The 57488-nt window shown below is 71.6% G+C and carries 52 protein-coding genes and 1 pseudogene (2 of these 53 only partly in view); 36 read left to right on the top strand and 17 right to left on the bottom strand.

Going from position 1 to position 57488, the window contains the following annotated elements; genetic code table 11:
• The 6 genes from FF096_RS00275 to FF096_RS00300 form a co-directional block, all read left to right on the top strand.
• A protein-coding gene (locus FF096_RS00275) for an adenosylcobinamide amidohydrolase (RefSeq protein WP_309222389.1) crosses the window boundary here: on the top strand, window positions 1-205 show its final stretch. It extends 458 nt beyond the left edge of the window; 205 of the gene's 663 nt are visible here — the last part of the coding sequence; its start codon lies beyond the left edge, outside the window; it ends in the stop codon at window positions 203-205.
• 58 nt (window positions 206-263) lie between these two features.
• Window positions 264-1409, top strand: a complete 1146-nt coding sequence (locus FF096_RS00280; RefSeq protein WP_155214357.1) for a CapA family protein — start codon at window positions 264-266, stop codon at window positions 1407-1409.
• 58 nt (window positions 1410-1467) lie between these two features.
• The gene (gene nth / locus FF096_RS00285; protein WP_309222390.1) at window positions 1468-2247 is read left to right on the top strand and encodes an endonuclease III; all 780 of its coding nucleotides are present in this window, start codon (window positions 1468-1470) and stop codon (window positions 2245-2247) included.
• A 17-nt stretch (window positions 2248-2264) separates the two neighbouring features.
• Entirely contained in the window at window positions 2265-2852 is a 588-nt protein-coding gene (locus FF096_RS00290; protein ID WP_155214772.1) for a TlpA disulfide reductase family protein, read from the top strand.
• Between the two features lie 56 nt (window positions 2853-2908).
• Entirely contained in the window at window positions 2909-3589 is a 681-nt protein-coding gene (locus FF096_RS00295) for a CoA pyrophosphatase (protein ID WP_309222577.1), read from the top strand.
• Between the two features lie 63 nt (window positions 3590-3652).
• Window positions 3653-4831, top strand: coding sequence for a MarP family serine protease (locus FF096_RS00300; protein WP_309222392.1), 1179 nt, complete (start codon window positions 3653-3655; stop codon window positions 4829-4831).
• Window positions 4832-4846: 15 nt separating this feature from the next.
• Here the strand turns inward: FF096_RS00300 and FF096_RS00305 are convergent, their stop codons facing one another.
• The 3 genes from FF096_RS00305 to eccCa form a co-directional block, all read right to left on the bottom strand.
• Window positions 4847-5581 (bottom strand): phosphatase PAP2 family protein, encoded by a 735-nt coding sequence (locus FF096_RS00305; RefSeq protein WP_375335267.1) that lies wholly within the window; start codon window positions 5579-5581, stop codon window positions 4847-4849.
• A 75-nt stretch (window positions 5582-5656) separates the two neighbouring features.
• Complete coding sequence (gene mycP, locus FF096_RS00310; protein ID WP_155214359.1) at window positions 5657-6979, bottom strand: type VII secretion-associated serine protease mycosin; 1323 nt, start codon at window positions 6977-6979, stop codon at window positions 5657-5659.
• Between the two features lie 73 nt (window positions 6980-7052).
• On the bottom strand, window positions 7053-10994 hold the full coding sequence (eccCa, locus tag FF096_RS00315) for a type VII secretion protein EccCa (RefSeq protein WP_309222393.1): 3942 nt from the start codon (window positions 10992-10994) through the stop codon (window positions 7053-7055).
• 102 nt (window positions 10995-11096) lie between these two features.
• Here eccCa and eccD point away from each other — a divergent pair, with 102 nt between their 5' ends.
• Window positions 11097-12497, top strand: a complete 1401-nt coding sequence (gene eccD / locus FF096_RS00320) for a type VII secretion integral membrane protein EccD (RefSeq protein ID WP_155214361.1) — start codon at window positions 11097-11099, stop codon at window positions 12495-12497.
• A gap of 25 nt (window positions 12498-12522) precedes the next feature.
• On the opposite strand, the gene FF096_RS00325 is transcribed toward eccD, so the two are convergent.
• Window positions 12523-13029, bottom strand: a complete 507-nt coding sequence (locus FF096_RS00325; RefSeq protein ID WP_093409905.1) for an inorganic diphosphatase — start codon at window positions 13027-13029, stop codon at window positions 12523-12525.
• A 415-nt stretch (window positions 13030-13444) separates the two neighbouring features.
• Between FF096_RS00325 and dacB the strand changes: the two genes are divergently transcribed.
• From dacB to tilS, 3 genes and pseudogenes are all read left to right on the top strand, one after another.
• Window positions 13445-14944 (top strand): D-alanyl-D-alanine carboxypeptidase/D-alanyl-D-alanine-endopeptidase, encoded by a 1500-nt coding sequence (dacB, locus tag FF096_RS00330; protein ID WP_155214775.1) that lies wholly within the window; start codon window positions 13445-13447, stop codon window positions 14942-14944.
• A 125-nt stretch (window positions 14945-15069) separates the two neighbouring features.
• Window positions 15070-16137 carry a zinc-dependent metalloprotease gene (locus FF096_RS00335; protein ID WP_155214362.1) on the top strand — a complete coding sequence of 356 codons (1068 nt, stop codon included), beginning with the start codon at window positions 15070-15072 and terminating at the stop codon, window positions 16135-16137.
• 15 nt (window positions 16138-16152) lie between these two features.
• A pseudogene (gene tilS / locus FF096_RS00340) lies at window positions 16153-17130 on the top strand (tRNA lysidine(34) synthetase TilS); the annotation flags it as partial.
• A 165-nt stretch (window positions 17131-17295) separates the two neighbouring features.
• Here the strand turns inward: tilS and FF096_RS00345 are convergent.
• Window positions 17296-18258: a GlxA family transcriptional regulator gene (locus FF096_RS00345; protein ID WP_155214364.1), complete on the bottom strand. Its 963-nt coding sequence runs from the start codon at window positions 18256-18258 to the stop codon at window positions 17296-17298.
• A gap of 153 nt (window positions 18259-18411) precedes the next feature.
• Between FF096_RS00345 and FF096_RS26195 the strand changes: the two genes are divergently transcribed.
• From FF096_RS26195 to folE, 4 genes are all read left to right on the top strand, one after another.
• The gene (locus tag FF096_RS26195; RefSeq protein WP_196222409.1) at window positions 18412-18549 is read left to right on the top strand and encodes a hypothetical protein; all 138 of its coding nucleotides are present in this window, start codon (window positions 18412-18414) and stop codon (window positions 18547-18549) included.
• 98 nt (window positions 18550-18647) lie between these two features.
• Window positions 18648-19223, top strand: coding sequence for a hypoxanthine phosphoribosyltransferase (gene hpt / locus FF096_RS00350; RefSeq protein WP_155214365.1), 576 nt, complete (start codon window positions 18648-18650; stop codon window positions 19221-19223).
• 359 nt (window positions 19224-19582) lie between these two features.
• Window positions 19583-21598, top strand: coding sequence for an ATP-dependent zinc metalloprotease FtsH (gene ftsH / locus FF096_RS00355; RefSeq protein ID WP_155214366.1), 2016 nt, complete (start codon window positions 19583-19585; stop codon window positions 21596-21598).
• A gap of 38 nt (window positions 21599-21636) precedes the next feature.
• Window positions 21637-22299, top strand: coding sequence for a GTP cyclohydrolase I FolE (gene folE, locus FF096_RS00360; protein WP_155214367.1), 663 nt, complete (start codon window positions 21637-21639; stop codon window positions 22297-22299).
• 10 nt (window positions 22300-22309) lie between these two features.
• On the opposite strand, the gene FF096_RS00365 is transcribed toward folE, so the two are convergent.
• Together FF096_RS00365 and FF096_RS00370 are read right to left on the bottom strand one after the other, a co-directional pair.
• Window positions 22310-23017: a hypothetical protein gene (locus tag FF096_RS00365; protein WP_155214368.1), complete on the bottom strand. Its 708-nt coding sequence runs from the start codon at window positions 23015-23017 to the stop codon at window positions 22310-22312.
• Window positions 23014-25587, bottom strand: a complete 2574-nt coding sequence (locus FF096_RS00370) for an FtsK/SpoIIIE domain-containing protein (RefSeq protein WP_309222578.1) — start codon at window positions 25585-25587, stop codon at window positions 23014-23016. Before FF096_RS00370 ends, FF096_RS00365 begins: the two co-directional genes overlap by 4 nt.
• A 198-nt stretch (window positions 25588-25785) precedes the next feature.
• Here FF096_RS00370 and FF096_RS00375 point away from each other — a divergent pair, with 198 nt between their 5' ends.
• Window positions 25786-26340, top strand: coding sequence for a hypothetical protein (locus FF096_RS00375; RefSeq protein ID WP_309222579.1), 555 nt, complete (start codon window positions 25786-25788; stop codon window positions 26338-26340).
• Between the two features lie 2 nt (window positions 26341-26342).
• On the opposite strand, the gene FF096_RS00380 is transcribed toward FF096_RS00375, so the two are convergent.
• The 7 genes from FF096_RS00380 to FF096_RS00410 are packed head-to-tail and all read right to left on the bottom strand — an operon-like array spanning window position 26343 to window position 34657.
• Window positions 26343-26936, bottom strand: coding sequence for a hypothetical protein (locus FF096_RS00380; protein WP_155214371.1), 594 nt, complete (start codon window positions 26934-26936; stop codon window positions 26343-26345).
• 13 nt (window positions 26937-26949) lie between these two features.
• Entirely contained in the window at window positions 26950-28116 is a 1167-nt protein-coding gene (locus FF096_RS00385) for a M23 family metallopeptidase (RefSeq protein ID WP_155214372.1), read from the bottom strand.
• Entirely contained in the window at window positions 28113-28670 is a 558-nt protein-coding gene (locus tag FF096_RS00390; protein WP_309222394.1) for a hypothetical protein, read from the bottom strand. The genes FF096_RS00385 and FF096_RS00390 overlap by 4 nt, the downstream gene beginning before the upstream one ends.
• On the bottom strand, window positions 28667-30622 hold the full coding sequence (locus tag FF096_RS00395; protein ID WP_155214373.1) for an MFS transporter: 1956 nt from the start codon (window positions 30620-30622) through the stop codon (window positions 28667-28669). The genes FF096_RS00390 and FF096_RS00395 overlap by 4 nt, the downstream gene beginning before the upstream one ends.
• A 1-nt stretch (window position 30623) precedes the next feature.
• Complete coding sequence (locus tag FF096_RS00400; RefSeq protein ID WP_155214374.1) at window positions 30624-33914, bottom strand: ATP-binding protein; 3291 nt, start codon at window positions 33912-33914, stop codon at window positions 30624-30626.
• Window positions 33915-33963: 49 nt separating this feature from the next.
• Window positions 33964-34326 (bottom strand): hypothetical protein, encoded by a 363-nt coding sequence (locus FF096_RS00405; protein ID WP_093409867.1) that lies wholly within the window; start codon window positions 34324-34326, stop codon window positions 33964-33966.
• Between the two features lie 13 nt (window positions 34327-34339).
• The gene (locus FF096_RS00410; RefSeq protein ID WP_309222395.1) at window positions 34340-34657 is read right to left on the bottom strand and encodes a hypothetical protein; all 318 of its coding nucleotides are present in this window, start codon (window positions 34655-34657) and stop codon (window positions 34340-34342) included.
• Window positions 34658-35000: 343 nt separating this feature from the next.
• Between FF096_RS00410 and folP the strand changes: the two genes are divergently transcribed.
• From folP to FF096_RS00445, 7 genes are all read left to right on the top strand, one after another.
• Window positions 35001-35930: a dihydropteroate synthase gene (folP, locus tag FF096_RS00415; protein WP_309222396.1), complete on the top strand. Its 930-nt coding sequence runs from the start codon at window positions 35001-35003 to the stop codon at window positions 35928-35930.
• Entirely contained in the window at window positions 35927-36292 is a 366-nt protein-coding gene (gene folB / locus FF096_RS00420) for a dihydroneopterin aldolase (RefSeq protein ID WP_155214375.1), read from the top strand. Before folP ends, folB begins: the two co-directional genes overlap by 4 nt.
• Window positions 36289-36816, top strand: a complete 528-nt coding sequence (gene folK, locus FF096_RS00425) for a 2-amino-4-hydroxy-6-hydroxymethyldihydropteridine diphosphokinase (protein ID WP_155214376.1) — start codon at window positions 36289-36291, stop codon at window positions 36814-36816. The genes folB and folK overlap by 4 nt, the downstream gene beginning before the upstream one ends.
• A gap of 109 nt (window positions 36817-36925) precedes the next feature.
• Window positions 36926-37411: a DUF3180 domain-containing protein gene (locus FF096_RS00430; RefSeq protein ID WP_230462230.1), complete on the top strand. Its 486-nt coding sequence runs from the start codon at window positions 36926-36928 to the stop codon at window positions 37409-37411.
• A 170-nt stretch (window positions 37412-37581) separates the two neighbouring features.
• The gene (locus FF096_RS00435; RefSeq protein ID WP_155214378.1) at window positions 37582-38790 is read left to right on the top strand and encodes an ABC transporter permease; all 1209 of its coding nucleotides are present in this window, start codon (window positions 37582-37584) and stop codon (window positions 38788-38790) included.
• A gap of 64 nt (window positions 38791-38854) precedes the next feature.
• On the top strand, window positions 38855-39160 hold the full coding sequence (locus FF096_RS00440; protein ID WP_155214379.1) for a hypothetical protein: 306 nt from the start codon (window positions 38855-38857) through the stop codon (window positions 39158-39160).
• 78 nt (window positions 39161-39238) lie between these two features.
• Window positions 39239-39730: a hypothetical protein gene (locus FF096_RS00445; protein WP_155214380.1), complete on the top strand. Its 492-nt coding sequence runs from the start codon at window positions 39239-39241 to the stop codon at window positions 39728-39730.
• 60 nt (window positions 39731-39790) lie between these two features.
• Here FF096_RS00445 and FF096_RS00450 read toward each other — a convergent pair whose 3' ends face one another.
• Complete coding sequence (locus FF096_RS00450; RefSeq protein WP_309222397.1) at window positions 39791-40786, bottom strand: ABC transporter ATP-binding protein; 996 nt, start codon at window positions 40784-40786, stop codon at window positions 39791-39793.
• A 2-nt stretch (window positions 40787-40788) separates the two neighbouring features.
• On the opposite strand from FF096_RS00450, the gene FF096_RS00455 reads away from it, so the two are divergent.
• From FF096_RS00455 to FF096_RS00470, 4 genes are all read left to right on the top strand, one after another.
• Window positions 40789-41475: an ABC transporter permease gene (locus FF096_RS00455; protein WP_155214381.1), complete on the top strand. Its 687-nt coding sequence runs from the start codon at window positions 40789-40791 to the stop codon at window positions 41473-41475.
• Between the two features lie 82 nt (window positions 41476-41557).
• Entirely contained in the window at window positions 41558-42280 is a 723-nt protein-coding gene (locus tag FF096_RS00460) for an ABC transporter permease (RefSeq protein ID WP_155214382.1), read from the top strand.
• 302 nt (window positions 42281-42582) lie between these two features.
• Window positions 42583-43584 carry a glycine betaine ABC transporter substrate-binding protein gene (locus FF096_RS00465; protein WP_230462212.1) on the top strand — a complete coding sequence of 334 codons (1002 nt, stop codon included), beginning with the start codon at window positions 42583-42585 and terminating at the stop codon, window positions 43582-43584.
• Between the two features lie 155 nt (window positions 43585-43739).
• The gene (locus FF096_RS00470) at window positions 43740-45362 is read left to right on the top strand and encodes a hypothetical protein (protein ID WP_196222410.1); all 1623 of its coding nucleotides are present in this window, start codon (window positions 43740-43742) and stop codon (window positions 45360-45362) included.
• A gap of 31 nt (window positions 45363-45393) precedes the next feature.
• Here FF096_RS00470 and FF096_RS00475 read toward each other — a convergent pair whose 3' ends face one another.
• Window positions 45394-46575 carry an NADH-quinone oxidoreductase subunit D gene (locus tag FF096_RS00475; protein ID WP_196222411.1) on the bottom strand — a complete coding sequence of 394 codons (1182 nt, stop codon included), beginning with the start codon at window positions 46573-46575 and terminating at the stop codon, window positions 45394-45396.
• A 37-nt stretch (window positions 46576-46612) separates the two neighbouring features.
• A complete protein-coding gene (locus tag FF096_RS00480) occupies window positions 46613-47812 on the bottom strand; it encodes an SAM-dependent methyltransferase (RefSeq protein ID WP_155214385.1) in 1200 nt (399 codons plus the stop codon).
• 111 nt (window positions 47813-47923) lie between these two features.
• Between FF096_RS00480 and FF096_RS00485 the strand changes: the two genes are divergently transcribed.
• From FF096_RS00485 to FF096_RS00530, 10 genes are all read left to right on the top strand, one after another.
• Entirely contained in the window at window positions 47924-48886 is a 963-nt protein-coding gene (locus FF096_RS00485; RefSeq protein WP_155214386.1) for a Rossmann-like and DUF2520 domain-containing protein, read from the top strand.
• Between the two features lie 38 nt (window positions 48887-48924).
• Window positions 48925-49773 (top strand): pantoate--beta-alanine ligase, encoded by an 849-nt coding sequence (gene panC, locus FF096_RS00490; RefSeq protein ID WP_309222580.1) that lies wholly within the window; start codon window positions 48925-48927, stop codon window positions 49771-49773.
• Window positions 49774-49799: 26 nt separating this feature from the next.
• Window positions 49800-50219, top strand: coding sequence for an aspartate 1-decarboxylase (panD, locus tag FF096_RS00495; RefSeq protein ID WP_155214387.1), 420 nt, complete (start codon window positions 49800-49802; stop codon window positions 50217-50219).
• Window positions 50220-50375: 156 nt separating this feature from the next.
• Entirely contained in the window at window positions 50376-51272 is an 897-nt protein-coding gene (locus tag FF096_RS00500) for a septum formation family protein (RefSeq protein ID WP_155214388.1), read from the top strand.
• 61 nt (window positions 51273-51333) lie between these two features.
• Entirely contained in the window at window positions 51334-53028 is a 1695-nt protein-coding gene (locus FF096_RS00505) for an L-aspartate oxidase (RefSeq protein WP_155214389.1), read from the top strand.
• On the top strand, window positions 53025-53921 hold the full coding sequence (gene nadC, locus FF096_RS00510; RefSeq protein WP_155214390.1) for a carboxylating nicotinate-nucleotide diphosphorylase: 897 nt from the start codon (window positions 53025-53027) through the stop codon (window positions 53919-53921). The genes FF096_RS00505 and nadC overlap by 4 nt, the downstream gene beginning before the upstream one ends.
• A gap of 19 nt (window positions 53922-53940) precedes the next feature.
• Window positions 53941-54699, top strand: a complete 759-nt coding sequence (locus FF096_RS00515) for a type III pantothenate kinase (protein ID WP_309222398.1) — start codon at window positions 53941-53943, stop codon at window positions 54697-54699.
• A gap of 275 nt (window positions 54700-54974) precedes the next feature.
• Complete coding sequence (gene lysS / locus FF096_RS00520) at window positions 54975-56483, top strand: lysine--tRNA ligase (RefSeq protein ID WP_309222399.1); 1509 nt, start codon at window positions 54975-54977, stop codon at window positions 56481-56483.
• A 115-nt stretch (window positions 56484-56598) separates the two neighbouring features.
• A complete protein-coding gene (locus tag FF096_RS00525) occupies window positions 56599-56949 on the top strand; it encodes an Lsr2 family protein (protein ID WP_308440940.1) in 351 nt (116 codons plus the stop codon).
• 440 nt (window positions 56950-57389) lie between these two features.
• Window positions 57390-57488: the beginning of an ATP-dependent Clp protease ATP-binding subunit gene (locus tag FF096_RS00530; RefSeq protein ID WP_155214781.1), read on the top strand. Its footprint extends 2436 nt past the window's final position; only the first 99 of its 2535 coding nucleotides appear in the window; its start codon is at window positions 57390-57392; the stop codon falls past the right edge of the window.

The following is a 57488-nucleotide window of genomic DNA, read 5'->3' on the forward strand; positions in this document are numbered from 1 at the left end:
GCAGGCGATCGCGGAACTGGGGCTGCCCGGCACCGGTACGCCGACGGACGCCGTCGCCGTCCTCTGCCCACCGGACGGTCCACCCGACGCCTACGGCGGCCCCCGCTCCACCTGGGGAGCACCGCTGGCCCGCGCGGTGCACGCGGCCGTGCTGGCGGTGGGGCGCGACACCGTCGTGCCATGGTCGGATCGGCTCCAGGGCTGAAACTCCCCACCCGATCGGCGGTCGTTTCCGCGATACCCGAACGGTAGGGTCGCCCACGATGTACGCTGCCGCCCCCCGTACGCCTCGGCCCCGCCGCCGCGCCCTGACCGCGTTGGGGGCGCTACTCGCCGTCCTCCTCGTCACCGGCTGCGCCAGCACAGACGAGGGGCCGATCTGGCAACCCGGTACCGGCGGCGGCGTAGGTGCGCCGGTCGAGTCCGCCACCCCCAAGGTGAAGAAGATCTCGCTCTCCGCCACCGGGGACATCGTCATGGCCATGGCGCCGAACCGACTGCCACCGAACAACGGCAAGGGCTTCTTCGACTCGGTGAAGAAGGCGCTCGCCGCGGACCTGGTGATGGGCAACCTGGAAGAGCCGTTGACGGTGGACACCGGGACCGGCAAGTGCGGTGCCGAATCCACCCGCTGCTTCCAGTTCCGAGCTCCGCCGGAGTACGCCGCGCACCTCGCCGACGCCGGGTTCGACCTGCTCAACCAGGCCAACAACCACGGGTACGACTTCGGGCCGAAGGGCTACGAGAACACCCAGCGGGCACTGGAGGAGCACGGGCTGGCGCACACCGGCGCCCCCGACCAGATCACCGTCGTCGAGGTGAAGGGCGTCAAGGTCGCGGTCGCCGGCTTCTCGTCGTACCGCTGGTCGAACAGCCTGGTCGACATCCCGGCGGCGAAGAAGGTGATCGAGAAGGCCGCCGACCAGGCCGACATCGTGGTGGTGCAGGTGCACATGGGCGCCGAAGGGTCGGAGATGACGCGGGTGCGGCCCGGCACGGAGATGTTCCTCGGCGAGAACCGGGGCGACCCGATCAAGTTCTCCCGCGCGATGATCGACGCCGGCGCGGATCTGATCGTCGGGCACGGCCCGCACGTGCTGCGCGGCATGGAGTTCTACAAGGGCAGGCTGATCGCGTACAGCCTGGGCAACTTCGCCGGTGGCGGCAACTCGCTGAGCAACAACGGTCGACTCGGCTGGGGCGGCGTGCTGAAGGTGTCCCTCGAAGCCGACGGCACCTGGGCCGGTGGCTCCTTCATCTCCACCTACATGGACGGGGCCCGCAAGCCGACGATCGACCCCGACGACCGTGGTCTCGGACTGCTCCGCCAGCTCACCAAGCAGGACTTCGCGGAGACCGGAGCCCGGTTCACCGACTCCGGCAAGATCAGCCCGCCCGACCCGGAGTGACCGGTCGCCCGACGCAGGCTGTCCGGACCGGTCGGACCGGCGACGTAGGCTGGCCGTCGTGACCAGAAGCGCCACCGAAACCGACCTGGGTCGCACCCGTCGTGCGCGGCGGATCGGCCGCGTGCTGACCGAGACGCACCCCGACGCGCACTGCGAACTCGACCACCGCAGCCCGCTGGAACTGGCCGTCGCGACCATCCTGTCGGCCCAGTGCACGGACAAGAAGGTCAACGAGGTCACGCCGAAGCTGTTCGCCCGCTACCCGACCGCCGCCGACTACGCCGGTGCCGACCGTGGTGAGCTGGAGGAGCTGATCAGGCCGACCGGGTTCTACCGCAACAAGACCAACTCGCTGATCCAGCTGGGTCAGGCGCTGGTCGAGCGCTACGACGGCCAGGTTCCCCGTCGGCTGGCCGACCTGGTCACCCTGCCCGGGATCGGTCGCAAGACCGCCAACGTCATCCTCGGCAACGCCTTCGACGTGCCCGGCATCACCGTCGACACCCACTTTCAGCGCCTGGTGCGGCGGTGGGGGCTGACCGGTGAGACCGACCCGGTCAAGATCGAACACGAGATCGGGGCGATGTTCCCGAAGCGCGACTGGACCATGCTGTCGCACCGGATCATCTTCCACGGCCGCCGGGTCTGCCACGCCCGCAAGCCCGCCTGCGGCGCGTGCACGCTGGTGAAGCTCTGCCCCTCGTACGGCACCGGGCCGACCGAGCCAGCCGCCGCGGCGAAGCTGCTCAAGGGCCCCCGCGCCCGTGACCTCGCCGTCGCCGCCGGAGTCGACCCCGAGCTGGTTCCGGCGCAGGCGGTGCGAGCGGAGGCGCCGTGATCCGTCGACTGGCCCTGATGTCCCTGCCGCTGCTGCTGCTCGGGACTGTGGCGTGTACGCCCGACCGCGACCAGCCCTCCGCCGCCGGGCCGAGCACGAGCAGCAGCCGGCCGTCCCCGTTCGAGGACTGCACCTCCCTCGTCGCCGAGCCCGGTGCGGCCACCGACGGCACCTCGAAGGGGGACCGGTTGCCCGAGTTGACCCTCACCTGCTTCACCGGCGGCGCCCCGGTCGACCTGCGCGACATCCCCGGCCCGGCGGTGATCAACATATGGGCCTCCTGGTGCCCGCCGTGCCGTAAGGAACTGCCCGCCTTCCAACGGCTCAGCGAGCAGACCGAGGGGCGGCTGCGGGTGATCGGGGTGAACACCCAGGACAGCCGCAGCGCCGCCCAATCCATCGGCGAGGACTTCGGCGTACGGTTCCCGATGCTGTTCGACCAGGGCAAGGCGTTCCAGCGGGCCCTGGAACGCAGCGCGTTCCCGATGACGGTGTTCGTGGGCGCCGACGGCGGCATCCGGCACATCGACACCTCGGGCGCCCTCGACGACGCCCAACTCGCCGAACTCATCCGGCAGCACCTCGACATCTCGGTACCGGCGTGAGCGAGGTGCCAGCCAGCGTGAACCCGGGCCGGGAGGCGTCCGACGCGCCATGGCCGGTGCCGGGCTGGCTCAACCCGCTGCTGGGTCGGCTGGGCACCGCCCGTACGGAGGACTTCACCCAGCTCCCGACGCCGGAGCACGGCGGCCGGGAGAGCGCCGTGCTGGTGCTGCTCGGCGAGGACGCCGCCACCGGCCCGGACGTGCTGGTCCTCCAGCGGGCCGCGACCCTGCGCAACCATGCCGGCCAACCTGCGTTTCCCGGCGGCGCGGCCGATCCGGAGGATGCCGACGCGGCGGCGACGGCGCTGCGCGAGGCGAACGAGGAGGTCGGGCTCGACCCGGCCAGCGTGACCGTGCTGGCCCAGCTGCCGAGGCTGTGGATACCGGTCAGCGACTTCGTGGTGACCCCGGTACTCGCCTGGTGGCACACGCCGCACCCGGTCGACTCCCGGGATCCGGCCGAGGTGGCACACGTCGCCCGGCTGCCGATCGCCGAGCTGGTCGACCCGGACAACCGGGTGCGGGTACGCCATTCGAGTGGCTGGATCGGCCCGGCCTTCTCGGTACGCGGAATGCTGGTCTGGGGGTTCACCGCCGGGGTGCTGGCGGCGCTGTTGGAGATGGGCGGCTGGAGCCGTCCGTGGCCGCGCAGCCGGGTGATCGACCTGCCGCCGGTCGGTGCCTCGCCCGCCCCGTCGGCCGGTACCGACGAGGTCGACGAGAGCGCGCTGCGCTGATCTGACCGTCACCTTCCGCAAGCGATCGTCTTCGCGCGAGCCCTGGGCCCGTAGGCTTGAGCTGTGTCGGCCGTGGATCTCGTCCTGCTGTTGCTCATGCTCGTGTTCGCGATCAGCGGATACCGACAGGGGTTCGTGATCGGGGTGCTCTCGTTCTCCGGGTTCTTTCTCGGCGCCCTGATCGGTTTGCAGGTGGGTCCGATGCTCGCCCAGCAGTTCGTGGACAGCGGCACCCGGGTGTTGATCTCGCTGGTGGCCATCTTCGGTCTGGCGGTGGTGGGCCAGGCGTTGGCCGGCTGGCTCGGGTCACACCTGCGCCGCACCATCGCCAGTGACGTGGGGCGGCGGGCCGACGACATCGGTGGCGCGTTCGTCTCCCTCTTCGCGGTGCTGCTGGTCGCCTGGCTGGTCGCGGTGCCGCTCGGCTCCTCCTCGCTGCCCTGGCTCGCCGCCTCGGTGCGCAGCAGCGCGCTGCTCAACGTGGTGGACCAGGTGCTGCCCGACCAGGCACAGCAGCTCTCCACCGCGCTGCGCGACACTGTCGACACCAACGGCTTCCCGGACGTCTTCGATGGGCTGCGACGTACCCAGGCCCGGCAGGTCGAACCGCCGGACCCGGCACTCGCCGGCTCCGAGGTGGTCAGCAACGGGCAGCGCTCGGTGGTGAAGGTGCTCGGGTCGGCACCGAGTTGCTCGCGGCGGATCGAGGGATCCGGTTTCGTGTACGCCGACGACCGGGTGATGACCAACGCGCACGTGGTCGCCGGCACCCGCTCGGTCGCGGTGGAACTGGGTGGGGACCGGTACGACGGCGAGGTGGTCGTCTACGACCCCGACCGGGATCTGGCCGTGCTCTACGTGCCGGGGCTGCCCGGCCCGTCGATGCGGTTCGCCGCCGGCAACGCCGGCATCGGAGCGGACGCCATCGTGCTCGGGTTCCCGCTCGACGGGCCGTACAACGCCCAGTCGGCGCGGATCCGCGACGTCGACCGGATCACCGGGCCGGACATCTACTCGTCCGGGAACGTGACCCGGGAGATCTACACCATCCGGGCCCTGGTCCGCAGCGGTAACTCCGGTGGCCCGTTGGTCTCCGCCAACGGCCTGGTGCTCGGGGTGATCTTCGCGGCGGCGGCTGACGACCCGAACACCGGGTTCGCGGTCACCGCCGCCGAGGCCCGACCGGTGGCGCTGGCCGGTGCCGAACGCACCCGGGGCACCGACACCGGCGACTGCACCTGACCAGCACCGGCCAGGTCAGTGCGACCGGGCCTGGGGTACGTCCCGGCTCGGCCAGACGGCGAACGCGGTGGCGGTGGCGACGACCACCGCGGCTCCGAGTAGCCACCCGGCCAGCACGTCGCTGCTCCAGTGCACCCCGAGCGCGACCCGGCTGAACCCGGTCACCAGGGCGATCGACAGCGCCCCCAGCCAGAGCACCGCACGGGCGGCCGAGCGGGTTCTGGTCCGGGGCAGGAAGACCACCAGCAGCACTCCGGCGGCGAGCATCGCGTTCAGCGCGTGGCCCGACGGGAAGGCCAAACCGGGTGCCTGTGCCACCGGGTCGGGCAGATCCGGTCGCGGCCGACCGACGAGGAGTTTGAGCAGCGGCCCGAGCAGGCCGCCGAGCACCATCGTGGTGCCGACCCAGACGGCGAGCCGTCGGGCGCCGTCACGGGCCAGCCAGATCACCAGGAACAGCGCGGCGGCCCGCAGGGGCATCGGCGCGAAGGCGTCGGTCCAGAAGCTCACCGCCCGGACCCAGCCCGGGTGGTCCAGGGCGTACCCGTGCAGCTGCGTGGTGATGGCCAGATCGAGTCGACGCAGCGGTGACCGGTTCGTCAGCACCAGCGTGGCGATCAACGTGAACGACGCGAGCAGCAGCACGCTGGCGGCCGCCGGTGCCCACCGTGCGCCTGACAGGTCGGCCCGCCGTCGGCGACCGTCCGGGCCGGAGGACGGTGCCGGGCCGACCCGTTCGAAGGTGTCCACGACGATGGTTGTACCCAGCCGGACGCCCCTACCTCGTCAAGATGCGCGAATTCGGGTACCTCAGTGGTGGTCGGCTCAGCGGGACGACTGCCGGAACCGGCGCACCATCAGCACCGCCCCGGTGAGCAGCGCGACGAAGATGGCCGCCCCGATCCAGAGCCGCTCCGAGCTGGCGTCGTCCTGCGAACCGGCGGCCCGCGCCTGCCACTGGGTCTCCTGCCGAGACCCGGTCAGACCGAGCTGCTCCGCGTCGGGATCATCCGCCGAGGTGGCCCCGGGCGCGGGGCCGAAACCGACCACCCCCGGCGGATCGTTGTCGTCCAACGGGTTCCGATGCACCAGCGGCACCTCCGCCGTCAACGCCGCGACCGGGTCGACCAGGCCGTACCCGAACCGCTCGTCCCGACCGGTGGGCCCGATGTCCTTCGCCGTGGCCAACAGCCGGTTCACCACATCCCCGGCGGACATCTCCGGGTAGCGCGACCGCACCAGGGCGGCGGTGGCGGCGACCAGCGGTGCCGCGAAGCTGGTGCCCTGCACCCGCCAGTAGCCACCGGGAGGACGGGCACCCACCAGCCCGCTGGCAGGAGCGGTGAGGACCGTGGCGCGACCGGTGATCGCGCCGCTCCACAGGTTGTCGCTGTTGCGCTCCAGCCCGGAGACCGCGATGACGCCGGGCTCACGGGCCGGGTACCACACCTTCGCCTCGGGCGAGGTGGCGAGATTGCCGGTGCAGGCGACCACCACCACGTCCCGGGCGAAGGCGTAGTCGATCGCGGCGGCCAGGGCCGCGCTGTCGCCGTTGCCGCCGAGGGAGAGGTTGATCACCTTCGCGCCGTTGTCCACCGCCCATCGCACGCCCTTGGCCACGATCAGCGCGTCGTCGTAGCGGTTCTCCGCGTCGAGAACCCGCACCGGCAGGATCCGGGCGTCCGGCGCGAGACCCACCACACCCCGACGGTCGTCGTTGCGCCCCGCGATCAGACCGGCCACCGTCGTGCCGTGTCCGACCGGATCCGGTTCGGTCGCCTCGTCCGGCGTGACCAGGTCGAGGCCCGGCAACACCCGCCCGACCAGGTCCGGGTGGGAACCGTCCACCCCGGAGTCGATCACGGCCACCACCACACCGCGACCGGTCGAGGTACGCCAGGCTGTCCGTGCGCCCAACTTGTCGAGCTGCCACTGCTCGTCGCGGACCTGATCGGCACGTTGCGTCGAGTCGGGGTTGTGGGCCACCGGCGTGCCGTACGCGGGAGCGTGGATTGGCACTGCGGTGGCGGGCACGACCGCGATGGCGACCGACAGCACAGAGGCGGCCGCCGCGAGCAGCGCCCGGTTGGCGAACCGGCCCGCCGTCGGTAGCCCGCTGTACCGCAGCCTGGTCACATCCTCAGCCATTCGTCGCAGGACACATGACGATCGGAGATTACCGGTTCCATCCCGCCTACAGGGACGTTCCGTGGAGTCGACATCACTGTGGCGGTAGATGCGCCAGTTGGATCAGGCGTACCCCCTCGCGTCGGGTGAACAGCCGACCGCGTCCGGGTGGCAGCGGGCCCGGCCGGACCGGACCGACCAGGGCACCCTCTTCCGGGCTTCCCGACATCACCAGGCCCGAGGTGGACAGTTCTCGTAACCGCTGCACCACCGGCTCGTACTGGGCGCGGGCCGCGCCACCGCACCGGCGCGCCAGCACCAGGTGCAGCCCGACGTCACGGGCGTGCGGCAGGTGCTCCTCCAACGCCCGCAACGGGTTCGCCGGGCCGCTCGCCACCAGGTCGTAGTCGTCGACCAGCACGAACAACTCCGGGCCGGACCACCACGACCGGTCCCGCAACTGAGCCGGACTGACCTGTGGGCCCGGTGCGCGGTCCTGGAGATAGCCGGCGGCCGATTCGATCAGGTCAGTGGTGTGCGCCGCCGTGGTGCCGTAGCCGATCAGGTGTTCCGTGGCGATGGTGCCCAGCAGGCTGCGCCGGTAGTCAACCATGATCACCCGGGCCTGCTCCGGCGTGAACCGGGTGACGATCGAGGTGGCCAGAGCACGCAGGAACGACGACTTGCCGCTCTCGGCGTCGCCGTAGACCACCAGGTGCGGTTCGGTGCCGAAGTCGAGGAGCACCGGACGTAGATCCGCCTCGGCGACGCCGACCGGGATCCGCAGCCCCGTCGCGGCGTCGAGGTCGAGGTCCGCGTACGGCAACACCGCCGGGAGCAACCGGACCCGGGGCGCGGCCGGGCCGGACCACGCGTCGCCCACCTGCTTGACCAGCGCTGCGGTGTCCGCTCCGGCGGTGCGGGGCAGGGCGGTGAGGAAGTGCAGGCCCTCCGCGGTGACGCCCCGCCCGGGGGTCTGCTCCGGCACCTGGGCCGCCGCGCGTCGGGCGACCAGTGAATCGGACGGGTCACCGAGCCGCAGCTCCAACCGGGAACCGAACAGATCCCGGATGCCCGGCCGGAAGTCCAGCCACCGCACTGCGGTGGCCACCACGTGCAGGCCGTACGACAGGCCCCGGGTCGCCAGGTCGGTGATCAGTGGCTCCAGGTCGTCGTACTCGGCACGCAGGGTCGTCCACCCGTCCACGACGAGGAACACGTCGCCGAACAGGTCGGTGTCGTCCGCGTCGGTGCGGCCGCCACGACGCTGCCGCCAGCTGGCCATCGACTCCACACCCAGTTCGGCGAAGCGGCGCTCCCGCTCGGCGAGCAGGGTGGACATCTCGCCCACCGTGCGGCGTACGACGGTGGGGTCGGTTCGTCCGGTGACCCCACCGACGTGCGGCAGGTCGCGCACCGAGGCGAGCCCGCCGCCGCCGAAGTCGAGGCAGTAGACCTGCACCTCGGCCGGTGTGTGGGTGAGGGCCAGCGCGCAGATCAGCGCACGCAGCGCGGTGGACTTGCCGCTCTGCGTGCCACCCACCACCGCGACGTGCCCGGCCGCGCCGTCCAGCGCCAACCAGAGCACGTCCCGGCGTTGCTCGAACGGTCGGTCGATGACGGCCACCGGGACCTGGAGACCGCCGTGCAACTCGGGATTGCCGAAGGTCAGCCCGCGAGCCGGATCGACCGTGAGCGGACCCACCAACTCGTCCATGGCCGCGGGGGCGTCCAGCGGCGGCAGCCACACCTGGTGCGCTGGCGTGCCCTGCCCGGCGAGCCGGTCGACCAGCAACCGCAGCAGGGTCTCCGTCACGTCCGCCTCGTCCTTGACCACCTCCGGTGGTGCGGGCGGCTGCGGCACCGGCGTGAGATGGGTGGAGAAGGTGAGCAGCCGGGGACGTTCGGTTTCGGCCGCGCCGGTGGGCAGGACGCGTCGGCGCACCGGGCCGGAGACGTACGCGGTCTTGAACCGCACCAGCGGTTCGGTGCCGAAGCGCAGGTATCCGTGCCCCGGCGACGGGGGTAACTCGTGCGCGTCGGGTACCCCGAGCACCGTACGGGACTCCAGTGAGGAGAAGGTCCGCAGACCGATCCGGTACGACAGGTGGGTGTCCAGCCCGCGTAGGCGTCCCTCCTCCAGCCGCTGACTCGCCAGCAGCAGGTGCACCCCGAGGGACCGGCCCAGTCGGCCGATCTGGACGAACAGGTCGATGAAGTCGGGCTTGGCCGAGAGCAGTTCGGAGAACTCGTCGCAGATCAGCAGCAGCGACGGCAGCGGCGCGAGTGGGTTCCCGGCCGCCCGGGCCCGCTCGTAGTCGCGCAGGCTGGCGAAGTTGCCGGCGCGGCGCAGCAGTTCCTGCCGACGGACCAGCTCGCCGTTGATCGCGTCGACCATCCGGTCCACCAGGGGCAGGGCGTCAGCCAGGTTGGTGATCACGGCGGCGGTGTGCGGCAGCCGGTCGAAGGGGGCGAAGGTGGCCCCGCCCTTGAAGTCGACGAGCACGAAGTTGAGCTGCTCGGCGGAGTGGGTGGCGGCCAACCCGAGCACCAGCGTACGAAGCAGCTCGGACTTGCCGGAGCCGGTCGCCCCGATCAGCAACCCGTGCGGGCCCATGCCGCCCTGCGCCGACTCCTTCAGGTCCAGCTCGACCGCGCCGCCCTCCACCCCGACGCCGATCGGCACCCGCAGCCGGTCCCGAGCCGATCTCGGGAGCCAGCCCTGTTCGGCGGTGAAGCCCTCCGGATCGTCGATACCGAGCAGCTCCGGCAGACCCGGCTCGGTACCGGGTGCGGGACCGGCGTCCCGGGCTGCGGCCAGCCGCAGCGGTGCCAGCCGCCGCGCCACCGCCTCGGCCTCGGCGATCTCCAACGCGTCGGCCGTGCCGACCTCGGCCGGACCGTCTGAGGAGCGTGACCGCAGTCGGCCGTCGCGTAGCTCCAGCAGCAGGGCGAACCGGTCGAGCAGTCGCGGTGGCGCAGTGTCCAGGTCGACCAGGGTCACCGCGTCGATGCCGCCGTCACCGACCAGTTCGGTGGCGCCGGTGAGGTCACCGCCGTCGAGCACGATCACCACGTGCGGCCCGTCCGTGACCAGCCCGGCCGGGTTGAACCTCGACCGGCTGGCCAGCACCCCGTCGAGCAGCCGTTCCAGCTCCACCGCCGAGCTGGCCACCAGCCGTACCGGACCGAGGGCGTCGGTGCGGGTCGGGTGCTGCGCGTGGGGTAACCACTTGACCCACTCCCAGGCGTCGCGGCGTTCCGGCCCGGCACAGACGGCGATCATCAGCTCGTCCGGGGCGTGGAAGACGGCGAGCTGGGTGAGCATGGCCCGGGTCAGCGCCTGCGCGGCCGGTGTCCCGGTGGTCCCGGCCGGGGTGGCCCGGACGAAGACCCGGGCGAAACTGCGCAACGACAGGGCCACCGGCAGGTCGGGCACCACCGAGTACGCGTCGAGGAAGCGGCGCAGCGCGCCGGCCGTCATCGGCTCCAGTTCCTCCAGTGGACCGGTGACCGGTGGTATCAGCGGCGTGGCCAGGGTCTGCGGCCCGACGGCTATCCGGACCACCGCGAAGTCCGGATCGGCGGGTCGCCGCTCCCAGAGCCGGTGACTGTGCACCGTCGACCAGAGCAGCGACGGGTCGGGATGCCGGTAACAGAGGCCGGCGCGCTGCCGGGCTGCGGTCTGCCGCACCTGCCGACGCAGGGTCGCCAGGTGCCGCAGGTACTCCCGGCGGGCGGCCATCATCTCGGACTTCCTCGGGCTGCCCGACGCGTTGCCCCAGGAGGTCGCCAGCATCGCCAACGAGGAGAGGCCGAACATGCCGCCGACCACGTACGCGTAGGCACCGTCGCCCCGGCCGAACATCATCGCCATCGCCACCGTGCCGCCGAGCATCGGCAACACCATCAGCAGCTGGTGCCAACGGGTGCCGGTGGCGGCCGGAATCTCCGGGGGTGCCTGCACCGGCAGGTCACCGACGGGTATCTCGGGCGCTGGGCGTCGGGCCGGTCGTCGCACGACGACAGTGGACACTCGACCCTCCTGACTGCGCACCGTGACCCGAGCCTGGCTCATCGTAGGTAAAGTCCTGTCGTCCGCGCAGCAGCAGACCCCGCTCGGGATGGAGATCGGTCAATGACAGTCGGGCTGGCCCGGGTCACCGTCAGCACACCCCGACGGCGGGTCGACGTGGCGCTACCGGAGCAGGTCCCCCTCGCCGAGCTGCTGCCCGAGGTGCTGCGTCACGCCGGTGACGGGCTCGCCGACGACGGGGAACAGCACGGTGGCTGGCTGCTCCGCCGCTCCGACGGCAGCGTGCTGGTCGGTGGGCAGGCGTTGGCCGCCCAGGGAATCCGCGACGGCGAGGTGCTGCATCTGGTGCCGGCGCGTACCGAGTGGCCGGAGTTCGAGTACGACGACGTCGTGGAGGCCGTCGCCGACGCGGCCCGGCGGCAGGGTGGGGCCTGGTCGCCCGGGGCGACCCGGGTGGCGGCGCTGGTCGGTGCCGGTGTTCCGCTCACCGTCGGCCTGCTCGCCCTGCTCGCGGGTGGGCCGGAAGACCCGACCGGTTGGCTGGCCGCGACCGTCGCGGCCGGTCTGCTGGTGCTGACCGGAACCGTGCTGTCCCGGGCGCACGGCGACGGGTTGGCCGGTGCCACCGTCGGCGGGTACGCGTTGCCCTACGCGGCGCTGGCCGGTGCCCTCGCCGTCAGTTCGGGCGACCCGGTCGGGCCGATCGGTGCGCTGCGTTGGGTGGGCGCGCCGGAGCTGCTCGCCGGTTCGGTGGCGCTGCTGCTGGCCTCGGTGCTGGGGCTGTTCGGAGTGGCCACCCGACTGCGGATCTTCGTGGCCGGCACGGTGGTGGGCGTGGGCGGCGGAGCAGCCGCCCTCGGTGCCCTGCTGCTCGGTCCGGCGGGCGCGGCAGCGGTCCTGCTCTGCGGACTGACCTTCGCCGTCGGGGCCGTTCCGCTGCTGGCCATCCGGCTGGGCCGGGTGCCGTTGCCGCCGACGACCCTGCCGACCGAGCCGGCCGACGACGCGGATCGGGTGCGCGACCTGCCGGATCGGGGCCGGGTCTACGCGGCCGTGGCCCGGACCGAGGAGATGCTCACCGGCATGCTGATCGGCCAGGCCGCGTTGGCCGGGGGCGCGGCGGTGATCCTGGTCAGCACCGGTGACGTCGCCGGTCGGCTGCTGGTCGGGGTGGCCTCGGCGGTGCTGCTGCTCCGCGCCCGGCTGTTCACGACCGTCCGGCACCGGGTCGCGCCGGTGCTCGCCGGGCTGGCCGGGTACGCGGTCCTCGGCGGGGTGCTGGCCGGGGCCGTCGACGCCACGCTCCGGCTGACCCTGGTCGTCGGCGGGTTGCTGGTCGCGCTCCTGGTGGTGGCGGGTGGCACCACGTACGCCCGTCGGCCGGTCTCGCCGTACGTCGGGCGGATCGCCGACCTCGCCGACACCCTGCTGGTGGTTTCCGTGGTGCCGATCGCCTGCGCGGTGCTCGGCCTGTACGAGCGAGCCCGGGGACTGCTCGGTTGAGCGGCTCCCCGGGCTCGTCGAACCGTCAGTGGGTGGACTCGCCGCGCTCCTCGGCCTCCCGGGCCCGCCGGTACGAAGCCTGGATCTCAGCCTCGGCCTCGGTACGCCCCACCCAGGTCGCACCCTCGACCGACTTGCCCGGCTCAAGATCCTTGTACACCTCGAAGAAGTGCTGGATCTCCAACCGGTCGAACTCGCCGAGGTGGTGGATGTCGCGCAGGTGCTCCTGCCGGGGGTCCTCGTAGGGGACGCAGAGGACCTTGTCGTCGCCGCCCTTCTCGTCCGTCATCCGGAACATGCCGATCGTGCGGCACCGGATCAGGCAGCCCGGGAAGGTCGGCTCGGGCACCAGCACCAGGGCGTCCAGCGGATCGCCGTCCTCGCCCAGGGTGCCCTCGATGAAGCCGTAGTCGGCTGGGTACTGCGTGGAGGTGAAGAGGGTACGGTCCAGCCGGATCCGCCCGGTCACGTGGTCCACCTCGTACTTGTTGCGGTGACCCTTGGGGATCTCAACCGTGACGTCGAAATCCATCTGCACGCTCCCTCGTTGGCCCACGCTGGCTTGACGGAACCGGCGGCGGAACAGGGTGGGCGAATGCCAACCCGTGGACTCCGGCCGCCGCATAGTCTTCGGACCGAAGTAGTGTCACCCAGGCCGGTTCCCGGTGGCGGAGGAGGGGGTCGTGGGGAGGGAAGATTCACACTACCGTCCCGGTGGCCCCGTCGAGGGCGGGGACAGCCAACCGCCGGTGAAACCGGCGGCCGGACGGGTGCCGGTGCCGGAGGCGCAGGTCCTCCGGCCGCAACCGTCGACGCCTTCGGTCGTGCCGACCTCCGCCGACCGCCCCGCGCCGAACCCTCTCCCGGCGGAACCAGCCGCCTCGCCGCCGGAGCCGTCCGTCTCGTCGCCGGAGCCGCCCGCCGTGCCGGTGAGCCCGGCGGCGGGGATGCCGCCGACCGACCCGACCGGCAAACCGCCTGCCGACCCGCCGCCACCGGTCGGGAAGGCACCGCGTCGGCGGCTGCCGCTGGTGCTCGCCGCCGTGCTGGTACTCGTGCTGGTCGCGGTGGGCTTGGTCGTGGTCCGGCCCGGGCCGGTGGGCCGATGGCTGGGCGAGACGCCGACGACCCCGGCAGCCACCGCGACTGGTGAACCCGCTCCGGTCGCGGTGCTCGCCGCCGCCGACCCCGCCGCACCACCGCCCACCACGGACGGGCTGCGCGCCGCGCTCGAACCGTTGGCCGATGACACCGCCCTGGGCGGTCGGGTCAACATGGCGGTGGCCGACGCGCTGACCGGGGAGATGCTCTTCGAGCGGGGCGGCGGCGAAGGGACCGTGCCGGCCTCGGTGACCAAGCTGTTGACCGCGGTCACGGTGTTGACCGCCCGAGGCCCCGGCCACCGGATCCCGACCCGCGCCGTCTCCGGTACGCAGCCCGGCGAGGTGGTGCTGGTCGGTGGCGGAGACCCGACGTTGGCCGCCGACGCGAAGGGTTTCTACCCGGGCGCGGCGAGCCTCACCGACCTTGCCGACCAGGTCCGTACCGCGCTGGCAGGTGCCGCACCCACCAGCATCGTCGTCGATTCCTCGCGCTACTCCGGCCCGGTGTTCGGGCCGGGCTGGGACGACGACATCCCCACCGGTGGGTACGGCGGGGCGATCACCGCGCTGATGCTCGACGGAGCACGCGAGAATCCGAAGGCCGGCCCGGGGTGGGCCGCACGGGTCGCCGAGCCGGACATGGTCGCCGGCCGCGCCTTCGCCAGGCTGCTCGGGGTGCCGGCGTCGACCGTGCGCAAGGGCACCGCACCGCCGACGCCGACCGAGACGACCGGGGCGACGGAACCGGCCGGTGGCCATGCCCCCGGTGCCGAACTGGGCGTGGTGTACTCGCCGCCGCTGATCCGGCTGGTCGACATCATGATCAGTGACAGCGACAACATCGTCGCCGAGGCGTTGGCCCGCCAGGTCGCCCTGGCCCGAGACCAGCCGGCCTCCTTCGCGGGTGCTGCGGCGGCGATGGCCGAGGTGGTGGCCGAGCTGGCCCTGCCGACGAACGGACTCGTCCTCGCCGACGGCAGCGGGCTGTCCCGGAAGAACCTCATCAGCCCGGCGCTGCTGACCGAGCTGTTGGCCCTCGCGGCCAGCCCGAACCGGCCCGAACTCGCCGGCATCTTCGGCGGGCTGCCGGTCGCCGGCTGGTCCGGCACCCTGCGCGACAGGTACGGCGCGGCACCCGGCACGGCCGCCGGGGTCGGTGTGGTCCGCGCCAAGACCGGCACGTTGACCCGGGTGCATGCCATCGCGGGGGTGGTGACCACGGCCGACGGTCGCCTGCTCACCTTCGCCGTGCTCACCGACGACGTGCCGCCGAACGGGATGGAACCGGCTCGGGCGGCGCTGGACAGGATCGCCGCCGCCCTCGCGGGCTGCGGCTGTCGCTGAGCGCGTCGACGCACCGGTCCGGCTGCGGCACCACGGTGTGGGCGGGGCGCGGCGGACCCCCGGCATAACCCGGGCGCCGCGTCGGCCCGGCGGGTGGGTGTCGCGGCGCGGGTACGGTGGGTCGCATGGCGCAGTTCGTGGACTGGGATCTGGCCACCGCGACGGCGGGGGCTCTGGGCAAGTCGGGCCCGCGGGTGACGTACGACGAGGCCACCGACGTGGTTTCCGAGTTGCGCCGGTTGACCGACGAGGCGGCCGGGCACGTCGCCGACTACACCGGGCTGACCTCGCAGCTCGCCCACCCGCCGGTGCGGGTGGTCGATCGACGCGACTGGGCGGCCACCAACGTCGCCGGTCTCCGCGAGGTGATCACCCCGCTGGTCGGTCGGCTCACCGAGGACAAGCAGCCAGGTGCCCTCACCGAGGCGATCGGCTCCCGGGTGACCGGGGTGCAGGCGGGCACCGTGCTGGCCTACCTCTCCGGCCGGGTCCTCGGGCAGTACGAGGTCTTCTCCGCCGACCCGGGGCAACTGCTGCTGGTCGCGCCGAACATCGTCGAGGTCGAGCGCAAGCTGGGCGCGGATCCGCGCGACTTCCGCCTCTGGGTCTGCCTGCACGAGGTGACCCACCGGACCCAGTTCACCGCCGTGCCCTGGATGCGGGCCTACTTCCTCGGTGAGGTGCAGGCGTTCGTCGACGCCGCTCAGGGTGGTGAACACCTGCTGGAACGGCTGCGCCGGGGGGTGAGCACCCTCGCCGACGTGGTCCGCGACCCACAGAGCCGATCCAGCGTGTTGGACATCGTGCAGACCCCCGGGCAGCGGGCCGTGCTGGACCGGCTGACCGCCCTGATGACCCTGCTGGAGGGGCACGCCGAGTTCGTGATGGACGGCGTCGGCCCGCAGGTGATCCCGAGCGTGGAGCGGATCAGAGCGGGCTTCAACCGGCGGCGTGAGGCGGGCAACCCGGTGGAGAAGACGATCCGGCGGCTGATCGGCATCGACGTCAAGATGCGGCAGTACGCCGAGGGCCGCAAGTTCGTGCACGCCGTGGTGGAGCGGGTCGGCATGACCGGCTTCAACCGGGTCTTCGAGTCGCCGCTGACTCTGCCCCGACTCTCCGAGTTGAGCGAACCGGACGCCTGGGTGGCGCGGGTGCACGGCCCGGTCGGTCCGGCACCGATCGCCGGCTGAGCGACCACCGCGTCGATGGCTCCGCTCGCTCCTCCGGTGGCCGCGATCCGGGTCGCGGTCCGTCGCGCGCTGGCCGACCTGCCGACGGACGGGCCGGTGCTGGTCGCCTGCTCGGGTGGTGCCGACTCGCTGGCCCTGGCCGCGGCCACCGCGTTCGTGGCACCTCGCGCGGGTCGCGTCGCCGGGCTGGTGACCGTCGACCACGGGTTGCAGGTCGGCTCGGGGCAGCGCGCCGAAGCGGTGGCCCGCTGGGCACAGGAGGTCGGGCTGACGCCGGTGGAGGTGGTCCGGGTCGACGTCACCGGTCGGCCAGGTGGCCCCGAGGCGGCGGCCCGCGACGCCCGCTACCAGGCGTTGGCCGAGGTCGCCGGACGGTACGGCGCAGCGGCGGTTCTCACCGGTCACACCCGGGACGACCAGGCGGAGACGGTGCTGCTCGCGCTGGCTCGTGGTGCCGGCCCGCGCGGACTCGCCGGTATGCCGAGCCGCCGGGAAATGGCCGGCACCCTGCTCGTACGGCCACTGTTGGAGATCGGGCGGGAACAGACCCGGGCCGCCTGCGCGGCACTCGGACTGGCGACCTGGGACGACCCGCACAACGCCGACCCGGCGTACGCCCGCTCTCGGGTGCGCGGCGACGTGGTGCCGGTGTTGGTCGAAGCGCTGGGGCCGGGTGTGCTCGACAACCTCGCCCGCACCGCCGCGCTGGTGGCGGCGGACAACGCGGTCCTCGACGACCTCGCCGATGTGGCGTTGAGTCGGGCCCGGCATCCCGATGGTGGCCTGGCGACCGGCGCGCTGGCCGACCTGGCACCCGCGGTACGCGGCCGGGTGCTGCGCGCCTGGGCCCACGAGTTGGGCGCACCGCCCGCCGCGCTGTCGCATCGGCACCTCACCGCGCTCGACGCGCTGGTCACGGCGTGGCGCGGCCAGCGAGCCAGCTACCTGCCGGGCGGGCTGCGGGTGCTGCGCCGAGCCGATCGCCTGGTGTCCGAAGCGCTCCCGGCGACGCCGACCGACCGGGCGTCGGTGCGGCGGGCGGCCGGGACCGCGCCCGACGAGGCGGTTGTCGAAGGATGATCCACCCCCGGCAACCGCTGTACGCGCACCGTCGTGCAACCGCCCGCCACGGCGCCGCCGGCGGCTGCTGACCTCCGGTCAGCCGGTGAGAGCGCGGTCGCGGAAGGTGGCCCGGTACGCCTGCGGAGTGGCGCCGACCCGGCGGGTGAAGTGGTGTCGTAGGGCGGCGGCGTCGCCGAAGCCGGCCCGGTCGGCCACCGCCTCCACCGTGAGCGCGGTGTCCTCCAACAGTCGGCGGGCCAGCAGTACGCGCTGATTGGTCAGCCAGTCGTGCGGGGTGGTGCCCGTCTCGGCACGGAACCGGCGGGCGAACGTCCGTGGTGCCATCCCGGCCCGAGCCGCCAGCTCGTCGACGGTGATCTGCCGGTCCAGGTGGCCCATCAGCCATTCCAGCACCGGCTCCAGCGTGGGTGCCTGTGGCGCCTTCGGGATCGGTGCCTCGATGTACTGGGCCTGTCCGCCGTCGCGGTGCGGAGGCACCACCATCCGTCGGGCGAGCCGGGTGGCGATGGCCGAGCCGTGCTCCTGGCGTACCAGGTGCAGGCAGGCGTCGATGCCGGCGGCGGTGCCCGCGCTGGTGAGCAGGCGGCCGTCCTGCACGTAGAGCGAGTTGCAGCGCACCCGGGCGCTCGGGTGACGGCGCTGCAACTCGTCGACGTGCCGCCAGTGGGTGGTGCACTCCCGCCCGTCGAGTAGCCCCGCCTCACCCAGCAGGTACGCCCCGGCACAGACGCTGAACAGGTACGCGCCCCGGTCGGCGGCCCGGCGTAGCGCTGCGTGGACCTCGGTGGGGGCGGTGGTGGTGGCGGCGTGGGCGGGCACGGCCACCAGGTCCGCTTCATCCAGCGGAGCCAGGTCGGCGGTGGGCACCACATGGAAGCCGGCGGAGGTGCGTACCGGGGTCTGTCGAGGTCCACACACGTCGAAGCGGTAACCGGGCAGCCCGTCGGCGGTGCGGTCGGTGCCGAACACCTCCGCGAGTACGCCGAGTTCGAACGGGGCGACCCCGTCCAGGACGAGTACGGCCACCGAGCGAAGCATGGTGACGAGGGTAACCCCGGTAGTGGCAGGAAATCGAGGATGTATGGCATTCCTGCCACTGTTCGGTGGCTGGCGGGGTGCGCAGACTGGTAGCTGTCCGGTGCGCACCGGCGGCGATCCGACCTCCGCAGCAGCCAGAAAGCGAGCGCCGCCATGGGTTTCCTGTTTTTCCTGCTCTTCTTCCTGTCCCTCGCACTCCTGTCCGCCCTGGGGTTGACCGCCGACAGCCGTGACTCCGCGGACTGGAAGCCCTCTGACGGGGGTCGTAGACGGCAGCCCTACCCGCACTGAGTCGAATGTTCCCTTAGTCCGGAATTACCTGGGCGGGGTCGCCCCGAAACCGGCGGCCCCGCCGACGGCGAACCCGGGGCGTACGGCAGGCTAGGGTCATGGCTGACGGCTCCTGGTACGACGCCGATATCGACCACGTGATCATCTCCGAGGCGCAGATCCGTGAGAAGACCGCGGAACTGGCCAAGCAGGTCTCTGCGGACTACGCCCACGTCTCCGACGGGTTACTGCTCGTCTGCGTGCTCAAGGGCGCGGTCATGTTCATGGCCGACTTCGCCCGGGCGCTGGGCCGGTACGGGCCCCCGGCCGAGCTGGACTTCATGGCGATCTCCTCGTACGGACAGGGCACCACCTCCTCCGGCGTGGTGCGCATCCTCAAGGACCTCGACCGGGACATCGCCGGGCGGCACGTCGTCGTCGTGGAGGACATCGTCGACACCGGGCTGACCCTGTCCTGGCTGCTGCGCTACCTGGAGTCGCGGTCGGCGGCGAGCGTCGAGGTGGTCGCCCTGTTCCGCAAGCCCGACGCGGTCAAGGTGACCGTGCCGGTCAAGTACGTGGGCTTCGACATCCCGACCGAGTTCGTCGTCGGGTACGGGCTCGACTTCGGTGAGCGTTACCGGGAGCTGCCGTACGTGGGGGTGCTCAAACCCGAGGTCTACGCTCGTTCCTGACCTGACGCGTCGCGGCGGCACCCGGTGGTCGGCGACCGCCGACCACCGACGTCTCGGCCGTGCCCACCCGGCATTCAGCCGCCTTTCAGCTGGTCGGACTACCTTTGACGCCGGTGACCCGACGATCCGACTTCGGGACACGCCGGCTGACATCCGGTTCGCCGTGCGCGTAAGTGCTGGGCTCGCCAGCTCATATCGGTCGCGCACGGTGTACCGTCGAATGACCGTGGCGCGGCAATCGCGTCCCGGGGTCGAGGCCGGCCCGCACGGCGGCTCCGGCAGCCGCCCAGGCGGCGACACCCACAGTCGGTCAGGACGTCGATCAGGAGGATGCGGGCGTCTCGGCGCTCGACAACAGCATGGAACGTACGCGTTTCTTCCGCCGACCGGTGTTCTGGGTCATCCTGGTCATCCTCGGCGCCGTCGTGCTCAGTCAGTTGTTCACCGGTGGACCCAGCTATCACCGGGTGGACACGTCCGTCGCGCTCGACCAGCTCAACAAGGGCGGTATCGAGAAGGTCGTCTTCCAGGACAAGGAACAGACGATCCAGCTTGAGCTGGCCGAGGAGACCGAGTTCGGCGATACCACCACGAAGCTGATCGAGGCCCAGTTCCCCTACGAGGTCGGCGACGAGGTCTGGAACCAGGTCCTCGACGCCAAGGCCAACAACCGGGTGACCGGGCCGGCCGACACCGAGGTGTCATCCGACAGCATCTGGGTCAGCCTGCTGGTCAACCTGCTTCCCATCGTGCTGCTCGTGCTGCTGCTGCTGTTCTTCATGTCGCAGATGCAGGGCGGCGGCTCCCGGGTGCTCAACTTCGGCAAGTCCAAGGCGAAGATGATCACCAAGGACACGCCGAAGACGACGTTCGCGGACGTGGCCGGCTCCGAGGAGGCCGTCGAGGAGCTGCACGAGATCAAGGACTTCCTGCAGAACCCGGCGAAGTACCAGGCGCTCGGCGCGAAGATCCCGAAGGGTGTGCTCCTCTTCGGCCCGCCCGGTACCGGTAAGACGCTGCTCGCCCGCGCGGTGGCCGGCGAGGCCGGGGTGCCGTTCTACTCGATCTCCGGTTCCGACTTCGTGGAGATGTTCGTCGGTGTCGGGGCCAGCCGGGTCCGTGACCTGTTCGAACAGGCCAAGGCAAACGCTCCCGCGATCGTCTTCGTCGACGAGATCGACGCCGTCGGCCGGCACCGTGGCGCCGGCATGGGTGGTGGCCACGACGAGCGCGAGCAGACCCTGAACCAGCTCCTCGTCGAGATGGACGGCTTCGACGTCAAGGGCGGCGTCATCCTGATCGCCGCCACCAACCGGCCGGACATCCTCGACCCGGCGCTGCTGCGTCCGGGCCGGTTCGACCGGCAGATCCCGGTCGACGCCCCCGACATGGAGGGCCGCAAGGCGATCCTGCGGGTGCACGCCAAGGGCAAGCCGTTCACGCCCGACGTCGACCTCGACTCGGTGGCCAAGCGGACGCCGGGCTTCAGCGGTGCCGACCTGGCCAACGTGATCAACGAAGCGGCGCTGCTGACCGCCCGTAAGGATGAGCGGGCCATCTCCAACGAGTCGCTCGAGGAGTCGATCGACCGCGTGATCGCCGGCCCGCAGCGGCGCACCCGGGTGATGAGTGACCAGGAGAAGAAGATCACCGCGTACCACGAGGGTGGACACGCGCTGGTCGCCTGGGCACTCCCGCACGCCGCACCGGTGCACAAGGTGACGATCCTGTCCCGGGGCCGCTCCCTGGGCCACACCCTGGTGCTGCCCACGGAGGACAAGTACACCCAGACCCGCGCCGAGATGATCGACACTCTGGCGTACGCGCTGGGTGGCCGGGCCGCCGAGGAACTCGTCTTCCACGAGCCCACCACCGGTGCCGGCAACGACATCGAGAAAGCCACCCAGCTGGCCCGAGCGATGATCACCCAGTACGGCATGAGCTCCAAGCTCGGTGCCATCAAGTACGGCACCAGCGGCGACGAGCCCTTCCTCGGCCGCAACATGGGCCACGAGCGGGACTACTCCGACGCGGTCGCCGCCGAGATCGACGGCGAGATGCGGGCCCTGATCGAACTCGCCCACGACGAAGCCTGGGAGATCCTGGTCGAGTACCGGGACGTCCTGGACAACATCGTGCTCGAACTGATGGAGAAGGAGACGCTCTCCACCGCCGACATGGCCCGGATCTGTGCCCGAGTGGTGAAGCGGCCACCGATGGCTCCGTACAACGGCTTCGGCAAGCGGCAGCCCTCCACCGAGCCGCCCGTGCTCACCCCGGCGGAGAAGGACGCGCTCAAGGTGCAGGCAGAAGCCGACGGCGCCGAGGCGACCGTGGGAGGCGGCAGCTCCAACAACTCGGACGGTTCGCACTGAGCACCGACGACACGGCGGCCAGTTCCCCCCAGCGGGGACTGGCCGCCTCCGCCACCGAACCCGACACCGACCGTCTCGACTACATCGCCGCGCGGCTGGTCAACGGCCGGCTCACCGGGCGCCCCGTCGAGGACGCCGTGGACCTCGCCCGGATCGAGAAGGCGGTCCGCGAGATCCTCATCGCGGTCGGCGAGGACCCGGACCGTGACGGCCTCCAGCAGACCCCGGCCCGGGTCGCCCGGGCGTACGCGGAACTCTTCGCCGGCCTCCGCGTCGACCCGGCCACCGTGCTCACCACCACCTTCGAGGCCAACCACGAAGAACTGGTGCTGGTCCGCGACATCGACGTGATGAGCCTCTGCGAGCACCACCTGCTGCCGTTCCGGGGCAGTGCCCACATCGGCTACATCCCCGGCCCCGACGGTCGGATCACCGGGCTGTCCAAACTGGCCCGGCTGGTCGAGGTATTCGCCCGCCGACCCCAGGTGCAGGAGCGACTCACCTCGCAGATCGCGGATCTGCTGATGACGCGGCTGGAACCACGCGGTGTGGTCGTCGTCCTCGAATGCGAACACATGTGCATGGCGATGCGGGGCATCCAGAAATCCGGGGCCAAGACGATCACCTCGGCGGTGCGCGGCACCTTGCAACGGGACGCCAAGTCCCGGGCCGAGGCGATGGCTCTGATCATCCCCCGCTGAACGGGGGCGATCAGGACGCCAGCAGCGCCAGCACGATCCCCGCGTTGACCACCACGGCCGGGAGCAGACAGGCCAGCGCGCCGAACCGTGGCGTACGGTCCACCCGCTGCCCCGGACCGGGTGGGAAGCACCGGCCCACCGCGAGCCAACCCAGGCCGAACGCGACCGCCGGCGCGGGCAAGCCCACCAACAGCGCCAGCGCGGTCACCGCGCCGGTGCCGGTCAGCAGGTACACCACCACCAGGAGCACCGGGACGAGCAGCCCCAGCGGTCCGTACACCAGCAGGTTGCGGGGGCGGGCCGGCCAGTGCGCGATCCGGGACAGGCCGCGAGCGGCGAGGACATCGTCCGCGCCGACCGCCCACCGCCGTGCCTCCCCCAGAGCCGTCAACACCGCCGCCGGGCCGCCGCTCATCGACCGCGCCGCCTCCGCCAACTCCGGCGGCGTCGGCGTCAGCGAGATCGGGGGTACGCCCAGCTCACGTAGCCGGGTCTCCTGCGGTGCCAACCGGGTACGTACCCCGGCCAACTCCTCCCGAGCGGCCTGCACCGCGCGGGCCTGCTCGCCCGCGGCGGTCGCCGCGCCCCGCCGTACCCCGTCGAGCTGACGGGCGGCGGCCAAGTAGTCGGTCCACGCGACCCGGACCGGATCTCCCGGCGGGCCGGTCCGTTGCCGGACCGGCCCGGCAGCCGTGACCGGCGAATCGTCCACAGTCATTCGGGCTCCCCTGCGGAGCTGGCCGGTACGTCGTAGGGCACCAGCACCACACCACGCTCTCCCGGCCCGTCCCAGAGCACCACCCGATCGGGTCGGGGCCGCCACTCGACCGGGCGACCGAACACCGGGGTGAGCTGCGCTCCCGGCACACCCGCCACCGCCACGGCGGTCAACTTGTCCACCGTCTCGTCCGGCTCCACGAGCGTCGCGAACGACGGCACCGTACGCCACCAACCGAGCAGATGCTGCCCGGCCGGTGGCCCGTCGCGCAGCAGGGCCCGCAGCCGGGCCGGGGGCAGCTCATCGACCGGCGCCACGTCCAGCCCGAAGACCACCAGGTAGACCGGCTCACCGGCGTCCGCCACGGCGACCAGTCCGTCCAGATCCACCCGGTCGACCCGGTGGCGTTCGGCCAACTCTCCGGCGAGGTCATCGGCCCACTGCGCTGCCTCGGCATCCGGTGCGGCCACCACGAACCGTGCCGTGCCCGCCGGGTGGTGCGCGGCCGTGCTGCGAGCGGCAGTAACAAGCAGTCGGCACGCGGCAGGCCGTGGACCGAGAACCGCGAGGTTGCGGCCCGCCGCCGGTCCGAAGGGCACCGCCGCGGTGCTGCGCGCGACATCCACCGCCCGCCCGAGCAGCGCGGCCGGCGCGAGCGACTGCCCGGCCACCGCCGCCCGGTAGCGGGGATCGTTGCGCAGCAGCGGGCGCGCGTACCCGGCGAAGACGGTAGGTGGCGTCGCCTTCGGTGGGCGGGCCGCCCAGAGCCGGTGGCGCAACTCGGCCACGGCCTCCGGTTCGTCCGCCGGATCGGGAAACCGAACCATCCGTTCATGACCACGGATCGCTCCCCGTGGCCCGCCAAGGCCGCCCGCCGTGTTCACCACCGCGCTGCCCACCGGCAGACCGGCTGCGGCATCGTTGGTCGGCTCCAGCACCGCACCGCCGCCAGGCAGCGCTACCCGTACCGGGAACTGGCCCAGCAGCGAATCCCGCTGGCCGCTGTCCGAACGGGTGCCCAGGCCAAGATCACCCTCGCCGCTCAGCACCAGGTGGACACCGTACGTCCGGCCGGTCCGGGCCAGCGTGTCCAACCGGACGGTCACCTCGGCGGCCAGCCGGTCCCGTTCGGCGAAGAGCACCGGCAGGTTCTCCAGTACGCAGACCACCCGGGGGAGCGCGCGGTGACCGCGCAACTCCGCGAAACGTTGCCCACCCGCCCGCGCCGACGCCTCCGCCCGCCGCTGCACCTCGGCCGTCAACTGCTCCAACAGGTCCAGTACGTACTCCCGGTCGGCGGCCATCGCGGCGGCCCGGACCTGTGGGATCCAGGACCGGTCCCGCTCGGTCTGTAGGAACTCCGCAAAGGACTCGCCGTCGCCGAGATCCGCCAGATACAGCGCCAACTCGTCCGGGCCGTACCGGGCGACGAGGGTGAGCAACACCGTGGTCAGGAAGGTGGCCCGGCAGCCCCGCGACCGACCGCCCACCAGCCAGTGCGGAGTCAGCTCGGTGAAGCCGAGCGACACCGGTCGCCCGCCGGCATCGCCGACGGTGATGCTCAGTCCGTCCGTCCCGGTCGCCTGCCACAGCTCGTCCGGCGACAGTTCGTCCGCCGGTGGCAGCAGGTGCGAAAGGGACAGCCGACTGCCGGCCTCGATCTGGGCGGCGATCCTGCGGCACACGGTGTCGACCAGGTCGGCCGACGGATCCGGGTCGACGAAGACGGGAGAGTTCAGCCCACCATCGGTACCGCCACCGGCGAACGCCGCACCCGGCGGGTCACCGAGCAACGCGTACGCGGTCCGCATAGCCAGCGGTGTGGCCCTGGGCGGCGCGGCCCGACCGGTCGGCGGCCACCCCGCCACCACCAGGTGCAGCCCGGCCGCCGGCCCCTGCTCGGCGAGCGCCTCGATCCGCGCCAGGTCGCTCGGCCGGTGCGGTTCGGGGAGCGCGGCCAACACCAGCAGCAGCGAGCGGTCGTGCCGGCGGGGGCCGGCGGATTCCGGCGCCACCCATCGCTCCGCCTCCGCCAGCACCGCTTGCAGCCCGTCGGCGTCCGTGGCCGGCGGAGCCAGCACCCCGGCGTCACCGAGCGCCGCGAACGGCGCCAGCGCCACACCCGTCGCATCCACCGTCCGAACCAGCAGCGCCCCCGCCGGTGTCGCCGCCAGCACTCGCAGCAGTACGGCCCGCAGCAGCCCGGCGACCCGTGGATCGTGCGCGTCGGCATCCACCACGAGGTGACCGCTGCCGAACATCGGCACCAGCGCCGGGAACCGGGCATCGTCCAGCGGGGCTGCGGTGCCCACCCGGACGAACGGCGGTGGTCCCTCCCCGGCGGGATGCGCCGGGGCGACCTCGTCCAGCGTGGACCCGGCCCAACCGGGGGCGAGGACGGTGGCGGCGTCACGCAGCCGCTCGGCCAACGCGTACTGACGGCGTTGGTCTGCCGGCGCGGGCCGGGTTTCGTCGAGGATCGTCGTCGCCGCCGTGACCGTCGCGGCAGCTCGGCGGTGCAGCGCGGCGGCGCGGAGCGTCCGTGCCTTCGGACCGCCCACCGTGTCCACCTCCTCCGCCCGAGGTCGGCACCCACTCGCCGGGCAGCACCGACGGTATCCCAGCGAAGGCTCCACCTCCGGGATGCGCGTCGGTGCTGCGTCGTTGTTGTCGCGGATCTCACCCATCGGCAGGGTTCCGTCACGATCTGCCGAATCTGAGGCATTGGGTCCTGGGCCGCCAGCCGATAGCCTCAGGGGGTGGAATCAGTGCCGCCCTCCGCCGGTTCCCAGGTCTCCCGCGTACCGGCGCAGAGGACCCCGCCGGAGGAACTGGCGCCGCCTGCGGTCGCGCCGGCTCCACGCCGGCCCCGGCAACGCCTGCGTACGGTATTGACCGTGATCGCCGCGGTGGCCGCGGCACTGTGCCTGGCTGGCGGGGTGGTCGGCTACCTCGTCTACGACCGCGCCACCACCCCCGACCGCAGCGCTCCGACGATCGTCGTCGACAGCTACCTGAGGGCGTTCCTTGTTGATCAGAACGACGTGCGAGCCGAGCTTTTCACGTGCGGAGGCAGCAGCGACCTGGGCCAACTAGCCGCGTTCAGGTCCGATCTCGCAGCGCGCGAGAAGCAGTTCGGCACGAGTATGTCGATCAGTTGGGGGAATGTCTTGGCGTCGCAACACGGAAACGAAGCCAAGGTGCAGGTGGAACTGTTGTTATCGGCCCGAATTGATGGCATCAGGCAGTACGACCGGCAGCCATGGACGTTCACCACGCGGTTGGACGGGGACTGGCGGGTGTGCTCGGCTTCGGCGGGTTGACCTCATTCCACCCAGAGCACGTGGACCGGGACCTCCAGGGTGGTCGGCGACTGGCCGCGCCAGGCCCAGCGGTACCACTCCACCTCCGGGGTGACCCGAACGCAGATGTCGCCCTCGGCACCTGAGTAGGTTTCGGTGACGGCGCGCAGATCGCGGTGCTCGACGGAACCGACCATGTGCACAACTCGCCGCCCGGTAACCGAGTCGGCCTCGAAGACCGGCGTCGGTGCCCGATGGGCGGGGGCATCCAGCGAGACGAGCCGCAGGCTGCTGTCCGTCGTCGCCGGGTCCGGCCGGCCGACCGTTTCGACCCAGACCCGTTCGACCGGCACCAGTGGGGCGAACACCTCGACCTGCTCTGACTCGGCGCGGTACCACTCGTGTTCTGGAATGACCGGAACGTAGGTGCGGCTGTTCTGCACCACGCGGTCGTCAGCCCGCAGGTCGGCCCGCCAGCCCATCCCGGGTAGCCCGACCAGGACCCGTCGACCGCGTAGCTCGACGCTTCCTGCGGCGGGAACGATCTCGATCGGGCGAGGTGGCTGTGGAGCCCAGTCGGGCTGGTCGGCGAAGGGGTCGGGAAGCGGTTCGGTCATGACGGTCCGTGGTTCACCCGGCGCCCTTCAACGGCGCGCCCTTCGACCGCATGAACGGCACCGGATCGATGGCACTCCGGCTACTGCGGTCACCGTCGACGTGCACCTCGAAATGCAGGTGTGGCCCGGAGGAGTTGCCGCTGCTGCCCACTTCGCCGATCACCTCACCAGCCTGCACCGTGTCACCCACGGCTACCCGGGGACGACTCACCAGGTGACAGTAGCGGGTGACGATCCCCTGGGCATGGAGCACGTCGACGAACCAGCCGCAGCCCCCCTTGCCGGGCCAACCGTCCACGTCACAGCTGAGCCGCCCGCGCCGGTCGGGATCGCAGCGGGAGACCAGCACTCGGCCGGTCGCCGCAGCCCTGATCAAGGTGCCCTTCGGGGCGGCGATGTCCACACCGTTGTGTCCGGGCCGACTGGCGGTCCGGAATCCGGAGCCGACCCCGCCAGGAATCGGCGCGGTCCAACCGGAGGCGGCGATCTCGCCGCCCTCGGCGGCGTCGCACACCGTTTGTCCGGCGATCAGCGCGGTCCGCGCCGCGCCACCGGCCAGCGCGTTCACGATCTGGGCGGCGAGTTCCTCGTGCTTGGCGTACGCGTCCGGAAAGGCGCTGATCTGGACCCGCTGGGCGGCCACGGTCAGCGGTAGTTTCTCCCAGCCGGGCACGTCGAGAAGCTTCTCGTAGAACTTGCGGGAGGCGTACGCCGGGTTCATCCGCTGGGCGACCGTGCCCCACGAGGCACGTTGTTGGAAGAGCCCGACGGAGTCGTGATCGGCCCCGATACCCTCGTTCGGAAGGTCCTGCGACTCGCCGACCGCACTGTTGGCCAGGTTGAGCAGCCGCGATTCCTGCATCGCGGTCGCCACCGCGATCACCCAACCTCGCGGCGGCACCTTCATCTCCTGGCCGACCTTGATGATGACGGCGGCGTTGCGCAGCTGGCGTTCGCCGTACTCGGCGAAGCGCGGCATCTTGCCGGTCACGTCGACCTGGAAATCGCCGGTGCACTCCATGCTGGCCGGGGTGAGCTGCTCGGCGGCATCGCCACCCAGTTCGGTGAGGAAGAACGCGGCGGTGCCGCCGGTGCAGCAGAGCAGCGCCAGCATCGCGGTGAGCGCCGCCGCGAGGGCACCGGTCCGGACCCGCCGGAGGGGACGGCTGCGCTCACTCATCCCCTGCTCCAGTCCACCGCGTCCACCAGCCAGCGCCCGTCGGGTGCCAGCAGTTCGAGGCGGAGTTGACCGCCGTCGAGCGGGATCGTCGCCTCCACGATGGTCTCTCCGCGTGGACGGATCGTCACCTCGCCGGTGACCGCACCAGCGGACGAGCCGACCGGTTCGGCACCGGAGAGCTTCTCGGCGAGATTGGCGGTAGCGAGCGGACGCAGCGCGTCGTGCCAGTCCGCGACGGCTTGGCCCGGGTGGCCGAGCCAGGCGACGGCGAAGCGTTCGGCGACCAGTTTCGGGGCCGGCTGGCCCGGCCGGGTGACCGGAGAGGGCGTCGTGGTGGTGGAGATCGCGCCGTCGTCACCGGTGGTCGGATGCACCGTGGTGATCGGGTCGGTCGGGCGATTGCTCAGCCCCGCCGCCGGGTCGGCAGGGCCGGCCGCCAATCTGGCCCCCCCGACCACCCCGAGCACCAGCACGGCGATGCCGAGTGCGACACCCAGTCGGGACCGCAGCAACCGCAGGAACAGGAATTCGACCGCTCGACGCACGACGGTCACCTAGCCTCGGAGCGGACCCGCGGTGCCGGTCTCTCGGGGGTGCGTTCGGCCGATCCGGGACGGTAGATGACGTATGAGGGGTTCTCGTCCGGCACGTCGGGCTCGGTCCAGGAGGCCGGCTGCCGGCGGCGAGGTCTGGGCGCGACAGTCTGCTTGGGGCGCTGATCCTCGGCCCGAGTGTCGATGCCGTCGGCCGCGCGGCCGTCCGCTCGCTTCGCGGCGGCGGGGGCGGGGGCGGGGGCGGGGGCGTCGCTGGGTACCGGGTCCGGACGTGCCTCCGGACGCACCTTCGGCTGCTCCGCCGCGAGCGCCCGCCGCTGTCCGACGCTGGGCTCGGCGGTGCCACCGGGCTCGGCGACGTCGAGCCGGGCGGCGGTGCGCATGTCCCGGAAGAACCGGCGGTGCCAGGAGCCTGCCGAGCTGACCGCCTCGCTGCTGTCCTTGCCGCCGAGTTGGGTGATCCGGCGGTAGGGACGCAGCAACAGCCAGCCGACCACCCCGCAGAGCCAGACCAACACCACCTGTAGCCAGCCGGGGAGGGTGGCCGTGCTCATGATGAGGTCGACCGCGAAGAGGTAGATGGCCGCGCCGGTACCGAAGATCGCGATGTTGAACAGCGCCGCCACCACCGCGTTGCCCAGCCGGCGCAAACCGGCGCTGGCCGGGCGGAGCAGCCCGATGGTGCCCAGGATCGGTGCCGCGATCACCGCCCACCGGAAGATCAGGAAACCGAGCAGCACCAGCAGTGACGCGGTGAGGTCGAACATCGCGAAGAGCAGGGCGGCGAGCACCGCGATGAACCCGGCACCCACCCGGTCCATGTCCCGGACACCCTTCAAATACTCGAAGGCCTCCGGGTCTTCCCGCTCGACCTGCGCGGCGACCGTCATCCACTGTTGCTTCTTCGCGCTGATAGTGGCTTCGCGGAGCTCTGGACTGGTCCGAATCTTCTCGGCCTCATCCCAGGACAGGGACTTAGCGTCGTACAGCGCCTCTCCGTACTTCTGAGCCGTTTCGCTGTCGGCCGAGCCGAGCACCCCGCGCAGCCAGTTCCGGTAGAGCATCGCCTCGGCGGCCGTGTCACTGGCCCGGACCGCCGGCGGGCGCTTGTCCGTGCAGGCGTCCGGATTGGGCATCGCGCACCGGTCCGGTGGCACGTCCTTGGCCGCCGGGCCCACGGCGTCGTGCACGACGCCGAGCGTGGAGACGAGGGCGCCGTCGGCGAGGTTCGCGGACTTGACCGGCCAGGCGGCCAGCGCGGTCACCGCCACCATCACCACCAACGCCCACCCTGCGGTGGTCATCGCGCTGCTCATGTCCGACTGCCGTGAACGCCAGAGCAGGTAGAGCCCGACGACGCAGAGCGTGACGATGCCGAAGACGCTGAACACCTTCTGGTAGATCGCCTTGGTGGCCTGATCCACCAGCGGATCCGCCCACCCCCACATGGTGCCCGGATCCCAGGCGCGTTCCCGCAGGGCGTTCGAGGCACCGACGATCGCCGTGGCCATCATGAACTCGCCGTTGGCGATGGTGTTGGTGAACTTGTAGTCCGGGTGCAGCAGGGTGGTGGCGCAGCCGGATTCAACCTTGTAAGTGCTGTAGCTGTAACCGGCGTAGCCGTAGTTCGTGTAGTAGCCCTTCGGGCCCCTCAGTTCCGAGGCCTCCGGGCGAGATGCGAACCAGCCAGCGATGCCGGAGTCGGGAGCGGTGGGCGTCGGCGGGTTCAGGCAGGTGGCCTCTGACTCCGCTACCTGCTGTAGCTTGGCGACACAGGCGCGAAAGTCGGCCTTCCACTCCTCGGTCGTGCAGAGCTCGGCAGCCGCGGCCTGGTACGCGGCAGGAGCCGCGTACGCCGGTGTGGCTGTGAGCCCGGGCCAGCTGATCGTGGCTGCGGCGAGGACGCCGAGTGCCAGGAGGAGCGCCGTGATCCGTGCCCGGGCCCTCGCCATGTCACGCCTCCAGGTCAGGCAGCATGTTCGGCAGCACCCCTGCGGCGGCGGCGATGGCGGCGGGGGTGGTGTCGAGGTGGTCCAGCAGTCCATCCACGTAGGAGACGTCGACCCGGACCTTCTGGACCCGGCCGTCGACGTCGCGCATCACGAATTCTCGGAACCCGAGCCGGTTGGCCGAGGTCGCGTCGGCGGAGGAGAGGGAGGCGAGGGTGGCCTCGTACCCGTCGTCGACCGGTACGCGCAGCAGGCGCAGCGCCTCACTGGCGATCTCGGCGTCTTCGGCGATGCGGCCGACGAACACGGTGGAGACGAGGTTCTGGACGTCGAGGCCGAGGATGTCCCGGGGGTTCTGCGAGGCGACCAGCGCGGCGAGGTTCCACTTGCGGGAGTCGCGGGCAAGCCGGACCAGGAAGGATCGGCCGGAGCGCCAGCCCTCCATGAAGTGCGCCTCGTCCAGGCCGACCAGCTTCCGCGAGGCCATCGAGCCGCCGTAGCAGCGGCGGACGGCCAGCCGGTGTGCGGTGTGCAGCATCGGCAGCGCGAGCGCCTCCTCGGCCGACCAGTACTCGCGTTCGATCTTGAGGTCGGGCAGTCGCAGACCGGCCATGGTGATCACGGTGAGCGCCGCGTCCGGGCCGAGCAGTCCGTCCGGTGGGCGACCGAAGAAGAGCATCGCCAGCGGCATCTCGGCGGTGTCCAGCAGCAGGTTGGCCAGTTCCCGTCCGGCGTCGTCGTCGAGTTGGCCGAGGCAGGTGACCACGTCGTCCAGGGTGGAGGTCTCCTCGGCGGGCACCTGACGCACGGCGTGCCGGAACAGCGTGGCGGTGGAGGCTTCCCGCGCGACCTGCGGCGGCACCAGCATCATGCAGATGTCCTGCACCAGCATCCGTCGTTCGGCGCGGGCGTTGGAAACCGCGATCTCGAACTCTCGGTCGCCTGCGGCCCCGGCGACGAACTCGCTGCGCAGCGGTGTCGGGATCAGCGAGTACGGCGCGAGGGTGCCGTGTTCGGAGCCGGTCAGGTTCAGCACCCGCGAGTACGGCCGAAGTTCCGGCATCGCACAGAGCCGGGCCAACGGGCCGGAGGGGTCGAGCAGGGTCACCTGCACGCCACGACGGGCGGCCAGGTAGCCCAGCGCACCGAGCAGGGTGGACTTGCCGCCACCGGGCTCGGCGACGAAGACGGCCAAGCCGGAACGCTCACGCACCTCCATGGGGAAGTGCAGGTCGAGGAAGACCGGGCGACGGCAGGTGCCGGCGGTACGACCGATCAGGTCACCGCGTCGGTCACCTACTGTGGAGGCGGCCTGCGGCAGGGCCGCCGCGAGCAGGTTGACCGGCATCCTGCGTACGTAGCCGGTGTTGGCGATCGGCTCGCCGGGGATGAACTCGCGGGCCAGCCAGTCCTGGTTCTTCGGATGTTGCAGGGAGATGCGCAGTTCGCGGGAGTAGAGCTGGATGAGGCGGCGGGCCCGCTCCAGGCACTCTTCCCGGGTGCGACCGCCGACCGCGATCCGGTGCCACCCGTGGGCGCGGGCCGAGTCGACCGGCAGCCCGGTGGTCATCTCGTCGCCGATCACCAGGGCCCGCTTGGCGAGTCGCTCCAACTCGGGCGGGGCGTCGATTCCGTGTTCGGCGTAGTCCAGCTGTTGTGAGCGGATCATCCGGAGCCGGTGTTCCAGGTTGCGGAAGGAGTCGCCGGAACCGAGGATGTCGACCCGGGTGGAGAGTTCCATCGGCCAGGGCAGCCGCTCGTGGAAGTGCAGCCAGGGCTCGTGCCGCTCGGGGATTTCGAGTGGCTCCATCCGGCCCACGGCGAGCACCGCGACGTGCCGCTCCTCGCCGGTCATCCGGTGGACCAGCTTGACCGTGGAGCCGTACGGCGTGCGGTATCGCTCGACCTGTTCGGTGAGGGCGAGCAGGTCGCCGCGTTCCCAGCGCCCGTCGGTGATGGGGGAAAGCGTGCCGGGCGGCGCCATGCAGAGCGCCACCGAGCGGTAGAGCAACCATTCCAGCTCGTGTGCGGTGACCCGGCGCCCGCGCATGCCGAACGCGCCGAGCACCTCGTCGAACTGTTCGACGGTACGGCCGAGTTTGCGCCGTTCGGCGTCGGCGACGCCGCGGCCGAAGGTGCGCAGCAGCCGCTCGGTGAGCGAGTCGCCGAGCGATCGTCGGGCGAAGGTGACTCCGAGGTAGGTCTGCCCCTCGGCGTGATTGACCGAGAGCAGGTGTCGTTGGGCCGCGACCAGGTGGTCGGCCCAGCCGGGTGTGCCCGGGACGTCGGGCAGGGGCGCGGCGGTGTTCGCGTCGATGGTGCGGGCCCACTCGTCGGCTGGGAAGGGCCGGGTGGTCCGGCGCAGGTGCAGCCGGAAGCCGGCCAGGCCCGCGTACTGCTCGGAGATGGCCGAGAGCAACGCCTCGCGTTCCGCGTCGGGGCGGAAGGCCCACCGCACCTCGGGCAGCCAGTACCAGGCGGTGACCGTGTTGGGAGTGAAGGTCAGGTGACCGGCGATCTCGGTGATGGCGAGTTCGACGGCGGGGTCCCGGTCGCCGAACTTGATCTTCGGGGGCCGGACGCGGACCGGCTTGATCGGTCGGTCGGAGCGCTCCACGGTGCGCTGCCGGGGGGCGGTGCGGGTGGCCGGCGGCGCGACCCGCCGTGGGGCCCGGGTATCGGCCTCGGCGTGGGTCGGGTCGTTCTCCCGGACCCGGCGGCTCTCCCGGACCGGCGGGTCGTTGCCGGCCGGGCGGTCGTCGGCGGGTGGGCGGGCGTTCGGCAACCGGTCACCGGCGGGTGGTGTCACCCGGGTGGGAGCCGGCGGCCGGTCGGTGGCCGCCACCGCGTCGTCGACCACGCGGACCGGTGGCGCGGTCGGGGTGGCGTTGGCCGGTCGCGGCGGTGCCGGTGGCGGCGTGGCGCGCTGCGGCGTCGGTGCGGACGGTGGCGTGGGGGCCGGCTGTTGCGGCAGGGCCCGCGCGGAAAGCCCGGTGCCCCGCTGGGCGGATCCGGGCCGGGAGTACGCGCCGCCGAACAGGTCGAGGAACGGAGAGTCGATGTCCGCACCGTCCCGACTGGCCGCGGTGGGTTCGACCGGAACCGCCCGGCGTTGCGGCGGGCGGGGCGCCTGGAAAACTCCGACGCTGCCGTGACCCGGGGTGGTGGCGAGCGCCGGGTCCAAGGTGGCTTCGTCCAGCTCGCCGGATTCTGGGTAGTCGAATGAACGCGCACGGTTACCGTGTGGTGCGGCCGGACGTCCGGCCGGGGATCCCGGCGTGGTGGAGCGGCTCATGCGACCGCCCTGCCCGTGTCCTCGTTCGGCCCGTACGGCGTGCAGCCGGTCATGCCAGTTCCTCCCGGATCCTGATCCTGCTACCGACCAGGCGCGGATCGCGCTGCTCGGCGGCCGGCTCCCGGGTGCGTCGCCAGTCGGTCAGCGCGGTGCGGATCACCATGCGCGCCGGACGGTCCGGATCGACGTACCGGAAGACGAACGAGGTGGTCACGATGGCGAGGGCGATCTCCCATGCGGGGAAGAGTTCGACCTGCAACGTGAACAGCCAGTGGATGAACATGTAGAGGGGAACGAGCAGCATGAACAGCCCGTACTGGGCGTACGGCAGGTGGACCGGAAGGGTGTAGCCGGGCGGCCCGAGATAGACCAGGCGAGCCCGGTAGATGTCGTCGTCGGTGCGTAGCCGCATCTCGTGCCTGCGCCTATTCGAAGATCAGGTTGATCAGGAAGTCACCGATGAAGAAGAGGGTGGCGGCTCCGGCGATGAAGGCCAACCCGACGATCGCGATGGCCGAACTGGTCAGCACCTTGGAGATCTCGCCTCGGCTGGCGCGGCCGATGAAGATGACACCCAGCACGGCCAGCAGGATCGGAGCGATCTTGCTGGCGAAGAAGGTGACAACGCCTTCGGTGTTGATCCCCTTCGGCTCTTCGGCGGCGAGCGGAACCGACGACGCCAGAGTGGAGAGCAGGTGGGCGGCGTTGCTCGACGCCGTTTCCATCAGCTCGATGGCGATCACTGAAACCTCCCCAAGTCGCGGCCGGCGGCGCCGCGGTGGTGCAGTAGGCAAGCCTTGCGGGATCGGTGCTCACTGTGCGCAGCGCCCGAGACCCTGCGTACGATAACCGCCACGTACGGTGGCGATTTTTGGGCGGGTTGTCCCGCTTTGGCCCTCCCTCCAAGCGTCGCCAACTCGATGCTGGGCAATTCCACAGCGTACGGGCCGCCCCCCTTTGCGACAAGCCGCGAAGATGCTGCCCGAAGCGACCCGGACGACCGATCGTACACCTGTTCCAATTGCCATGTCAGCGCCGTGGACCGGGCGGTCTGCGACGGGCGGTGGGACCGGTACCGTCCTAACCGTGACCGATCTGGTACGGGCTTCGGCCCCCGTGGTGATGGGCGTCCTGAACGTCACGCCGGACTCTTTCTCCGACGGCGGACGTTACGCCGACGTCGAGGCCGCTGTCGCACACGGCGTCCGGCTGCGTGCCGACGGAGCCGGGTTGGTTGATGTCGGTGGAGAGTCGACCCGACCCGGTGCCGACCGGGTGGACAGCGAGACCGAGATCGCCCGGGTGGTGCCGGTCATCCGGGAACTGGCCTCGGCGGGCGTCACGGTCAGCATCGACACCACCCGTGCCCGGGTGGCCGTGGCGGCGCTGGACGCCGGAGCGGCGGTGGTCAACGACGTATCGGGAGGGCTCGCCGACCCCGACATGGCCCGGGTGGTCAGCGACGCCGGTTGTCCCTGGGTGCTGATGCACTGGCGGGGCCACTCCCGCCGGATGAGCGAGCTGGCCAGCTACGGCGACGTGGTCGCCGACGTCCGTGCCGAACTCGGCCAGCGGGTGGAGGCCGCGCTCGCCGCCGGGGTGGCCCCGGATCGCATCATCATCGATCCGGGCCTCGGCTTCGCCAAGAACGCCGCACACAACTGGCAGCTCAGCGCCCGGTTGCCGGAGCTGATCGAACTCGGCTACCCGCTGCTGTTCGGTGCCAGCCGCAAGTCGTACCTGGGCCAGCTGCTCGCCGGCCCCGACGGCGTGCCTCGGCCCACCGACGGTCGGGAGATGGCCACCGTCGCCACCAGCCTGCTCGCGGTCGCCGCCGGTGCCTGGGGGGTACGCGTGCACGACGTACGCGCCACCGTCGACGCCCTCGCCGTCTGGCAGGCCACCGGCCGTCCCCGACTGACCGGCGCGACCACCCCCGTCGGCGCGCCGACCGCTGACGCCGGCGGGGTAGCTGCGACACGGCGGAACACGGGAGACAGGCGGGTCCGACGATGACCGACCGGATCGAGTTGACCGGCCTGCGGGCACACGGCCGGCACGGGGTGTACGACTTCGAACGCGCCAACGGTCAGGACTTCGTCGTCGACGCGGTGCTCGAACTCGATCTGGGCCCTGCGGCCCGGTCCGACGACGTGCGGGACACCGTGCACTACGGCGAGTTGGCCGAACGGCTGGTCGAGGTGATCACCGGCGAGCCGGTCAACCTGATCGAGACCCTCGCCGACCGCCTGATCGAGGTCTGCCTGGCGGATCCACGGGTCACCGCCGTGACGGTCACCGTGCACAAGCCCGAGGCGCCGGTGCCGCACGCCTTCACCGACGTGGCCGTGACGATGCGCCGGACGCGTACCCGATGACCCGCGCCGTGCTCTCCCTCGGCAGCAACCTCGGTGACCGACTCGGCCACCTGCGCACCGCGCTGGCCGTCCTCGGTGACAGCGTGCTGGTGGTCTCCGGGGTCTACGAGACCCCGCCGTGGGGTGACCCCGATCAGCCGACGTACCTCAACGCCGTGCTGTTGGCCGCCGACCCGACCGCTGGCCCGTACGACTGGTTGGCGCGGTGTCGGGCGGCGGAGGAGGCCGCCGGTCGGGTCCGTGATCCGGCGCGCCGCTTCGGCCCGCGTACCCTCGACGTGGATGTCGTCGCGGTGTGGACCGACGACGACCAGCCGGTGCTCTGCGACGACCCCGAGCTGACCCTGCCGCATCCCCGGGCGCACCTGCGGGCCTTCGTGCTCCGGCCGTGGATCGACATCCAGCCCTACGGGCGACTGCCCGGGCACGGTTGGCTGACCGACCTGCTCACCACCGGTCCGGCCGCCGCAGAGGTCCCGGAACTGAGCCCACGACCCGATCTGACGTTAGAGTCGACGGCATGAGCGAGCGCAGCGAGCGGACCATCAGGCTCAGCGCGTTGGCGCCTCATGACGGTGCGGAGCGGGGCGGAGTGTCGGCATGAGCGTTTCCCCGCCACCCGACGGGTCGCGGATGGGGCCGACCCGTATCTCGACCCTGGTGGTGACCGCCCTCGCCGCCGCCGCGGTGGCCTGGCTGCTGATCAGCGGTCTTTACTACGACCAGCTGCCACCGCTGCCCTGGCTGCCGGTGGTGACGCTGGCCGGGCTCGCCGTGCTGGAGGCGTACGCCGCGATCAACACCCGGGGTCGGATCGAGCGCCGGCCGGGCCGGGACCCGGTCAACCCGCTGATGGTGGCCCGGTTCGTCGTGCTGGCCAAGGCGTCCTCGCTGGTCGGTGCCATCTTCGCCGGCGGCTACGCGGGCATGACGGGTTGGCTGTTCGTGCAGTCGACCCGCGCCGCCGCCGATGACCGCCCGGCCGCCATCGCCGGTCTGCTGGCCTCGACCGCCCTGGTGGCCGCCGCGCTCTGGTTGGAGAGGTCGTGCCGGGTTCCCGACCAGCCTGACGACGACCACGAGCCGGACGACTGGGACAGCCACCCGGGCCGCCGCTAGGCGCGGGGCGGTGAGCCGCCCCGACCTGCGCTGTCGTCGGTGGCTGTGCAGGTGGGGGTTACGCCCGGCTCTGGCGCGCGGGTACGGTGCCTGCGACCGAAAGGCAACGCCCCGCCGCCGGTCCGCCCGTGCGTCGGTGGAGTCCGGGCGGCCGCTGGGAGGCATAGATCATGGGGTACGACGAACCGGGCCGTGGTGGACTGTCGGAGTCCGCCTCGGCCAGTCCCGTGACCGGGGCGGAGGCGGTTCTCGACGAACCCGAGACCGAGCCGGGTCGGGACCGTTTCGGCGTCTACATCGTGTGGGAGACGCTGCTGCTGCTCGGCTTCGGGGCACTGGTCTACCTGGTGTGGCGAGAGGACCCGGCGATGCTGCGCGGCAGCGGGCTGCGGAACCTCATCGTCGACGTGGTCGGCCTCGGCCTGCTGGCGCTGGCCGCCGGGCTGACGCTGCGTACCGCTGCGGTCAACCTCGCGATCGGCCCGGTCGCCGTCGCGGCCGGGCTGCACTTCGCCGAGCAGAGTGACCGTGGGGTGCTCGCCACCGTCGGCACGGCCACGGCGGTGGCCGCGATCGGTGGGTTGCTGCTCGGGCTGGTGGTCGTACTGCTGCACGTGCCTGGCTGGGCGGCGAGCCTCGGTGGCGCGGCCGGTGTCATCGTCTACATCGAGCAGCGTTCCGCGCCCGTGCTGGTGCAGGGGGACTACGACCCGCGCGGGACCGCCGGCCAACTCTTCGTCGGTTTCGCCGCGATCGCGGTGTTCGGCGGGCTCTTCGGAGCGGTGAACCCGATCCGACGGCTGGTCGGCCGGTTCCGCCCGACCGCCGACCCGGCCCGTCGACGGGGTGCGGCGGCTGCCGTCGTCGTCACCGGTGGCTACGTCTGCTCCACCGTGCTGGCGACGCTCGCCGGGGTGTTGATCGCCTCGGCCGACCAGAGGGTGACCCCGGCGACGGGGCTGGACTGGACGGTGCTGGCGGTGGGCGCGACGCTGCTCGCCGGCACCAGTGCGTTTGGGCTGCGCGGCGGCGTCTTCGGCACGCTGCTGGTGGCCGGTGCGCTCGGCCTGTTCCTCGGGTACGCGCAGGCCCGCGGCTGGACGGTGAGCCTCTGGGCGATCGGTGGGGCCGCGTTGGCCGTCGGCCTCGTCGTCACCCGCATGGTCGAGACGTACGGGCGTCCGGCGGCGGTGGTCGGTGTGCCGGCTCCGCCGCCGGCCGAACCGGTCAGCGGCGGTGGATGGAGTGTGGCGCAGCCGCAGCCGGTCGGTGACTGGCCGCCCGTGCTGCCCGCCCAACCCGCGGTCGGCAGCACGGATCCGTGGGGGGACCGGCGCTGGGAGAGCAGCCCCCGAACCTGGGACGTCGACGACCGGTGACCGGCCGACACACGCCGTACGTCGTCGCCGCGCCGGGAGTGATCTCGACGGTTAGGCTCGGCACATGACCGACACATCATCGAGCTCCGGCGGCCGGTCGTTCGAGGAGTTGGACGCCCTCTCCACCGAGGAGCTGCGGGAGCGTGCGTTCGCCCTCGCCCGGGAGCGCCGCGACGTGAAGTTCTTCTGGTCGGTGCTGCGGCATCTGCCGAACGCCGACGAGGCTGCCGCGCTCGACGGTGCGCCGAACTCGGTGGGGCCGACGATCGACGAGGCGGTGGCGCTCTGGCGTGAGTTGACCGGGCACGGCTACGAGGAGTCCGCCCCCCTGTTGCGCGCCGCGTTCATCGACTACCTGATGAAGGATTAGTACGGCGTCAAACGCGCGTACCACCATAAATAACGCCTCGCGTTTGCCTGCGTCGATGCGCTGGGAACTAGCGAGGCCATGGCTCTCACCAATCGGTACAAGTCCGCACCGGGCGCCGGCACGCTCGCCGCGCTCGTCCTGGTTCTCGTCTTCGGTAGCCCCTGGTACGTCGACTGGGCCAGGAACAACACAGATCCGGACAGCGCCGGCGGCTGGTTCCTCAGACTGCTCGCCTGGCCGGCCTGGCGATTCGACTCCTCCGACTCGATTCAGGAGATCTTCGCCGACGACCTGAAGGCGATCCTCGTGGTCGTCCTCACCTTCGTGTTCCTCTACCTGTTGCCGGGCTCCCAGCTCGCCCGTGCCCGGGGCACCATCAGCCAGTTCTTCGCCGGCTGGGCGGCGTTCATCTTCGCCGGGGCGTTCGCCGCCCTGCTCACCACGCTGATCCGGAGCAACCCGTCGTTGCTGGGCGCCTTCCAGGCGGCCGGGGACGGCGCGGAGTACGGACTCTTCGTCGGCTGGATCATCGGCATCGCCACCCTGGGCGGGTACCGGGGACGGCGTTGACGGCACGGCCGGGTCCGTCGGTGGGATGGACCCGGCCCAACATCCGTGCCGCGCGTCGACTCAGCCGGTCGGTTCCGCCAGGGTCAGGATGCGTTCCCGGCTGAGCGTCCCGACCGGCTGCCCGTCCTCGGTGACCACGGCCTGCCCACCCGGGGAGGTGAGCAGCACGGCCAGAGCGTCGTACGCCGAGCCGCCCAACGGCACCGTCGGTAGGTTCGCCACACCGTCGACCGGCAGTGGGTCGAGCACCTCCCGAGTCACCGGGGTGACCGCCAGCCGCCGGATGCCCCGGTCGACCCCGACGAACTCGCGGACGAAATCGGTGGCGGGAGCCCCGAGCAACGCCGCCGGGGTGTCGTACTGCTCCAACCGGCCGCCCTCGGAGAGCACCGCGATCCGGTCACCGAGCCGAACGGCCTCGTCCAGATCGTGGGTGACCAGGACGATGGTCTTGCGTACCTCCGCCTGCAACCGCAGGAACTCCTCCTGAAGCCGGGTACGCACGATCGGGTCGACGGCGGAGAAGGGCTCATCCATCAGCAGCACCACCGGGTCGGCGGCGAGCGCCCGGGCCACCCCGACCCGCTGCCGCTGGCCGCCGGAGAGTTCGTGGGGGTAGCGCCGGCCGAACTGCGCCGGATCGAGACCGACCAGTTCCAGCAGCTCCGCCACCCGACGCTGCGTCGCGGCGGTGGTCCAGCCGAGCAGCCGGGGCACGGTGGCGATGTTGGTGGCGACGGTCTGGTGCGGGAAGAGCCCGACGTTCTGGATGACGTAGCCGATCTGTCGGCGTAGCTTCACCGGGTCGACCCGGGTGACGTCGGAGTCACCGAGCAGGATCCGGCCGGTGGTCGGCTCGATCAGCCGATTGATCATCCGCAACAGGGTCGACTTGCCGCAGCCCGACGGGCCGATCAACACGACCAGTTCGCCCTCGTCGACGTGCAGGCTGAGCTCTCGGACCGCCTCGGTGCCGTCCGGGTAGCGTTTGCCGATGCCGTCGAGGGTGATCGACGCCGCACGTCGATCGCTGCCGGCACCCGGGGTAACGTCCACGTATGTCCTTCCGCCTGAGCTACCGGGCTGATCCGGGTAACCCGTGGTTCTCCTGGCAGTACGTGCGGGACAACTCGGAGACGGTGCTCAACGCCCTGCGCGAGCACACCACGCTGACCCTCCGGGCGGTGCTCATCGCGGCGTTGATCGCCATCCCGCTGGCGGTGGTGGCCTACTGGTTCCGGCCACTCACCGGGCCGATTCTCGCACTCACCGGGGTGCTCTACACGGTCCCCTCCCTGGCCCTGTTCGCATTCATCGCCCCCTATCTGGGCATCGGTGTGGCGACCGTGCTGAGCGTGGTGGTGCTGTACGCGCTGCTGGTGATCGTGCGCAACACCGTCGCCGGGCTCAACCAGGTGCCGGCGGAGGTCCGGGAGGCGGCCGAGGGGATGGGCTACGGCCGCTGGGGTCGACTGTTGCGGATCGAGTTGCCGCTGGCCGTACCGGGCATTCTGACCGGCCTGCGGTTGGCCACGGTCTCCACCGTGGCTCTGGTGACCGTCGGAGTGGTGATCGGGCGGGGTGGGCTCGGGCAGATCATCTTCGCCGGTTTCCAGAACAACCTCTACAAGGCACAGATCATGACCGGGACGCTGCTCTGTGTCCTGTTGGCCCTGGTGCTCGACCTGCTCCTGATCGGGGCCGGTCGGCTGCTCACGCCGTGGCTGCGCGGGCGGGCTGGTTGAACGTGACGACGCGACGGAGGGGCATCGGGATGGTCCGCGCGAACGACGGGGGACGGCGGGTCCGGGACGGTCGGGGAGCGCGATGAATCCGGTGTCCCAGGCGGTGGTCTGGCTCAACGATCCGCTCAACTGGACGAACCCGGGCGGCATCCTGGACCGGCTCGGCGAGCACGTCAGCATTTCGGCCACGGCGGTGCTGCTGGGTTGTCTGGTGGCCTGGCCGCTGGGCCTTTGGCTGGGCCACACCGGCCGGGGCGGTGGGCTGGTGGTGCTCGTCTCCAACCTCACCCTGGCGGTGCCCACCCTCGCCCTGCTCACCATCCTTCCGTTGACGTTCCTCGGGTTCGGCCGACCGGCTGTGGTGGTGGCCCTGGCGGTCTTCGCCGTGCCGCCGCTGCTGGCGAACGCGTACACCGGGGTGCGGCAGGTCGATGCGCAGACCCGGGAGGCGGCCCGTGGCATGGGGATGACCGGGGCGCAGGTGCTGCGGCGGGTGGAGCTACCGCTGGCGGTGCCCTATCTCGCGGCCGGTTTCCGGACCGCCGCCGTCCAGGTGGTCGCCACGGCGGCGCTGGCGACCTTCGTCAACGGCGGCGGCCTGGGCGAGATCATCCGCTTCGGATTCGGGTTGAGCATCGCGGTCGGCGGTGGTCAGATCCTGGCCGGTGGGCTACTGGTCGCCGGGCTCGCGGTCAGCGTCGAACTGATCTTCGCCCTGGTCGAACGGTTGGTCACTCCCCGGCCGCTGCGGCGGGCCCGGCATCGTGCCGGGCGACGTGCGGCGGACGCCGTCACCGGGTCCTGATCGCCGGGCGTCCGCGCTGTGGTGCCCATGCCCCAGCGCAAGTCTCGGCCGACGGCACACCGCGCCGCGCGGTCACTCGCCGTGCATCCGGGCGTGCGGTCCGGTCACCACACGCCGTGCCGTGTGGTCGCTCACGGCGCGACGACCCCGATGGGTGACGTTCTGGTGACGAATGGCTTCTCGGGTTGTCGGAGGCGCGCGTCAGGATGTTGGGTGGAGATCGCGGGCGGCCGAAGGGCGAGTCGCCCGTCGGACACGCGGCCGGTCCACCCGGGCCGCGCCGGGACACGGAAGGCGGGCGGATGCGCGCAGGTAGAAGGCTGTCTATCGCGGTGGTGGGGGCGGTCGCGGCGGCGACGGTGCTGGCGGGCTGCGGTGACGCGGGCTCGTCCGGCACCGAGGCACCCCAGCAGGGCGCCTCGGGCGAGGGTTGCGCCCCGGTGGCCGGCGAGCAGCTGATCGCGCTGGAGGACGACAAGTCGCTCCAGAACGCGGACAACATCATCCCGGCGGTCAACAGCGAGGTGGCGACGCCGCAGCTGATCGCCGCGCTCGACAAGGTCTCCGCGGTGCTCGACACGCCGAAGCTGGTGCAGCTCAACAAGGCGGTCGACGTGGATCGCAAGAGCGCGCAGGCCGCGGCGAAGGAGTTCGCCGACGCCAACTCGTTGACCGAGGGCGTGGAGAAGGGCCCGGGTGGACGGATCACGGTGGGGGCGGGCAACTTCACCGAGAGTGAGATCATCGCCGAGCTTTACAAGATCCAGCTTGCTGCGGCGGGCTACCAGGTCACCGTGCAGCAGATCGGCAACCGGGAGTTGTACGAGCCGGCCCTGGAGAAGGGCGAGATCCAGGTCGTCCCGGAGTACGCGGCCACCATCGCCGAGTTCCTCAACGGCAAGGCGAACAGCGGCGGACAGCCGGTCTCCTCGCCGGACGTGGACAAGACCGTCACCGCGCTGCGTGACCTGGGTGAGAAGGTGGGCCTCACCTTCGGCGCGCCGGCAGCGGCACAGACCCAGAACGCTTTCGCCGTGACGCAGGAGTTCGCCGACAAGTACGGCGTACGGACCCTCTCCGAACTGGCCGAGAAGTGCTCGGGTGCGGCGACGGTGCTGGGTGGCCCGCCGGAGTGCCAGGAGCGCCCGTTCTGCAAGCCCGGCCTGGAGCAGACCTACGGGTTGACCGTCGGTTCGTTCTCCTCGCTCGACGGCGGTGGCCCGCTGACCAAGACGGGTCTGCGCAACGGCACGATCAGCGTCGGCCTGGTCTTCTCGACCGACGCGGCGTACGCCCAGGGCTGAGCCCTCGCGACATCTGACGGCACCCCGGCCGAGCTGGCCGGGGTGCCGTCCTCGTTTGCCCGGTTCGCGGCAACCGGCGCACCTCGGCGAACCCGTCGGCGATCCGGCTGTCGAGCCGTTCCCACGTGACGCAACTCTCGGTAGGCTGCGGACCCATGCCTGCCCCGGTGCCTGCCGACCCGCGCAAGCTGCTCACCGTGCTCTTCTGGGGCGGTGTGGCACTGGCTCCCGTCGCGGCACTGATACTGCTGGTCGCTGACGGCAACGGCCCACTACGGTTCGCCGCGGTGCTGGCCATCATGGCGGTGGTGCTGATCGGGCTCTCCATCGCGTTGCGTACCGACGGCGGCGGGCAGTACTCCGAGGAGTTCCGCGCGGAGGTCGACGAGCTGCGGCGCGAGTTGCGCGGCGAGATCGTGGCCGCCGCCCAGCGCGGTAACCAGGCGCTCGACGAGGTCCAACGGGTCCAGGACGTGGTGGCCGGGTTGCGTCGACGGGTCGAGGCCGGTGGCGTCGCCTCGCCCGCCAACGACGAGGCGCCCGGTGCGGGGCGGGCCCGGGTGGCGGCACCGGAAGCACGGGCGCAACAGGCCGACCGGCCGGCCGGGGTGTACGGCACCGCCCAGCCCGGCCCGACCGGCGGCTACGACAGGCCGCGACCAGGGCCCGGCCAGGACCGTCCAGCCAGCGGGTCTGCCGGTGTCTACGGTTCACCGTCCCGCGCCGAGCCGGAACACCGCCCGGGTGAGCCGGGGCCGAGGCCGCTCGGGGTGGTCCGGCACACCGAGACGGTGCACGTGACCACCCGGCACACGATCGTGGGTGAGTCCGGCGGCTACCCGTCGACGTGGTCGGGCACACCGACCGGGGAGCACAGGCGCGGCGCCGACCGGGACGACCATTCCTGGTCCGACGGTGGCGACCGTTCCCGCCGGGACGACAGTCCCCGCTGGTCGGCCGGGGAACGCCCGGACGAACGTTCCTGGTCTTCGGCGGCCGAGGAGGAGCGTTCCTGGTCCGGCTCGTTCCGTGACGACGAACGGCCCCGGTCCGGCCCGCGGCACGAGGCGGACCACTCCTGGTCGCCGCCACGGGAAGAGAGCAGATGGTCGGCCGGGCGGGACGACTGGTCCACCCCGCGCGGCGGTGGCCCGGCCTATCCCGGCGGGCCCTCGCCGGACGGTCCTGACTGGGCGGGCCCGCGCGACGACCGGAGCTGGGACTCGGCCGGTCGGCAATGGGAGGCTCCGGCCGACCCGGCACCGGTGGCCCGGGGGCATCGGGCGGACGACACCGGGGAGTACTGGGCGCAACTGCGGGCCGGAGACCGCTGGGCGGCGGTACGCGACGACGACCGGGGCCGCGAGCTGCGCGTCGGGGAGCGCCGGGCAAAGGTGCACACCGATCCGGGCGGCACCGAATACCGGATGGAGGACCGCTGGGCGAGCGTACGCCGCGACGAGCCACGCCGGGAGGCGGCGGGCGACGACGCGTGGCGGGACGGCTGGGGTGAGCCGGAGAGCCGTCCGGCGTTGCCCGCCGGTGGAGTGCCGGTACCGCAGGACTGGCGTCCGCCGCGCCAACGCGGCTACCAGCCCGAACCAGTGCCCGGGCAGCAGCCCGAACCGGTCGCCGGCTACGCCCCGGAGCCGGCGCACGGCTACCAGCCGGGGCCCGGATGGGGTCAGCGTCCGGGTGCGGAGCCGTACGGCCGACGGCACCATGCGGAGGAGCCCGGCTACGGTCCCGCGCCGCACGACGGTGGCCGCTGGCGCTGACCGTCGCCGACCGGCACTGGCCGGGTGGCCGTCACTTGTCGACGTCGCCGACCACGAAGAACATCGAGCCGAGGATGGCGATCAGGTCCGGCACCAGGCAGCCGGGCAGCAGGGTTGCCAGGGCCTGCACGTTCGCGTACGAGGCGGTACGCAGCTTCAGCCGCCACGGTGTCTTCTCGCCCCGGGAGACCAGGTAGTAGCCGTTGATGCCGAGCGGGTTCTCCGTCCAGGCGTACGTGTGTCCCTCAGGTGCCTTGAGCACCTTGGGTAGCCGGGTGTTGATCGGCCCGGTCAACTGGTCGACCCGGTCCAGGCACTGCTCCGCCAGGTCGAGCGAGGCGTACACCTGGTCGAGCAGCACCTCGAAACGGGCGTGGCAGTCGCCGGCCGTCTTCGTCACCACCGGGACGTCGAGCTGGTCGTAGGCCAGGTACGGCTCGTCCCGGCGCAGGTCGAGGTCGAGCCCGGAGGCTCGGGCGACCGGACCGGAGGCGCCGAACGCGGCCGCGTCGGCCGCCGACAGCACGCCGACGCCGACGGTGCGGGCCAGGAAGATCTCGTTGCGCCGGATCAGGTTGTCCAGGTCCGGCATCCGCCGCCGCACCTCGCCGATGGCGTTTCGGGCCCGCCCGGTCCAGCCGGCGGGCACCTCCTCCTTCAGACCACCGACCCGGTTGAACATGTAGTGGATCCGCCCGCCGGAGACCTCCTCCATCACCGCCTGGAGAGTCTCCCGTTCCCGGAAGGCGTAGAACATCGGGGTGATCGCGCCGATCTCCAGTGGATACGAGCCGAGGAACATCAGGTGGTTGAGCACCCGGTTCAACTCGGCGAGCGCCATCCGCAGCCAGGTGGCCCGTTCGGGGACCTCCATGCCCATCAGCCGTTCCACGGCGAGCACCACGCCCAGCTCGTTGGCGAACGCCGACAGCCAGTCGTGCCGGTTGGCCAACACGATGATCTGCCGGTAGTCGCGTACCTCGAACAGCTTCTCCGCACCGCGGTGCATGTACCCGACGATCGGTTCGGCGCTGAGTACCCGCTCGCCGTCGAGGACGAGCTTGAGGCGCAGCACGCCGTGCGTGGACGGGTGCTGGGGGCCGATGTTCAGCACCATGTCCGCGCCGAGTTGCTCCCCGCCGGTGCCCGGCACCAGTCCCGCCCCGGTGCCGACGGTCAGCTCGCGCAGATCGCCCGTGGTCATGTCCGCCATCGTGCCATGAACCACCGTGCCGAGCGGCGCGCGCCCGTCAGCCGCGTACGCCGTCGGTGTTCTCGGTCAGCGTCGCGAGGAACGGCAGCCGGTCGGCGGGCAGGCCGACCGGCTGGCACAGCCACCAGTGGCCGCCGAGCCCGGCCGGATCGGTCAGCTCGGCCGCCGCCGACGTGCTGGCCAGCGCCCGCAGGTAGCGGGCCGGGTCGCTGGAGGCCAGGCTCAGCGGCGGTCGTCCGCCGTCGGCCCCGAGCGCGCGCAACGCCTTCCGCTGTGCGGCCAGGACGTACGCACACCGGGCGACCCGCTCACCGGCGGAGGCGACCGAGTCCATGGCGACGTGTGCGGTGACGTCGCAGGAGCCGTCCGGTACCGGTGGCACCTGCCGCCCGCCCCGGTAGCCCGTCAACGTCCCGCCGAACGGCCGCTCCTCGCGCAGATGCCCGTAGTCCACGGTCACCACGAGTCCCCGGTCGACGTGGCCGACCGCGTCCGCCCACGCCTCGTCTCTCGTCCGCCCGATCTCCGCTCTTTCTGTGGGGGTTTCCGGGCAGCCCGACGTGGCCGGGATCGACCCGTCTCTCTCGGGCTGGGGAGGCCACCAGGTGGTCAGCCAGTCGAGGTCAGCGGGGCTGATCCGTTCGCCGGTCGTCTCGGCTCCGGTGGTGGGGTCCACGAGGAGATACCGCCAGCCGTCGTCGGCGTGGGTGGCCAGGTCGAGGGGGACGTTGTCGAGCCACTCGGTGGCCAGCAGCAGGCCGGTGATGGCGGTGGGAATCTCAGCTGTCCAGGTGATCTGGTCGGGAAGGTGCTCGGGACGTGGGGCCAGTTCGACGGCGGTGAACCGTACCCGCCGAGCCAGCGGAACCGGCGCGGACGGCGACTGGTCGAGGACGCCGGGCGGACGCGCGGCGGCTGTGGTGGTCCCGGCTGCCGGGGAGCCCGCCCGCGCAGGGATCAAGCCTGACCGCCCGGAGCGGGCGGGCTCCCCGGCAACCCCCACGGCGAGAGCACCCAGCAGCTCACCCCGTCCCGCCCCCACGTCCACCACATGGAACGGCTCAGGAAAGTCCAGGGCGGCGTCCAGATGGTGGATCAGCCGGAGCAGCGCCGAGGCGAAGATCGGCGAGGCGTGCACGCTGGTGCGGAAGTGGGCCGCCGGACCCGCGCCGGAGACGAAGAAGCCCTCGGGCCCGTAGAGCGCCTGACGCATCGCGTCCCGCCAGCGCATCGACATAGGGCCCTCCTCACACCGCCGGTGAACGATTTCACACCTTCTTGTTTCGGATCGGCGTCAGCGACGCATACTTGCCCCGACCGGTACCCGCCTCGAGGACTGGATCGTGACATGAGCGCACCGCTGCGCACCCACTCGGCCGCCCGTGGGCGGCCCGCGACCGCGACATCGTCCCAGGTCGCCTTCCCGAGCGTGCTCACCGTCGGCATCATCGGCGCCGGACGGGTGGGTGCCACCCTGGGCGCCGCGTTGGCTGCCGCCGGTCACCGGGTGGTAGCCGCCAGCGGTGCCTCCGGCGCCTCCCAGGCGCGCCTGGCGCTGCTCCTGCCGACGGTCTCCCGCCGCTCGGTCGTCGAGGTCGCGCGAGCTGCCACCGACCTGCTGCTGATCACTGTGCCGGACGACGCGCTGGCCGGGGTGGTGGCCGACCTGACGGCGGACGGCGCACTGCGTCCCGGTCAGGTGGTCGCGCACACGTCCGGAGCACACGGTTTGGCGGTGCTGGCCCCGGTCGGCACGGCCGGTGCCCGTCCGCTGGCGCTGCATCCCGCGATGACCTTCGCCGGTACGCCCGACGACCTCGGTCGGCTGCCCGGCGTCTCGTACGGGGTGACCGCGCCGGCCGAGCTGCGCCCGCTGGCCGCCCGCCTGGTGGTCGATCTCGGTGGGGTGCCCGAGTGGATCGTCGAGGCGGACCGGCCGCTGTATCACGCGGCGTTGGCGCACGGCGCGAACCACCTGGTGACCCTGGTCAACGAGGCGGCTGACTGGTTGCGCGACGCCGGGGTGGGTCAGCCCGAGAAGGTGCTCGCCCCGCTGCTGCGTGCCGCGCTGGAGAACGCGCTGCGCCTCGGCGACGAGGCGTTGACCGGCCCGGTCTCGCGCGGTGACGCGGGGACGGTGCGGCGGCACCTGGCCCGACTAGCCGCCACCGCGCCCGACTCGGTCGAGCCCTACCTCGTCCTGGCTCGGCGTACCGCCGAACGGGCCGTCGCGTCCGGTCGGCTGCGTCCGGCCGACGCGACGGCGCTGCTCGGCGTCCTGGACGGGTACGGAAGTCAGGTGGCGGCGTGACCGTCGGGGGAGGGCAGATGCCGAACGAGGTGGATCACGTGACGGAGTTGGTGCACACCCGCGCCGATCTGGCCAGGGCGCGAGCCGCCCGCACCGGAACGGTGGGGGTGGTGATGACCATGGGGGCGCTGCACGAGGGGCACGAGGCCCTCCTGCGGGAGGCCCGGTCGCGCGCCGACCACGTGATCGTGACGATCTTCGTGAATCCGCTCCAGTTCGGGCCGAACGAGGACTTCGACCGCTATCCGCGTACCCTTGAATCTGATCTTGAGATTTGTCGGCGGGCCGGCGCGGACCTGGTCTTCGCGCCGTCCGTGGCGGAGATGTACCCCGGCGGTGAGCCGGCGGTGCGGGTCAATCCCGGGTCGCTCGGCGAGGACCTGGAAGGACTGAGCCGTCCGGGGTTCTTCCACGGCGTGCTCACCGTGGTGCTGAAGCTGCTCCAGCTCACCCGGGCCGATCTGACCTTCTTCGGTGAGAAGGACTACCAGCAGCTGACCCTGGTCCGGCGGATGTGCCGGGACCTGGACGTCCCGGTCGAGGTGATCGGGGTGCCCACCGTACGGGAGCCGGATGGTCTGGCCCTGTCCAGCCGCAACCGCTACCTCTCACCGGCTGAGCGGAAGGTGGCGCTGAGCCTGTCCCGGGCGCTGCGGGCCGGTGCGGAGGCCGCCTCGGCCGGACGCGATGCCGCCGCGGTGCTGACCGCGGCGCACGCCGCCTTCGGCACCGGCGAATCGGGAGCGCGGCTGGACTACCTGGTGCTCACCGATCCGGACCTGGAGCCCGGGCCGGTCCGAGGTCCCGCCCGGCTGCTCGTGGCGGCCTGGGTGGGCGACACCCGGCTGATCGACAACGCCCCGATCCTGCTCGACCCGGCTCGCTGACCACCAACCCCGCGAAAGGCATCCCGATGTTCCGCACGATGCTCAAGTCCAAGATCCACCGGGCCACGGTGACCCAGGCGGACCTGCACTACGTCGGTTCGGTGACCGTCGACGAGGACCTGCTCGACGCCGCCGACCTGCTGCCGGGTGAGCAGGTGGCGATCGTCGACATTACCAACGGCGCCCGGCTGGAGACGTACGTCATCCCGGGGCAGCGGGGCAGCGGCGTGATCGGCATCAACGGCGCCGCCGCCCGCCTGGTCCAGCCGGGCGATCTGATCATCCTGATCGCGTACGGGCAGATGGACGACGCCGAGGCCCGCGCGTACCGCCCTCGGGTGGTGCATGTGGACGCGGACAACCGGGTCGTCGACCTCGATGCCGATCCGGCCACCGCCGCGCCCGGCACCGCCGGTGCACCGGTGCCCAACCCGCTGTCGGTGTAGCTCCGGACGCCAGACGTCGTCGGCGTGTCCCTACCGGCGACACCTCCCACCGGTCACGACGATCATGCCGTGATTCCGGTCTGTCACCAGAAGGTCATTTCTGGTTACCCTGAAGGCGCCGTCGGGGGACGGCCGCTGACTGGGGGAGGCGGCGCCATGCCACGTGCGACGAGAGCCCTGGTCGCGACCTTCATGGTGGCAGCGCTGCTGGCCGGCTGTGGGTCGACCGGAGGGCTGGATGGCGACCTGGTCGACGACTGGGCCGCACTGCCGCCACCCGGGCCGTTCACCCCGGCCGCCGGAGTCTGTCACGAGGCCGACTTCGCCCAGGTGGTGTCGGTCGGGGCGTACGCGCCGGTGGACTGCGCCGAACCGCACCGGGTGGAGACGGTGCACGTGGGCGCCTTTCCCGCCGAGCGGAGCGCACCACCACCCACCGGCTCGGCGGAACTGCGTACCGCCTTCGCCGAGTGCGACAACCGGGCCAACGGCTACGTGGGCGACAACTGGCGGGCCGGGCGGCTGCGGTTGGCGGTCGCGGTACCGTCCGAGCCGGGCTGGGCGGCCGGCTCCCGCTGGTACCGCTGCGACCTGATGGAGGTCGACACGGTGGACGCGGGTGCCAAGGTCGTGGTGCGTACCGGGTCGCTGCGCGACGTGCTCCGGACGGCTTCGGCGCTGCGCCTGAGCTGCCACCAGACACGTACCAACAGCAACGGTGTGGTGCAGTCCCTGGTTCCGGTGGCGTGCGCCGAGCGCCACGACGCCGAGTTCGCCGGTGTCTGGCCGGCACCGGAGGGCCCGTACCCGACGCGAAACGCCCATTGGGCCCCCTTCTACGCCGGGTGCCGCTCGGTGCTGGCCCGCTTCGCCGGCCTGCCGGACGACACCGACCTGGTCTTCCGCACCGATGTGGTGGTGCGTCCGCCCAGCGCCGGTCGGTGGCGGGTGGGTGACCGGGGGATCCGCTGCTATCTGTGGCTCAGCAACCGCCAGGTGACCGGGACGCTCAAGGGCGCCGGTCCGGACGGACTCCCGCTCCGGACGAAGTAGCCGGAACCACTCGTCCCGCCCCCGCCGCCCGGGGCGAAAGGCATTCGGGTTGACTGTGGGCATGGACCTACCGACCGTCGGCCTGCCGGCGCTGCCGAGCCGGCTGGCCGCCCCAGAGCCGGGCTGGGTGGAGACCACCGACGTGATCGTGGTCGGCTCCGGGGTGGCCGGGCTGACCGCCGCCCTACATCTTCGTGAGGCGGGCCTGCACGTCACCGTGGTCACCAAGGTCGACATCGACGAGGGCTCGACCAGATGGGCGCAGGGCGGTATCGCCGCCGTGCTCGACCCGGCCGACACCCCGGCCATGCACGCCTCCGACACCGAGATCGCCGGTGTGGGCCTGTGTGACCCGGCGGCGGTCCGCGTGCTGGTGGAGGAGGGGCCGACCCGGCTGCGGGAACTGATGCGCCTCGGTGCCGAGTTCGACCGCAACGACGACGGCTCGTTGATGCTGACCCGGGAAGGCGGGCACCGGACCGACCGCATCGTGCACGCGGGCGGCGACGCGACGGGCGCGGAGGTGCAGCGGGCGCTGCACGAGGCGGTCCGGCGCGACCCATGGATCAGGCTCGTCGAGCACGCGCTGGTGCTGGACCTGCTCCGGGCCCCCGGCGACGGTCCGGGTGGGCTCGGTGCCGCGTGCGGGATCACGCTGCACGTCCTCGGTGAGGGCAGCGAGGACGGCGTCGGCGCCCTGCTGGCCCGCGCGGTCGTGCTGGCCACCGGCGGGATGGGGCAGATCTTCGCGGCCACCACCAACCCGGCGGTCTCCACCGGCGACGGGGTCGCCCTGGCCCTGCGGGCCGGTGCGGCGGTCACCGACGTCGAGTTCGTGCAGTTCCACCCGACCGCGCTGATCGTTCCCGAGCACGCTCGGGTGCCCGGCGCCGGCCACGCCCAGCAGCCGCTGGTCTCCGAGGCGCTGCGGGGCGAGGGCGCGCACCTGGTGGACGCCGACGGGAAGCGCTTCATGCTCGGCCAGCACGAACTGGCCGAGCTGGCGCCACGGGACGTGGTCGCCAAGGGCATCCACCGGGTGCTGCTGGCCACCGGTGACGACCATGTCCACCTCGACGCCCGCCATCTCGGCGGTGACTTCCTGGCCCGACGGTTCCCCACGATCGTGGCGTCGTGCCTGGCCATCGGCGTCGACCCGGGCACCGACCTGATCCCGGTGGCGCCGGCCGCGCACTACGCCTCCGGTGGGGTCCGCACCGACCGGCGCGGTCGGACCTCCATTCCCGGCCTGTACGCCTGCGGCGAGGTCGCCTGCACCGGCGTGCACGGCGCCAACCGGCTGGCCAGCAACTCGCTGCTGGAAGGGCTGGTCTTCTCCCGGCGGATCGCCGACGACATCGCCTCCGGTTTGCCCGAGCAGGCACGCCCGGCGGACACCGGGGTGTGGCGGGGCGAGGGTGGGTGGGTGCTACCGGCCGCGACGACGCCGGTGTTGCAGCGGGCGATGACCCGCGGTGCCGGGGTGCTCCGCTCGGCCGCGACGCTCACCACGACCGCCGCCGACCTGGTCGAGTTGGGCGGTGCTCGCGGTACCCCGCGCACCGCCGACTGGGAGGCGACGAACCTGCTGACGGTGGCCGCCACGCTGGTCGCTGCGGCGTACGCCCGGCAGGAAACCCGGGGCTGCCACTGGCGGGAGGACTTTCCGACGGCCGACGAGCGGTGGCTCGGTCACCTGGTCGGCGCGGTCGACGGACAGGGACGGTTGACCACCCGGTGGGAGGAGACGCGATGACCGGCGAGACGGAACGGATGTTGCGCGCGGCCGGGCTGGACCCGGACCAGGTGCGCCGGATCATCGAGAACGCGCTCGTGGAGGACCTCGGCCCGGACGGCCTCGACGTGACGAGCGTCGCCACCATCCCGGCGACGCAGACGGACAACGCCGACGTGGTGGCCCGCGCCGACGGCGTGGTGGCCGGACTGGCCGTCGCCGCCGCCGTGTTCGAGTTGACCGCCGAGGTCACCAGGGCCGGGCGTACCGTCGACGTCACGCTGGTGGCACAGGACGGCGAGCGGGTGGCGCGCGGGGATGTGCTGGCCACGGTCACCGGCCCCACCCGGGTGCTGCTCACCGCCGAACGGACCGCCCTCAACCTGCTCTGCCGGATGTCCGGGGTGGCCACCCACACCCGGGCCTGGGCCGACGCGTTGGCCGGTAGCAAGGCGATGGTGTTGGACACCCGCAAGACCACGCCCGGGCTGCGTGCCCTGGAGAAGTACGCGGTCCGTGCCGGTGGCGGCACCAACAAGCGGATGGGCCTGCACGACGTCGCGATGGTCAAGGACAACCACAAGTTCGCGGCGGGTGGCGTCGCCGCCGCCTACCGCCGGGTCCGGGAAGCGTTCCCGGACGTGCCGGTGCAGGTGGAGGTGGACACCCTCGCCGAAGCGGTGGAAGCGGTCGAGGCCGGGGCGGACTTCCTGCTGCTGGACAACATGCCGCCGACGGTGCTCGCCGAGGTGGTCGCCGCCGTCGGTGATCGGGCCGAGCTGGAGGCGACCGGTGGGCTGACCATCGCCGACGCGGCGGCGGTGGGCGCGACCGGCGTCGACTTCCTCTCCGTCGGCGCGCTCACCCACTCCTCACCGATCCTGGACATCGCCCTGGACCTGCGCACCGACTGAACCCGTCTAGGCTGCGTGCGTGCTGCTCTGCATCGACATCGGGAACACCAACACCGTGCTGGCGACCTTCGACGGCGACAAGCTGGTGCACTCCTGGCGGATCAAGACCGACGCCCGTTCGACCGCCGACGAGCTGGGTCTGATGTTCCGGGGACTGCTCGCCGGTGACGCCGTCGAGATCACCGGCGTGGCCGCCTGCTCGACGGTTCCGGCGGCCCTGCGCTCCCTGCGGACCATGCTCACCCGCTACTACGGCGAGCTGCCGAGCGTCATCGTCGAGCCCGGCGTACGCACCGGGGTGCAACTGGCCATCGACAACCCGAAGGAGGTCGGCGCGGACCGGGTGGTCAACACGCTGGCCGCGTACACCCTCTACGGCGGCCCCTCGATCGTCGTCGACTTCGGCACCACCACCAACTTCGACGTGATCAGCGGGCGGGGTGAGTTCCTCGGTGGCGCGTTCGCCCCCGGCATCGAGATCTCCTTCGACGCGCTCGCCGCCCGCGCCGCCCAGCTCCGCAAGGTCGAGGCGACCCGACCCCGCTCGGTCATCGGCAAGAACACCGTCGAATGCCTCCAGGCGGGCCTCTACTTCGGGTTCGCTGGCCAGGTGGACCGGATCGTGGAGCGGATGGCTGCCGAGATGGGCGAGCTGAAGGCGGTGATCGCCACCGGTGGGCTGGCCTCGCTGGTGCTCAACGAGTGCCGGACCATCACGCACCACGAACCGATGATCACGTTGATCGGGCTGCGCATGGTCTACGAGCGAAACCTCTGATTCTGTTGCGGTTGGGGGTTCCGGCGACCCGACCGGCTCCGGGCTATCAGGCTTGATCCCTGCGCCGGTCGGGCTGCCCGGAACCTTCGGCGGCCAGCGCCATCCGTTCCTTGGGCTTCTGTGAAGCTTCTTTGCGAGTGGAGCGTGCGGGGGCGGCGCCGGGCCTGCTGGGTGGGGTGGGTCATGGGGGTGGGTTATCCGGTAACGGGGGTTCGGGGGCTTGAGTACGCTCTGGGCTTGACCCCGTCTGAATTCTCCCGCCGAGGAAGCGTGCCGTGACCCAGCAGAGCCCCGTGCCAGTCGACCCCGCCGACGACCTTCCCGAGCAGATGAAGGTCCGCCGGGAGAAGCGGGACCGGATGCTCGCCGACGGTGTGCAGCCCTATCCGATCGGCTACCCGCGTACCGACTCGCTGCGTCAGCTGCGCGAGCGCTACGCGGATCTGCCCACCGACACCGCCACCGGCGACCGGGTCTCGGTCACCGGCCGGGTGATCTTCGTACGGAACACCGGCAAGCTCTGCTTCGCCACCTTGCGCGACGGCGACGGCACCGAGTTGCAGGCCATGCTGTCGCTGGACCGGGTCGGCGCGGAGCGCCTGGAGGACTGGAAGCGTCTGGTGGATCTCGGTGACCACGTGGGGGTCACCGGTGAGGTGATCACCAGCCGCCGGGGTGAGTTGTCGGTGCTGGCCGAGGAGTGGGCGGTCACTGCCAAGGCGCTGCGGCCACTTCCGGTGGCACACAAGCCGCTCAGCGAGGAGGCCCGGGTCCGGCAGCGCTATGTCGACCTGATCGTCCGCCCGCAGGCGCGGCAGATGGTGCGTACCCGGGCGGCGGCGTTGCGCAGTCTGCGCGATTCGCTGCACGCCGAGGGCTACCTGGAGGTGGAGACGCCGATGTTGCAGTTGCTCCATGGGGGCGCTGCGGCTCGGCCTTTCGTGACCCACAGCAATGCGCTCAACACCGATCTGTATCTCCGAATCGCTCCGGAACTGTTTCTGAAGCGTGCCGTCGTCGGTGGCGTCGAGCGGGTCTTCGAGATCAACCGCAACTTCCGTAATGAGGGCATCGACTCCTCGCACTCACCCGAGTTCGCCATGCTGGAGGCGTACGAGGCGTACGGCGACTACAACACGATGGCGGAGTTGACCCGTAATCTCGTCCAGCAGGCGGCGATCGCGGTCTCCGGATCGACGGTGGTCACTCACGCTGACGGGCGGGAGTTCGACCTCGGCGGTGAGTGGCGTTCGGTCACTCTCTTCGGTGTCCTTTCCGAGGCGCTCGGAGAGGAGGTCACGGTCCACACCGAGCGCGCTCGGCTGGTCGAGTACGCGGACAAGGTGGGCATGTCCGTCGACCCCAAGTGGGGGCCGGGCAAGCTGGCCGAGGAACTCTTCGAGGAGTTGGTGGTACCCGGCCTGGAGGCACCCACCTTCGTTCGGGATTACCCCGAGGAGACCAGTCCGTTGACGCGGTCCCACCGCAGCGAGCCGGGCCTGGCCGAGAAGTGGGACCTGTACGTGCTCGGCTTCGAGCTGGGCACCGCGTACTCCGAGCTGGTCGACCCGGTGGTGCAGCGGGAGCGGCTGGTGGCCCAGGCGCAACTGGCCGCCCGGGGCGACGACGAGGCGATGCGACTGGACGAGGACTTTCTCCGGGCCATGGAGTACGGAATGCCACCGTCCGGTGGCATGGGAATGGGAATCGACCGCCTCCTGATGGCGCTGACCGGCCTCGGAATTCGGGAAACCATCCTCTTCCCCTTGGTCCGCCCGGAGTAGTCGTACGGAAACTTTCCGGCTCCTTACCGCATCCTATTGACGCGACAAGCATCAGGCGGGTTATTGTGCTCTTGCAGTTGGCAGGAGCTACCCCTGCTCGAAAGGAATGTGGGACGTGGCCAAGCAGATCATTCACAAGCTGGTCGATGACCTGGACGGCGGGGACGCGGACGAGACCGTCAAGTTCGCGCTCGATGGCGTTCAGTACGAGATCGACCTGTCCGGTTCGAACGCAGAGAAATTGCGCGACGTATTCGCGCCGTACATCGCCCACGGCACCAAGGTCGGTCGCGGCGGTGTGGTCGTGGGCGGCCGGGCCGCCCGTGGTCGGGGCGGTGCCACCGCTGACCGTGAGCAGAACAAGGCCATCCGAGCCTGGGCACGCAAGGCGGGCAAGGACATCTCGGACCGGGGCCGGATCCCCCAGGAGATCGTCGACGAGTACCACTCGAAGGCCGGTCACTGAGATCAGGTACGCACCGTAGTTCACGACGCCGGCCCGGAGACTCTCCGGGCCGGCGTCGTCGTTCCCGGGACTGTCCGGGGCCTACCGCGCGTTGTCCACAGGTGGTGGATAACTTGTCCACAACCTGTGGATGGTGCCGTGGTGATGCCGTCCCCGGGGCGGGGGCGCCTCCGTGCGGCGCTCCCGGAGGTCCCGGCCAGCGGGCCGAATTTCGCTCTGCGCGTACACGGACCACGCCCGGAACACCCGCTGAGCGTGGATGGTTGTGCAAAACGACGCGTATCGGGCCTACGAGGCAGACACACGAGGTCAGCCGAGTCGGCTCGCGGCGATAGAGTAATGAGGCGCGGACGCCCGTCCTGGGCGCTCGCGTATCCGGCCCCGCCGAGAGTCTTGACCACCAAGATCGAGTGCGCACGGCACGTGAGGAGCACGAGGGCATGTTCGAGCGGTTCACCGACCGAGCGCGACGGGTTGTCGTCCTGGCCCAGGAAGAGGCCCGGATGCTCAACCACAATTACATCGGTACGGAGCACATC

This window comes from Micromonospora sp. CP22 (assembly GCF_009712475.1).
GTDB lineage: Bacteria > Actinomycetota > Actinomycetes > Mycobacteriales > Micromonosporaceae > Micromonospora.

Excerpts from the sequence above, each read along its gene's own strand:
- FF096_RS00280 (WP_155214357.1), top strand. The coding sequence starts at position 264 with ATGTACGCTGCCGCCCCCCGTACGCCTCGGCCCCGCCGCCGCGCCCTG.
- FF096_RS00290 (WP_155214772.1), top strand. The coding sequence starts at position 2,265 with ATGTCCCTGCCGCTGCTGCTGCTCGGGACTGTGGCGTGTACGCCCGAC.
- mycP (WP_155214359.1), bottom strand. The coding sequence starts at position 6,979 with ATGGCTGAGGATGTGACCAGGCTGCGGTACAGCGGGCTACCGACGGCG.
- eccD (WP_155214361.1), top strand. The coding sequence starts at position 11,097 with ATGACAGTCGGGCTGGCCCGGGTCACCGTCAGCACACCCCGACGGCGG.
- FF096_RS00325 (WP_093409905.1), bottom strand. The coding sequence starts at position 13,029 with ATGGATTTCGACGTCACGGTTGAGATCCCCAAGGGTCACCGCAACAAG.
- dacB (WP_155214775.1), top strand. The coding sequence starts at position 13,445 with ATGCCGCCGACCGACCCGACCGGCAAACCGCCTGCCGACCCGCCGCCA.
- FF096_RS00335 (WP_155214362.1), top strand. The coding sequence starts at position 15,070 with ATGGCGCAGTTCGTGGACTGGGATCTGGCCACCGCGACGGCGGGGGCT.
- FF096_RS00345 (WP_155214364.1), bottom strand. The coding sequence starts at position 18,258 with ATGCTTCGCTCGGTGGCCGTACTCGTCCTGGACGGGGTCGCCCCGTTC.
- FF096_RS26195 (WP_196222409.1), top strand. The coding sequence starts at position 18,412 with ATGGGTTTCCTGTTTTTCCTGCTCTTCTTCCTGTCCCTCGCACTCCTG.
- hpt (WP_155214365.1), top strand. The coding sequence starts at position 18,648 with ATGGCTGACGGCTCCTGGTACGACGCCGATATCGACCACGTGATCATC.
- ftsH (WP_155214366.1), top strand. The coding sequence starts at position 19,583 with ATGGAACGTACGCGTTTCTTCCGCCGACCGGTGTTCTGGGTCATCCTG.
- FF096_RS00365 (WP_155214368.1), bottom strand. The coding sequence starts at position 23,017 with ATGACTGTGGACGATTCGCCGGTCACGGCTGCCGGGCCGGTCCGGCAA.
- FF096_RS00380 (WP_155214371.1), bottom strand. The coding sequence starts at position 26,936 with ATGACCGAACCGCTTCCCGACCCCTTCGCCGACCAGCCCGACTGGGCT.
- FF096_RS00385 (WP_155214372.1), bottom strand. The coding sequence starts at position 28,116 with ATGAGTGAGCGCAGCCGTCCCCTCCGGCGGGTCCGGACCGGTGCCCTC.
- FF096_RS00395 (WP_155214373.1), bottom strand. The coding sequence starts at position 30,622 with ATGGCGAGGGCCCGGGCACGGATCACGGCGCTCCTCCTGGCACTCGGC.
- FF096_RS00400 (WP_155214374.1), bottom strand. The coding sequence starts at position 33,914 with ATGAGCCGCTCCACCACGCCGGGATCCCCGGCCGGACGTCCGGCCGCA.
- FF096_RS00405 (WP_093409867.1), bottom strand. The coding sequence starts at position 34,326 with ATGCGGCTACGCACCGACGACGACATCTACCGGGCTCGCCTGGTCTAT.
- folB (WP_155214375.1), top strand. The coding sequence starts at position 35,927 with ATGACCGACCGGATCGAGTTGACCGGCCTGCGGGCACACGGCCGGCAC.
- folK (WP_155214376.1), top strand. The coding sequence starts at position 36,289 with ATGACCCGCGCCGTGCTCTCCCTCGGCAGCAACCTCGGTGACCGACTC.
- FF096_RS00430 (WP_230462230.1), top strand. The coding sequence starts at position 36,926 with ATGGGGCCGACCCGTATCTCGACCCTGGTGGTGACCGCCCTCGCCGCC.
- FF096_RS00435 (WP_155214378.1), top strand. The coding sequence starts at position 37,582 with ATGGGGTACGACGAACCGGGCCGTGGTGGACTGTCGGAGTCCGCCTCG.
- FF096_RS00440 (WP_155214379.1), top strand. The coding sequence starts at position 38,855 with ATGACCGACACATCATCGAGCTCCGGCGGCCGGTCGTTCGAGGAGTTG.
- FF096_RS00445 (WP_155214380.1), top strand. The coding sequence starts at position 39,239 with ATGGCTCTCACCAATCGGTACAAGTCCGCACCGGGCGCCGGCACGCTC.
- FF096_RS00455 (WP_155214381.1), top strand. The coding sequence starts at position 40,789 with ATGTCCTTCCGCCTGAGCTACCGGGCTGATCCGGGTAACCCGTGGTTC.
- FF096_RS00460 (WP_155214382.1), top strand. The coding sequence starts at position 41,558 with ATGAATCCGGTGTCCCAGGCGGTGGTCTGGCTCAACGATCCGCTCAAC.
- FF096_RS00465 (WP_230462212.1), top strand. The coding sequence starts at position 42,583 with ATGCGCGCAGGTAGAAGGCTGTCTATCGCGGTGGTGGGGGCGGTCGCG.
- FF096_RS00470 (WP_196222410.1), top strand. The coding sequence starts at position 43,740 with ATGCCTGCCCCGGTGCCTGCCGACCCGCGCAAGCTGCTCACCGTGCTC.
- FF096_RS00475 (WP_196222411.1), bottom strand. The coding sequence starts at position 46,575 with ATGGCGGACATGACCACGGGCGATCTGCGCGAGCTGACCGTCGGCACC.
- FF096_RS00480 (WP_155214385.1), bottom strand. The coding sequence starts at position 47,812 with ATGTCGATGCGCTGGCGGGACGCGATGCGTCAGGCGCTCTACGGGCCC.
- FF096_RS00485 (WP_155214386.1), top strand. The coding sequence starts at position 47,924 with ATGAGCGCACCGCTGCGCACCCACTCGGCCGCCCGTGGGCGGCCCGCG.
- panD (WP_155214387.1), top strand. The coding sequence starts at position 49,800 with ATGTTCCGCACGATGCTCAAGTCCAAGATCCACCGGGCCACGGTGACC.
- FF096_RS00500 (WP_155214388.1), top strand. The coding sequence starts at position 50,376 with ATGCCACGTGCGACGAGAGCCCTGGTCGCGACCTTCATGGTGGCAGCG.
- FF096_RS00505 (WP_155214389.1), top strand. The coding sequence starts at position 51,334 with ATGGACCTACCGACCGTCGGCCTGCCGGCGCTGCCGAGCCGGCTGGCC.
- nadC (WP_155214390.1), top strand. The coding sequence starts at position 53,025 with ATGACCGGCGAGACGGAACGGATGTTGCGCGCGGCCGGGCTGGACCCG.